General features: G+C 70.5%; 55 protein-coding genes, 1 tRNA gene and 1 pseudogene (2 of these 57 running past the window's edge). 18 read left to right on the forward strand and 39 right to left on the reverse strand.

What is annotated here, in order from left to right; all coding sequences use genetic code 11:
* On the forward strand, nt 1-893 hold the 3' portion of the coding sequence (locus VZL07_RS00245; RefSeq protein ID WP_426753210.1) for a RagB/SusD family nutrient uptake outer membrane protein. 451 nt of this gene lie to the left of the window's left edge; the window shows 893 of its 1,344 coding nt (coding positions 452-1,344); its start codon lies beyond the left edge, outside the window; it ends in the stop codon at nt 891-893.
* 74 nt (nt 894-967) lie between these two features.
* On the opposite strand, the gene VZL07_RS00250 is transcribed toward VZL07_RS00245, so the two are convergent.
* From VZL07_RS00250 to plsX, 25 genes are all read right to left on the reverse strand, one after another.
* The gene (locus tag VZL07_RS00250; RefSeq protein WP_426753212.1) at nt 968-1,912 is read right to left on the reverse strand and encodes an NAD(P)-dependent oxidoreductase; all 945 of its coding nucleotides are present in this window, start codon (nt 1,910-1,912) and stop codon (nt 968-970) included.
* 52 nt (nt 1,913-1,964) lie between these two features.
* A complete protein-coding gene (locus VZL07_RS00255) occupies nt 1,965-3,695 on the reverse strand; it encodes a putative ABC exporter domain-containing protein (RefSeq protein WP_426753214.1) in 1,731 nt (576 codons plus the stop codon).
* Entirely contained in the window at nt 3,692-4,441 is a 750-nt protein-coding gene (locus VZL07_RS00260) for an ABC transporter ATP-binding protein (RefSeq protein WP_426753216.1), read from the reverse strand. The genes VZL07_RS00255 and VZL07_RS00260 overlap by 4 nt, the downstream gene beginning before the upstream one ends.
* Nucleotides 4,442-4,457: 16 nt before the next feature.
* Nucleotides 4,458-4,838: a response regulator gene (locus VZL07_RS00265; protein ID WP_426753218.1), complete on the reverse strand. Its 381-nt coding sequence runs from the start codon at nt 4,836-4,838 to the stop codon at nt 4,458-4,460.
* A gap of 40 nt (nt 4,839-4,878) precedes the next feature.
* Nucleotides 4,879-5,916: a protein-glutamate methylesterase/protein-glutamine glutaminase gene (locus VZL07_RS00270; protein ID WP_426753220.1), complete on the reverse strand. Its 1,038-nt coding sequence runs from the start codon at nt 5,914-5,916 to the stop codon at nt 4,879-4,881.
* On the reverse strand, nt 5,913-6,785 hold the full coding sequence (locus tag VZL07_RS00275; protein ID WP_426753222.1) for a CheR family methyltransferase: 873 nt from the start codon (nt 6,783-6,785) through the stop codon (nt 5,913-5,915). The genes VZL07_RS00270 and VZL07_RS00275 overlap by 4 nt, the downstream gene beginning before the upstream one ends.
* A 9-nt stretch (nt 6,786-6,794) precedes the next feature.
* Entirely contained in the window at nt 6,795-8,774 is a 1,980-nt protein-coding gene (locus VZL07_RS00280; RefSeq protein ID WP_426753224.1) for a HEAT repeat domain-containing protein, read from the reverse strand.
* Nucleotides 8,771-9,148, reverse strand: coding sequence for a hypothetical protein (locus VZL07_RS00285; protein ID WP_426753226.1), 378 nt, complete (start codon nt 9,146-9,148; stop codon nt 8,771-8,773). Before VZL07_RS00285 ends, VZL07_RS00280 begins: the two co-directional genes overlap by 4 nt.
* Before the next feature lie 21 nt (nt 9,149-9,169).
* A complete protein-coding gene (locus VZL07_RS00290; protein ID WP_426753227.1) occupies nt 9,170-9,694 on the reverse strand; it encodes a chemotaxis protein CheW in 525 nt (174 codons plus the stop codon).
* Entirely contained in the window at nt 9,691-10,257 is a 567-nt protein-coding gene (locus VZL07_RS00295) for a chemotaxis protein CheW (protein WP_426753229.1), read from the reverse strand. Before VZL07_RS00295 ends, VZL07_RS00290 begins: the two co-directional genes overlap by 4 nt.
* 43 nt (nt 10,258-10,300) lie before the next feature.
* A complete protein-coding gene (locus VZL07_RS00300; RefSeq protein WP_426753231.1) occupies nt 10,301-13,027 on the reverse strand; it encodes a chemotaxis protein CheW in 2,727 nt (908 codons plus the stop codon).
* Entirely contained in the window at nt 13,024-13,398 is a 375-nt protein-coding gene (locus VZL07_RS00305; protein WP_426753233.1) for a response regulator, read from the reverse strand. The genes VZL07_RS00300 and VZL07_RS00305 overlap by 4 nt, the downstream gene beginning before the upstream one ends.
* A gap of 55 nt (nt 13,399-13,453) precedes the next feature.
* Entirely contained in the window at nt 13,454-13,945 is a 492-nt protein-coding gene (locus VZL07_RS00310) for a M17 family peptidase N-terminal domain-containing protein (RefSeq protein ID WP_426753235.1), read from the reverse strand.
* Between the two features lie 32 nt (nt 13,946-13,977).
* A complete protein-coding gene (gene nusB / locus VZL07_RS00315) occupies nt 13,978-14,400 on the reverse strand; it encodes a transcription antitermination factor NusB (RefSeq protein WP_426753236.1) in 423 nt (140 codons plus the stop codon).
* 3 nt (nt 14,401-14,403) lie between these two features.
* Nucleotides 14,404-14,907 (reverse strand): 6,7-dimethyl-8-ribityllumazine synthase, encoded by a 504-nt coding sequence (ribH, locus tag VZL07_RS00320; RefSeq protein ID WP_426753237.1) that lies wholly within the window; start codon nt 14,905-14,907, stop codon nt 14,404-14,406.
* A gap of 40 nt (nt 14,908-14,947) precedes the next feature.
* A complete protein-coding gene (locus tag VZL07_RS00325; protein ID WP_426753238.1) occupies nt 14,948-15,607 on the reverse strand; it encodes a riboflavin synthase in 660 nt (219 codons plus the stop codon).
* 51 nt (nt 15,608-15,658) lie between these two features.
* Complete coding sequence (gene ribD, locus VZL07_RS00330; RefSeq protein WP_426753239.1) at nt 15,659-16,822, reverse strand: bifunctional diaminohydroxyphosphoribosylaminopyrimidine deaminase/5-amino-6-(5-phosphoribosylamino)uracil reductase RibD; 1,164 nt, start codon at nt 16,820-16,822, stop codon at nt 15,659-15,661.
* 9 nt (nt 16,823-16,831) lie between these two features.
* Nucleotides 16,832-17,344, reverse strand: a complete 513-nt coding sequence (gene nrdR / locus VZL07_RS00335; protein ID WP_426753241.1) for a transcriptional regulator NrdR — start codon at nt 17,342-17,344, stop codon at nt 16,832-16,834.
* A gap of 21 nt (nt 17,345-17,365) precedes the next feature.
* The gene (gene glyA, locus VZL07_RS00340) at nt 17,366-18,622 is read right to left on the reverse strand and encodes a serine hydroxymethyltransferase (protein ID WP_426753243.1); all 1,257 of its coding nucleotides are present in this window, start codon (nt 18,620-18,622) and stop codon (nt 17,366-17,368) included.
* Nucleotides 18,623-18,658: 36 nt separating this feature from the next.
* A complete protein-coding gene (gene rpiB, locus VZL07_RS00345) occupies nt 18,659-19,102 on the reverse strand; it encodes a ribose 5-phosphate isomerase B (protein WP_426753245.1) in 444 nt (147 codons plus the stop codon).
* A gap of 21 nt (nt 19,103-19,123) precedes the next feature.
* Nucleotides 19,124-20,377: a beta-ketoacyl-ACP synthase II gene (gene fabF, locus VZL07_RS00350; RefSeq protein ID WP_426753247.1), complete on the reverse strand. Its 1,254-nt coding sequence runs from the start codon at nt 20,375-20,377 to the stop codon at nt 19,124-19,126.
* An 86-nt stretch (nt 20,378-20,463) separates the two neighbouring features.
* Entirely contained in the window at nt 20,464-20,706 is a 243-nt protein-coding gene (acpP, locus tag VZL07_RS00355; protein WP_426753249.1) for an acyl carrier protein, read from the reverse strand.
* 104 nt (nt 20,707-20,810) lie between these two features.
* Nucleotides 20,811-21,560, reverse strand: coding sequence for a 3-oxoacyl-[acyl-carrier-protein] reductase (gene fabG / locus VZL07_RS00360; protein ID WP_426753251.1), 750 nt, complete (start codon nt 21,558-21,560; stop codon nt 20,811-20,813).
* Nucleotides 21,557-22,498 carry an ACP S-malonyltransferase gene (gene fabD / locus VZL07_RS00365; protein WP_426753253.1) on the reverse strand — a complete coding sequence of 314 codons (942 nt, stop codon included), beginning with the start codon at nt 22,496-22,498 and terminating at the stop codon, nt 21,557-21,559. The genes fabG and fabD overlap by 4 nt, the downstream gene beginning before the upstream one ends.
* Nucleotides 22,499-22,682: 184 nt before the next feature.
* Entirely contained in the window at nt 22,683-23,744 is a 1,062-nt protein-coding gene (gene plsX, locus VZL07_RS00370) for a phosphate acyltransferase PlsX (RefSeq protein WP_426753255.1), read from the reverse strand.
* 444 nt (nt 23,745-24,188) lie between these two features.
* Between plsX and rpmF the strand changes: the two genes are divergently transcribed.
* A complete protein-coding gene (rpmF, locus tag VZL07_RS00375) occupies nt 24,189-24,377 on the forward strand; it encodes a 50S ribosomal protein L32 (RefSeq protein ID WP_011554760.1) in 189 nt (62 codons plus the stop codon).
* A 124-nt stretch (nt 24,378-24,501) separates the two neighbouring features.
* On the opposite strand, the gene VZL07_RS00380 is transcribed toward rpmF, so the two are convergent.
* The gene (locus VZL07_RS00380; RefSeq protein WP_426753257.1) at nt 24,502-25,104 is read right to left on the reverse strand and encodes a YceD family protein; all 603 of its coding nucleotides are present in this window, start codon (nt 25,102-25,104) and stop codon (nt 24,502-24,504) included.
* Between the two features lie 163 nt (nt 25,105-25,267).
* On the opposite strand from VZL07_RS00380, the gene VZL07_RS00385 reads away from it, so the two are divergent.
* The 6 genes from VZL07_RS00385 (at nt 25,268) to VZL07_RS00410 (ending at nt 30,308) form a co-directional block, all read left to right on the forward strand.
* Entirely contained in the window at nt 25,268-26,206 is a 939-nt protein-coding gene (locus tag VZL07_RS00385; protein ID WP_426753259.1) for a hypothetical protein, read from the forward strand.
* Nucleotides 26,203-26,706: a hypothetical protein gene (locus VZL07_RS00390; RefSeq protein WP_426753261.1), complete on the forward strand. Its 504-nt coding sequence runs from the start codon at nt 26,203-26,205 to the stop codon at nt 26,704-26,706. The genes VZL07_RS00385 and VZL07_RS00390 overlap by 4 nt, the downstream gene beginning before the upstream one ends.
* A 25-nt stretch (nt 26,707-26,731) precedes the next feature.
* Nucleotides 26,732-27,412, forward strand: a complete 681-nt coding sequence (locus tag VZL07_RS00395) for a response regulator (RefSeq protein WP_002639890.1) — start codon at nt 26,732-26,734, stop codon at nt 27,410-27,412.
* Between the two features lie 13 nt (nt 27,413-27,425).
* Complete coding sequence (locus VZL07_RS00400) at nt 27,426-28,787, forward strand: sensor histidine kinase (protein ID WP_426753263.1); 1,362 nt, start codon at nt 27,426-27,428, stop codon at nt 28,785-28,787.
* 12 nt (nt 28,788-28,799) lie between these two features.
* Nucleotides 28,800-29,744, forward strand: a complete 945-nt coding sequence (locus VZL07_RS00405) for a metallophosphoesterase family protein (RefSeq protein WP_426753265.1) — start codon at nt 28,800-28,802, stop codon at nt 29,742-29,744.
* 66 nt (nt 29,745-29,810) lie between these two features.
* Entirely contained in the window at nt 29,811-30,308 is a 498-nt protein-coding gene (locus VZL07_RS00410) for a SixA phosphatase family protein (protein WP_426753267.1), read from the forward strand.
* A 9-nt stretch (nt 30,309-30,317) separates the two neighbouring features.
* On the opposite strand, the gene VZL07_RS00415 is transcribed toward VZL07_RS00410, so the two are convergent.
* The 6 genes from VZL07_RS00415 to VZL07_RS00440 all read right to left on the reverse strand — a co-directional run bounded on the left by VZL07_RS00415 (nt 30,318) and on the right by VZL07_RS00440 (nt 37,182).
* Complete coding sequence (locus VZL07_RS00415; protein ID WP_426753269.1) at nt 30,318-30,770, reverse strand: DUF1634 domain-containing protein; 453 nt, start codon at nt 30,768-30,770, stop codon at nt 30,318-30,320.
* Nucleotides 30,767-31,609, reverse strand: coding sequence for a sulfite exporter TauE/SafE family protein (locus VZL07_RS00420; RefSeq protein WP_426753271.1), 843 nt, complete (start codon nt 31,607-31,609; stop codon nt 30,767-30,769). The genes VZL07_RS00415 and VZL07_RS00420 overlap by 4 nt, the downstream gene beginning before the upstream one ends.
* A 95-nt stretch (nt 31,610-31,704) precedes the next feature.
* Nucleotides 31,705-32,445 (reverse strand): carbonic anhydrase, encoded by a 741-nt coding sequence (locus VZL07_RS00425; RefSeq protein WP_426753273.1) that lies wholly within the window; start codon nt 32,443-32,445, stop codon nt 31,705-31,707.
* Nucleotides 32,442-33,989 (reverse strand): SulP family inorganic anion transporter, encoded by a 1,548-nt coding sequence (locus VZL07_RS00430; RefSeq protein ID WP_426753275.1) that lies wholly within the window; start codon nt 33,987-33,989, stop codon nt 32,442-32,444. Before VZL07_RS00430 ends, VZL07_RS00425 begins: the two co-directional genes overlap by 4 nt.
* Before the next feature lie 200 nt (nt 33,990-34,189).
* The gene (locus tag VZL07_RS00435; RefSeq protein WP_426753277.1) at nt 34,190-35,533 is read right to left on the reverse strand and encodes a sigma-54-dependent transcriptional regulator; all 1,344 of its coding nucleotides are present in this window, start codon (nt 35,531-35,533) and stop codon (nt 34,190-34,192) included.
* Nucleotides 35,530-37,182, reverse strand: coding sequence for an ATP-binding protein (locus VZL07_RS00440; RefSeq protein ID WP_426753279.1), 1,653 nt, complete (start codon nt 37,180-37,182; stop codon nt 35,530-35,532). Before VZL07_RS00440 ends, VZL07_RS00435 begins: the two co-directional genes overlap by 4 nt.
* 193 nt (nt 37,183-37,375) lie before the next feature.
* Between VZL07_RS00440 and VZL07_RS00445 the strand changes: the two genes are divergently transcribed.
* The 9 genes from VZL07_RS00445 (at nt 37,376) to VZL07_RS00485 (ending at nt 45,711) form a co-directional block, all read left to right on the forward strand.
* The gene (locus VZL07_RS00445; RefSeq protein WP_426753281.1) at nt 37,376-38,065 is read left to right on the forward strand and encodes a response regulator; all 690 of its coding nucleotides are present in this window, start codon (nt 37,376-37,378) and stop codon (nt 38,063-38,065) included.
* Between the two features lie 134 nt (nt 38,066-38,199).
* Nucleotides 38,200-39,021, forward strand: a complete 822-nt coding sequence (locus VZL07_RS00450; RefSeq protein WP_426753283.1) for a phosphate ABC transporter substrate-binding protein — start codon at nt 38,200-38,202, stop codon at nt 39,019-39,021.
* 61 nt (nt 39,022-39,082) lie between these two features.
* Nucleotides 39,083-40,063, forward strand: a complete 981-nt coding sequence (gene pstC / locus VZL07_RS00455) for a phosphate ABC transporter permease subunit PstC (protein ID WP_426753285.1) — start codon at nt 39,083-39,085, stop codon at nt 40,061-40,063.
* Nucleotides 40,060-40,971, forward strand: a complete 912-nt coding sequence (pstA, locus tag VZL07_RS00460; protein ID WP_426753287.1) for a phosphate ABC transporter permease PstA — start codon at nt 40,060-40,062, stop codon at nt 40,969-40,971. Before pstC ends, pstA begins: the two co-directional genes overlap by 4 nt.
* A 46-nt stretch (nt 40,972-41,017) precedes the next feature.
* Nucleotides 41,018-41,761: a phosphate ABC transporter ATP-binding protein PstB gene (pstB, locus tag VZL07_RS00465; RefSeq protein ID WP_426757207.1), complete on the forward strand. Its 744-nt coding sequence runs from the start codon at nt 41,018-41,020 to the stop codon at nt 41,759-41,761.
* A gap of 26 nt (nt 41,762-41,787) precedes the next feature.
* Nucleotides 41,788-42,474: a phosphate signaling complex protein PhoU gene (phoU, locus tag VZL07_RS00470; protein ID WP_426753288.1), complete on the forward strand. Its 687-nt coding sequence runs from the start codon at nt 41,788-41,790 to the stop codon at nt 42,472-42,474.
* A gap of 139 nt (nt 42,475-42,613) precedes the next feature.
* A complete protein-coding gene (locus VZL07_RS00475) occupies nt 42,614-43,810 on the forward strand; it encodes a ceramide glucosyltransferase (protein ID WP_426753290.1) in 1,197 nt (398 codons plus the stop codon).
* Nucleotides 43,811-43,971: 161 nt separating this feature from the next.
* Nucleotides 43,972-44,352, forward strand: coding sequence for a response regulator (locus VZL07_RS00480; RefSeq protein WP_426753292.1), 381 nt, complete (start codon nt 43,972-43,974; stop codon nt 44,350-44,352).
* Nucleotides 44,353-44,430: 78 nt separating this feature from the next.
* Nucleotides 44,431-45,711 (forward strand): hemolysin family protein, encoded by a 1,281-nt coding sequence (locus VZL07_RS00485; protein WP_426753294.1) that lies wholly within the window; start codon nt 44,431-44,433, stop codon nt 45,709-45,711.
* A 17-nt stretch (nt 45,712-45,728) separates the two neighbouring features.
* Here VZL07_RS00485 and VZL07_RS00490 read toward each other — a convergent pair whose 3' ends face one another.
* The 4 genes and pseudogenes from VZL07_RS00490 to VZL07_RS00505 all read right to left on the reverse strand — a co-directional run.
* The gene (locus VZL07_RS00490) at nt 45,729-46,952 is read right to left on the reverse strand and encodes a fibronectin type III domain-containing protein (RefSeq protein WP_426753296.1); all 1,224 of its coding nucleotides are present in this window, start codon (nt 46,950-46,952) and stop codon (nt 45,729-45,731) included.
* A gap of 211 nt (nt 46,953-47,163) precedes the next feature.
* Nucleotides 47,164-49,053: a DUF7594 domain-containing protein gene (locus VZL07_RS00495; protein ID WP_426757208.1), complete on the reverse strand. Its 1,890-nt coding sequence runs from the start codon at nt 49,051-49,053 to the stop codon at nt 47,164-47,166.
* Nucleotides 49,008-49,463: a DUF7594 domain-containing protein gene (locus tag VZL07_RS00500; protein WP_426757209.1), complete on the reverse strand. Its 456-nt coding sequence runs from the start codon at nt 49,461-49,463 to the stop codon at nt 49,008-49,010. The genes VZL07_RS00495 and VZL07_RS00500 overlap by 46 nt, the downstream gene beginning before the upstream one ends.
* 115 nt (nt 49,464-49,578) lie before the next feature.
* A pseudogene (locus tag VZL07_RS00505) lies at nt 49,579-50,325 on the reverse strand (DUF7594 domain-containing protein); the annotation flags it as partial.
* A 249-nt stretch (nt 50,326-50,574) separates the two neighbouring features.
* Here VZL07_RS00505 and VZL07_RS00510 point away from each other — a divergent pair.
* On the forward strand, nt 50,575-50,901 hold the full coding sequence (locus VZL07_RS00510) for a GFA family protein (protein ID WP_426753298.1): 327 nt from the start codon (nt 50,575-50,577) through the stop codon (nt 50,899-50,901).
* Nucleotides 50,902-51,230: 329 nt separating this feature from the next.
* On the opposite strand, the gene VZL07_RS00515 is transcribed toward VZL07_RS00510, so the two are convergent.
* From VZL07_RS00515 to agmC, 3 genes are all read right to left on the reverse strand, one after another.
* The gene (locus tag VZL07_RS00515) at nt 51,231-52,598 is read right to left on the reverse strand and encodes a fibronectin type III domain-containing protein (protein WP_426753300.1); all 1,368 of its coding nucleotides are present in this window, start codon (nt 52,596-52,598) and stop codon (nt 51,231-51,233) included.
* Between the two features lie 338 nt (nt 52,599-52,936).
* Nucleotides 52,937-53,010, reverse strand: a tRNA-Arg gene (locus tag VZL07_RS00520).
* A gap of 78 nt (nt 53,011-53,088) precedes the next feature.
* On the reverse strand, nt 53,089-56,616 hold the 3' portion of the coding sequence (gene agmC / locus VZL07_RS00525; RefSeq protein ID WP_426753302.1) for an adventurous gliding motility protein AgmC. It continues 2,229 nt past the right edge of the window; only the last 3,528 of its 5,757 coding nucleotides appear in the window; its start codon lies beyond the right edge, outside the window; its stop codon occupies nt 53,089-53,091.

Raw genomic sequence — 56,616 nt, forward strand, 5'->3', positions numbered from 1 at the left:
TGGACTTCCTCGTGGTCGTCAACACGCGCGACACGAACGGGGCGCCCATCGACGTCAACCTCCCCATCGGTCAGCTGGCCCCCATCGTGGGCAAGGAGGCCGTGTTCGAGCGCATCGCCGCGCTGCTCGACGAGGGCCTGGCGCACCTGGACAACGCGGGCGAGTCCTTCGCCTTCCAGCTCAGCTCGGGCTTCGCTGGCTTCAACACGCCCGCGACGTTCCAGCAGTTCAACCGGGCAATCGCCGCGCGGGTGGCCGTGTACCGGGGCCTCTACCCCGAGGCGCTCACCGCGCTGAGCCAGTCCTTCCTCAACCCGAGCGCGCCGCTGGAGCTGGGCGTCTATCACTCCTTCGGGACGAACTCGGGTGACACCGACAACGGCCTCATCAGCGTCAACATCTTCGCGCACCCATCGATCGTCACCGACGCGGAGCTCCAGGATGACGGCGCCGTGGATGACCGCGTCACCCGCAAGCTCGTGCGCCTGCCCGAGGCCGCGACCGCGGCGGACGGGAAGCTGTCATCCGAGTGGGGCTTCCGCATCTACCCCACCAACAGCGCGCCCGTGCCCATCATCCGCAACGAGGAGCTCATCCTCCTGCGCGCGGAGGCCAACATCGGTGCCCGGAACTTCGGTCCGGCCGCGGACGACCTCAACTTCATCCGCACGAACTCTGGCCGGCTGCCCGCGCGGCTGGACATCGATGAGAGCAACGCCCTGGACGAGCTGCTGAAGCAGAAGCGGTACTCCCTCCTGTTCGAGGGCGGCCACCGGTGGATCGACCTGCGGCGCTATGGACGGCTCGGCACGCTGCCCCGTGAGTTGGATCCAGAAATCGCGCCCCATGAGCGCTTCCCCATCCCGGCGGCGGAGATGAACGCCCGGCAGTAGTCCCTCGTGAGCCGTCCTGGCTCCAGGCGCACGGCTTCCTCGCGCGCGCCTGGAGCCTCCGGCGCAGCCGCGACTCAGCGGCCTCGCTCGAGCCCGGCCCGCTCCGCCACGAGCGCGCCCAGCGCGGACCAGTCCAGGTCCCCGTGCCCCTGCGCGACGCCGCCCAGGAACTGGTCCCTCACCAGGCTGGCCAGCGGCATGGGCACCTCGGCGGCACGGGCCGCGCCCAGGGCGAGCTCCACGTCCTTGAGGCCCAGCCGCAGCTTGAAGCCCGCGGGCTCGTACTTCTCCTCCGCGATGAGCTTCGCGTAGCCCTCGAAGATGGGCGAGCGGGCGAACACGGACTGGAAGACGTCCAGGAACGCCTTCGGCTCGATGCCGGACTTGCGCGTCAAGGCGAAGGCCTCGGCGAGCGCCTCCATCATCGAGGCGATGAGGAAGTTGCCCGACAGCTTCACGACGCTGGCGGCCGGGGCGTTCTCCCCCAGCACGGTGAGCCCACGCCCCAGGGCCTCCAGCAGCGGGCGGCAGCGCTCCACGTCCTGCTTCGGCCCGGCGGCCACCACCCAGAGCTGCTTCGACGCCGCCGCGGCGGGCCGGCCGAACACCGGTGCCGCGATGTACCGCTGTCCCGCGCTCGCGTGGGCCTCCGCCAGCTTCTCGGACAGGGCCACCGAGATGGTGCTGGACGAGACATGCACGGCGCCCGGCGCCAGCCCCGCGAGGAGCCCGTCCTGCCCGAAGACGGCCGAGGACACGGCGCCATCGTCCGCCAACATGCTGAACACCACGTCCGCGCCGCGGGCCGCCTCCGCGGGCGAGCGGGCGACACGTGCCCCCTGGTCCTTCAGCGGCGCGGCCTTGGCCTCGGTGCGGTTCCACACCGCCAGCGCGTGACCCGCCGCGTGCAGGCTCGTCGCCATCGGCAGGCCCATGTTCCCCAGCCCAATGAATCCAACCTTCATGTGGGTCTCCTCCCGGAAGCGGTCCGGATAGTCCGCCCACGAAAGGCCCACCACCGCAAAGCGCGCGCCCGTCCAGGAGCGAACGCGCGCGCCCCCGGAAGGCGACCTACTCCGGACGGTCCTCGGAGACGTCCAGGCGCTCGAAGGCATGCCCCAGCGCGATGACGCCCAGGGCCACCTCCCCCACGAGGACGCCCGCCGCCGCGAGCGCCGCCACCGGGAGCGACCACGGCCCCAGGAACGCCGACAGCGGCAGGCCCACCACGAGCGCCACGAGGCTCGCGGGAATCAACCCCACCAGCGTCACCACCAGCGTGCCCACCACCGCGAGCAGGCGCTGCCCCATCGCCTCGAGCCCGCGCGCACGCTCGCCCGAATCCGCTGGCACCCACGCGGGGAAGAGCACCACCGCGGCGTTCTGCACGAAAAGCCCCGCCAGGGAGATGGCCGGGAGGAGCAATGCCAGCGCCAGGCCACCAGGCCACCACCACGCCCCCAGCCGGGGCGCCTCCACTCCCGGCCCCAGCACGAGCGCCACCGCCAGCAGCGCGAGCTGGAACGCCCCCACCGCCAGCGCGGAGGCCGCCAGCTGGGCCCGCACCACCTGCCGTCCCGTCAGTGGCAACGCGCGCAGCAGGTCCAGCTTGGGCAGGTCCATCCGCAGGTCCATGCGGAACGCGCTGGGCCCCACCACGGTCAGCGTCACCGCCAGCGTCAGCGCCACCGGCCCGAGCACCCGCCGCGTGTCCGTGAACATGCGCGTGTCCCCCATCATCGCGGCGATGGCGCCCCCCATCACGATGAAGACGAGGAACACCGCGAACCCGCCCCCCATCCGCTTGCGGGCAATGAGGTTCTTCCAGAGGATGGCCACCTCGGGGCGGCCCCGCGCCTGCAGACGGAACGGGGGCCGGCTCAGCGTCATGGCGCCCACGCGCGTCATGCGTCCCGAGGCCCGCAGCATGCGCTCGCGCGAGCGGGACTCGGCGCGCACCACGGCTGTCTCCTCGAAGGGGACCTCGGCCAGCAAGACCCAGGCATAGTGCGCCGCCAGCAGCACCAGCACGGGCGGCAGGGCCGTGAGGAACTCGCGCACGCTCTGCGCCAGCGCGGGCGCCACCAGCAGCTGCCCCGGCCACAGCACCGCGCCCACGCCCGGCGAGTCCATCAGCGCCTGCAGCCAGGCACGCAGGGCCCGCCCCGAGGACAGGTCCTGCGGTACCGGGTGCGCTCGCAGCGAGCTGAGCACCGCCAGCGCCACGAGGCCCAGCACGACGGCCACCGCGCCCCAGCGAATCACGCGGCCCCACGTACCTCGCGCGGCGAGCCGCGTGCGGACGAAGGACGCCGCCGTCGAGTGAAGGTAGAGCGTGCCCAGCGCCAGACAGGCCCCCACGAAGAAGAGCACCGGGTGCGGGCTGATGGTTCGCCCCAGGAACAGCGTGGCGAAGAGCGCGCCCAGCGTCGTGCCCAGGAGCCCTCGCACCAGCTTGTATTGAAGCAAGGCCCGACGGGGGATGGGCGCGGGGAAGAGCTGGACGACCTCCGTCTCGGAGAAGGTCAGCGAGGGCCTGTCCCGCCCCAGTACCCAGGCGGCGACGAGCGTCCCCAGGGCGGAGCCGACCAGGGACAGCTCGGCGAACAGCCGCACGCCCTCGGACACGCCGCCCACGGGCCCGCGGAAGTCCAGGCGCCGGAAGAAGACGGAGTAGAGGTAGGCCGCGCCCACGAGCGCGCCCAGGAGGTAGCGGGGCTTGCGCAGCCGCTCCAGTTGCCGGCGGATGCGGTTGCGCCAGGTTGCCGCCCAGAGAAAGGCCACCGCCCGCGGAAAGCTCACGGCGCCTGCGTTCCCGCGCTGGTGATGCGGACGAAGAGCTCTTCCAGGGACGCCTGTGCCTCATCCGCGCCGCTCAGGCGCGCGCGGATGTCCTCCAGGCTGCCCAGCGCCATGGCCCTGCCGCCCGCGATGACGAGCAGCCGGTGGCACAGCTCCTCCACCAGCGGAAGCAGGTGCGAGGACAGCACCAGGGCCGCCCCCTCCTCCGCCCGGCGCCGCAGCGACGCCTTCATCCGCCGGATGCCGATGGGGTCCAGGCCGGTGAGCGGCTCGTCCAGCAGGATGAGCTTCGGCGAGTGCAGGAAGCCACACGCGATGGACAGCTTCTGCTTCATGCCGCGCGACAGCTCGCCCGGCAGCGCCTTCTCCTTGCCGGACAGCTCCATCTCCTCCAGCAGCGCCCGGCCTCGCGCCTCCCAGTCCTCCACCCCGTAGAGGCGCGCCGTGAAGTTCAGGTGCTCCCACACCGTGAGGTACTCGAAGAAGCGAGGCTCGTCCGGCAGGAAGGCCAGCGCGCGCTTCGCCTCGACCGGGGCCTGTGCCAGGTCGTGTCCCGCGACGTGGACCCGACCCGAGGACGGCGGAAGGATGCCCGCCAGACACCGCAGCGTGGACGTCTTTCCCGCGCCGTTGGGCCCCACCAGTCCCAGGACTTCCCCCGGGGCCACCTCGAAGGTGAGCCCCTGCACGGCCTTCACCTCGCCGTAGGTCTTCTCCAGGCCCTCCACCCGCAGGACGGAATCCATTCGTGCGCGCTCACCTTCAATCCAACTTCAGCAGGTTCCGAACGGTATCCAGCACGACCTTCGCCTGCACGGGTTTCACCAGGTACGCGCTCGCGCCCAGCTTCATCGCGCGCTCCCGGTCCGCCGCCGCGCCCTCCGTGGTGACGACGATGATGGGCACGCTCCGGTGCTCGGAGGCCTGGCGGATGTGGCTGATGAGCTTCAGCCCGTCCATCAACGGCATGTTGATGTCGGTGAGCACCAGGTCGAACCGCGCCTGTGTCAGCTTCTTCAAACCCTCCGCACCGTCCTGTGCCTCGGTGCACACCACGCCCGAAAGCCGTTGCAGCGCATACATGATGCTGCGCCGCATCGCCTGCGAGTCATCCACCACCAGGGCTCGAATCTGCTGCGTCATGGGGCGCCGAGGTTAGCACCCACGGGCCGCGCCGGGCGCTTCAGCGCCGCCGCCGCGCCAGCGCCGCGATTGCCGCGCCGATGTCTCCCAGTGGAATGACGCGATTCACCGCCCCGGTGGCGATGGCCTCGCCCGGCATGCCGAACACCACCGAGGTGTCCTCGGACTGCGCCCAGACCTCGCCCCCCACGCGGTGGATTTCCCGTGCGCCCTCCGCCCCGTCGGCCCCCATGCCCGTCAGCACCACGCCCAGCGCCTTGGGGCCCAGCACCTGCGCCACGCTGGTGAAGAGGCGGTCCGCGCTGGGCGCGTACTTGTCCACGGCCGTGGGCGGAGGCGTGTGCAGCTCCAGCTTCGAGCCGCGCTCGGACACCACCAGGTGCCGCCCGCCCGGGGCGATGTACACGTGCCCGGGCTGCACCAGGTCCCCGTCCCTGGCCTCCGTCACCGTGAAGGGCCCGATGCGGTCCAGCCGGTCCGCGAAGGCCCGGGTGAACTGCGGCGGCATGTGCTGGCACACCAGCACGCACGGCGTTGGCTCCACGGCCAGGCCCTCCAACACCCGCTGCACCGCGGGCGGCCCTCCCGTGGAGGCGCCCACGGCCACCACCATGGGCGGCTCCCCCGCCACCGCCATGGCGCGCGCGCCGGGCGCCGCGTGCCGATGTCCGGGACGCATGTGCCGCGCCGCGCGCACCTTCTCCAGCAGCTCCCGCCGGAGCGCCTCCATGGCGTCGAACGTCGGCCGCGGCGGCTTCGCGATGAAGTCGAACGCGCCCAGGTCCAGGGCCTTGAAGACATCCGAGCGGTGCGAGTAGCTGGAGATGACGATGACGGGCGTGGGCACCGTGCGCATCAGCAGGCGGAGGAACGTGTAGCCCCCCAGCTTCGGCATCTCCAGGTCGAGCGTCACCACGTCGGGCTTCAGCTCCAGCACCTTCTTCAGCCCGTCCTCGCCGTCCACCGCATGCTCCACCACGCGCACGTCCTGCTCCGACTCCAGCATCGTGGACAGGGTGCGGCGGTTGTGGGCCGAGTCGTCGATGACCAGTACGGAGATGATGTCCTTCGGGCTCATCGGCGGGCTCCGTCGTCCAGCTCGGGCTTCCGGTACACCAGGTCCCCGCGCAGGTGAACGAACTCGAAGTCCGCGCCCAGGTTCAGGAGGTTCTCGGAGTGTCCCAGCAGCAGGTAGCCGCCAGGCACCAGCCGCTCCCTGACGATGCGCAGGAACTTCTTGCGCGCCGCCAGGTCGAAGTAGATGAGCACGTTGCGGCAGAACACCACGTCCATGCGTGGCACCAGCTGGCTGCCCACCTCGTCCAGCAGGTTGTGATGGCCGAAGGAGACCCAGGCCCGAACCTCGTCTCGCACGCGCACCCGGTTGTGGGCCAGCTGCACGAAGTGGCGCTCCACCAGCTCCGGCGAGGTGGCGCGCAGCGCGGACGGCCCGTACTCCGCGCGCCGCGCGATGGCCAGCACGCGCCGGGAGATGTCCGTGCCATGGACCCCCACGTCCCAGTCGTCGAAGCGGCGGCTGTCCTTGAGGAGCATGGCCAGCGTGTAGGCCTCCTCCCCGGAGGAGCAGCCCGCCGACCAGAGCCGGAGCCGCTTCAGGCGCGCGTTGCGCTGCTCCAGCAGCGGGAGCAGCTCGTCGGTGAAGGCCTTGAGCTGGGTGGGCTCTCGGAAGAAGTACGTCTCGTGCGTGGTGAGGGACTCGACGGCCGCCTCCAGCTCGGCGTGCCGGTTGGCGTCGTAGCGCAGGTAGCGGTGGTAGGCACCGTAGTCCGGCAGCCCGAGCAGCTCCAGCCGGGGCCACAGCCTGCGCTCCATCACGAACTTCATGTCCTCGTGCACCAGGATGCCGCAGTGCGAGTACACGTGGTCCCGCAGGAGGCGGAACTCCTCGTCCGACATCACCGGTCGCCCGTCGTCGAAGCGTGCCATGAGGCCCTCTCAGCGCCGCAACAGGCGTTCCACGGCGTCGGAGAGGGCTTGCAGCGCCAGGGCGTCCGACTCCGCCTCCAGCGCCTGGCGCGCGGCGGGCAGACAGTCCGGGCCCGCTGAGGTCCCCAGCACCCGCGCCGCCGCGGCACGGACGTCCCAGCTCGGATGGCGCAGCAGGGAGAGCGCCATCGTCACGCCGGCCGCGGACTCCGCCCCCGCGGTGAGGGCTGCCTTCACCACCTCCACGTCCGGGTGCCTCGCCGCCTCGCGCAGGACGCCCGGCTCCGCCGCCCCCAGCCTCGCCAGGGCCCGCACCGCCACCACCGCCAGGGCCCCGTCGGGGTGCCGCGTCAGGTCCACCAGCTCCGGGACTCGGTCCACGGCCCCGCTGGCGCCCACCGCCTCCACCGCGGCCACGCGGACGGAGAGGTCCTCGTCCCGCAGGACGGGCGACAGCAGAGCCCCCGCGTCCGGTCCGCCCAGCCGGGCCATGGCCCGGGCCGCCGCGATCCGCACCGGGACGGATTCGTCCGCGAGCGCCGAGCGCACCAGCTCCCGCCCGGCGTCCCCGTCCAGCTCGCAGGCCGCCATCACCGCCGCCGCGCGCCACCGCGGCTCCGCGGCTCGCGCGAGCCGTTTCAGCGTGGGCAGGGCCGGGACGCCGCCCACGCGAGCCAGCGCCACGACGGTCGCGGGCGTGCTCCGGCGCGCCACCGCGTCCTCCAGCGCGGCCAGCACCTCCGCCGGGCAGGTCTCCGCGAGCCCCGCCAGGGCGCGGATGACGGCCCCCTCCAATGGCGGCTCCAGCATCAGGTCCACCAGCGGCGCTACGGCCGTAGCCGAGCCCGTGCGTCCCAGCGCGCGCACCACCACCGCGCGAAGGTCGCCCTCCATCCACTCCAGCAACGCGCACAGCGGCGCCACCGCCGTCGCATCCACCAGCTCCACCAGCGCTTCGGCCGCCGCGGCCCGGGCCGGCAGTGACAGCTCCGGAAGGCGCTGGAGCAGCTCGCGCCCACCTTCCCGCCCCAGCCCATCCAGCGTGTGCAGCACCTCGCGAATCAACCGCGCCTCGCGCGCGCACTCCGCCACGGGAATGGCCAGCGTCGCATCGCCCAGAGACGCCACCGCCACCAGCGCGCCCGCGCACACCAGCGCATCCTCGGACGCCAGGGCGTCGGCCAGCCGGGGGCCCAGTGCAGGTAGCGGCCGCAGCGCCCGCCGCACCACGGCCTCGAGCGCTCCGTGCCCTTCGCCCTCCGCGCGCGAGGCCTGCATCCCCAGCGCCGACAACGCGGCCTCGCGCACCGAGCGCAGGTCCGACGTCAATCCCAGGCAGATGCGCTCGGTGGCCTCCACATCCAGGATGAGGCCCAGCATGCGGTAGGCGCTGCGCTGGAGCCGAGCGTCGCTCAGCAGCGACAGCACGAGGGGCAGCGGCGCCGCGTGCTGGAGCTGCGTCAGCCCCTCCAGCGCGGAGAGGCGGAGCAACGGCTCCGCGTCCTCCAGCAGCGTCTCCAGGGCCTGAAGCGCCTGCGCTCCGCCAATCCGGCCCAGCGCCTCCGCGATGGCCACGCGCACGTTCAGGTCCGGGTCGGCCAGCGCGCGGACCAGCGAGGCCTCCGCGCCGCGCTGCCCGAGCTGCCCCAGGATGTCCGCGGCGAACTTGCGCTGGTCCGGATCCGGGTGCGCCAGCAGGCCCAACAGGGGCTCCAGCGCGACGCCCCCCAGCCCCGCGAGCGCCTCGGCCGCCGCGTTGCGCGCCCCGGTCTCACCTCGCTCTCCGAGGACAGCGATGAGCCGGGCCGCCAGCTCGGTCGAGGCAGGCATCCGCTTGAGGGCCTCCGCCGCGACGTGCCGCACGCGCCAGCTCTCGTCGTGCAGGCCGACGACGAGAATCTCCAGGACACCCGCGGCACACGGGTCCAGCGCCTGGAGCGCGAGGTAGCGGGCCTCTTCCGCGACGGGCAGCTCGATGGGAGGGCTCATGTGTCGAAGACCTGCTCGGAGCCGGCCTGGAGATAGAACCAGAGCGCATAGGCGCCCAGGGCCGTGCCCAGGGGAATGTTGGGGAGGGCGAGGATGCCCAGCACGAGCGCCACCGTCCGCGCCCAGGCCTTGCGTTTCAGCAAGCCGATGCCGGTGACGACACCGGGCAGCCCCACCAGGGCGAGGCAGCCGCCGACCAGGGCTCCGGCGGCGACAATCAGCGCCCGCTCCTCCGGCTTCGCGCCAGGCACCACGCCGCCCACCACGCCGATGAACACGGCCACCCCCACCGCGACGAGCAACGAGAGCCCGTTGGTGACGATGAAGAAGATGCCGAGGTTGCGTCGGTGCTGCTCCAGTCCTTGATGGTCCACCGCAGTCCCCCCGATGTGGCCCTACACTGGCTTCCTGGTTGATTCGCGCTCCAGCTCCACCCGCAGCAACGCCTTGAGGTCCAGCAGCAGCCGCAGCCGATCCGGCGGCCCGCATACCCCCACCACGAAGGGCGAGTGGCCCGCCACCCGCAGCGCGGGCGCGGGCTTGATGTCCCCCCGCCGCACGCGCACCACCTCCGACACCCGGTCCACCTTCACCGCCACGCGGCGCATCCCCAGCTTGCACACCAGGAGCCGCGTCTTCGGCGTCTCCGGCCCTGGCGCCCCCAGGAGCCGGCATCGCAGGTCCACCACGGGCAGGATGAGGCCGCGCAAGTGGACCACGCCCTCCACGAAGGCCGGGGCATGGGGAATGGGCGTGATTCGCTGGAGCGGGAGGATTTCCTCCACCCGCATGATGTCCAGCACGTACTCCTCCGCGCCGATGAAGAAGGCGCACAGCTGCACCACCCGGTCGGCGGCCGGAGCCGTGTCATCCGGGAGGGCGAGCGGGCGCCGTGGCAGCAGGTTGACCGGGTCCTTCATGAGGCGAGCGCCTGTTCCGCGTCCAGGAGGATGTAGAGCGCGGGCCCGCGCCGGCCCATGCCCACCACGCAATCCCTGTCACCCACGCGCATGCCGGGTGGCGGTGCCTCCAGCATGGACGGCTTGAGCTTCACCACGCCCACCACGCCGTCCACCCACACGCCGGCCGGCCCCGTCTCCGTGCGCAGCACGAGGATGCGCGCGCTCCGAGGCGGCGTCGGCGCGTCCGGCCCCGCCACCAAGGGTGGGCGCTCGGCCAGGCGCAGGCGCACCTTGATGTCGTACACGGGCAGCAGCTCGCCGCGCAGGTTCATCACCCCCAGCAACTGGGGCTCCGCGCGGGGAATCTCCGTCAGGGGCGGCACCTTGGAGATTTCGCGCACCCCCCGGATGGGGACGGCGTAGCACTCGCCCTCGAGCTGGAAGGCCAGGTACTCCTCGGGGACCTCCTCGGGCGCGGCGGCCCTGCCGCCGTCACTGCCCGCCGCGAAGTCCTGAAGCCCGGCGACGTCCTCGTCCGGACGGTAGAAGAAGTCGTCGAGCAGTTCCGAGAACCGGGACACGGCACGGAAGGATAGCAGCCGGCGCGCCCGTCCGCAGCGAGGGTCAGGCCCGACGCCGCTCCTGGGCCAGCCCCTCCTCCAGGAGCGCGGCCACGTCCAGCACCAGCACCGTGCGGCGGTTGCCCAGATCGGTGGCACCGGAGATTCCCCGGACCGACTGGAGCCGGCCGCCCAGGGGCTTGGTGACGATGTCCTGCTGGCCGTGCAGCTCGTCCACGGCGATGCCCAGCCGCTCCTGGGCCAACCCCACCACCACCACGAAGTGGCGGCTCACCGGACGCTCCGGCAGCGCGAACATGCGCGCCAGCCGGATAAAGGGCAGCGTCTGGCCTCGCAGGTCCAGCACCTCGCGGCGCTCCACGGTGCGGATATCCCGGGGCTGGACGGCGACGATTTCCAGCACGCTGTTGAGCGGCACCGCGTACGTGCGGCCACTGACGCCCACCAGCAGGGCGCGGATGATGGCCAGTGTGACGGGCAGCGTGAGGTGGAAGGAGGTGCCCTTGCCGCGCTCGCTCCACACGTCGATGATGCCGGACAGGTTGCCCAGGTTGTTCTTCACCACGTCCAGGCCGACGCCGCGGCCGGACAGCTCGGACACGCTGCGGGCGGTGGAGAAGCCGGGCTGGAAGATGAGGTTGAGCAGCTCACGCCGGCTCATCTCCTGGGCCTGCGCGAAGGTGATGAGGCCCCGGGTGATGGCCACCTCGCGCACGCGGAGCTCGTCGATGCCGGCCCCGTCGTCGCTCACCTCGATGACGACGTGGTTGCCCTTCTGCTCGGCGCGCAGCGACACCACGGCGCGGCGGGGTTTGCCCGCGGCCAGCCGCGCGTCCGGCGCCTCGACGCCGTGGTCGATGGCATTGCGGATGAGGTGCATCAGCGGGTCGCTCAGCTCCTCGACGATGAGCTTGTCCAGCTCCACCTCGCCGCCGCTGATGACGAACTCGATTTCCTTCCCGGCCTCGCGGGTGATGCGGCGGACCAGCCGCGCCAGCTTGTCGAACACCTGTCCGACGGGGACCATCCGCGCTTCCAGGAGCCCCTCCTGGAGGGCTTCCAGCTTGCGCTCCAGGCCCCGCGTCTCCCGTGCCAGCTCCTGGCCGAACAGCTTGGAGAGGGCCACCGCGCCGTCCTGGCGCGCGGACTCCGCGAGCCGCTGGAGGTTGGCCTTGATGAGCAGCAGCTCGCCCACCATGTTGATGAGGCCGTCGAGGCGGCCGATGTCCACGCGCACCGTCTGCGTGAGGGAGCGCAGGGAGGTGTCGGCGGTCAGCGTCGACGGCGCTCCGGAGGGCGTCGCGCGCTCGGTGCCCGCGGGCGGAGGAGCCGGCGCGACCGAGAGACCCTTGGGGGCCTTCGCGGGCACCTGGAGATAAGCCAGGAGCGGCGCGGGCGGGACGTTACGCGGCGGCTCTGTCCCGGGCGCCGAGGCCACCTCGGGCTGGAGCGGAGGGAGAGCGCCGGCCTGTCGCGCGGGTGCCCTGGTTTCAGGAGCGGGCCAATCCGGCGGCTCCGAGCCCGCCTCGGGCTGGAGCGGAGGGCCCGCATCGGCGAGCCAATCCAACGGCTCCGGCCCGGTCGCCTCGGGCACTTGCGGCAACAGCGACTGTTGCGCGTCGGGCGACGGCGGCGTGACGGGAGCTCGAGCTCCCTTCTTCCTTCCACCTCCTCGCTTGGATGATGGGGAGTCCTCCTCGACAGGCGCACGCTCCCGTCCCTTCGAAGCGCTGCGCCGTGTCGTCGCGTCCGGCGTCTCCAGGGGACCGCTTCCGGGCGTGACAGGCCTGGCCCCACGCTCCCGCCCGCGCTGCGATTCCGGCGCCTCCCCCGCGCTCACGCGCGTGGCCGCGGACTGCGCTTGCCCCGTTCCTGCATCCTTCACCCGCCCGCGCGCCGCGGACTCCCCGCCCCTCCCGTCCGCATCGCCAGGCCGTGACGGTTCACGCTCCTCATGGCCCCGAGCCGTCGCGGCAGGTCGAGCAGCCCGGACCAGCGCATGCGTGACGGCCTCCGCGGCCGGGCGCACCACCAGTGGAGACAACTCGGCCGGCGTCCCCGAGAGGCCCGCCTCCAGTGACTGACGATCCACCTGCGCGCCGAAGATCAGGTCGAACGCGATGCCGTGCGCACCTCCCGGCTGCGCGGAGGGCAACGTGCTGATGACCTCGCCCAGCGGCTTGAGCCTCGCGTTGAGCTCCGCCAGCCCCTTGTCGAAGTCCGACAAGTCGAACGCGGCTCGCACGCGCCACAGGGCCACGCCCCGCCGCACGTTCTCCCGGAGCCGATGCTCCTCATACTCGGTGAAGACGGCCCGGACCTGCGCGTCCAGCTCCAGCCGCTCCAGCGGGTCGTCCTCCGACACCTCCGCCGGTGCCCCCAGCGACGCCAGCCGTGCCGCCATGGCCTCCACGCGGACGGAGAGCCCCTCGGTCTCCGTGCCACGGGCGGCCTCGCCCAGCAGCGCCTGGAACGCGTCGAGGACTTCAATCAGCGCGTCCAGCACCGCGCCATCCAGCAGGAGCCTTCCCAGGCGCAGCCGGTCGAGCAGGTCCTCCGTGCCATGCGCCAGCCGGGCGATGCGTTCCTGTCCGAACAGGCCGGACAGTCCCTTGAGCGAATGCGCCGCGCGGAAGATGCCGTTGACCAGGTCGGGGTCCGCATCCTGGCCCCGGTGCTCGTCCAGCACGAGCAAGTCCCTGGCGAGGGTGTCGAGAATCTCGGTCGCCTCGGCCACGAACTCGGCCAGTGCCTTGCTCCCAGGATTCACGGCAGCTTCAGGTAGCGCCGCAGGAGCGCTTCCAGACTCCCGGGGAGGAAGGGCTTGACCAGGTACTCCGCGGCGCCCAGCGCGAGCCCGCGCTCGCGGTCCTGCTCACGCCCCTCGGTGGTGATGATGAAGAGCGGCACGTCGCGGTAGTTGGGGTTCTTCTTGACGAAGTTGATGAGCTCCAGCCCGTTGATGTCGGGCATGTTGATGTCGGTGATGATGAGCTCGAAGCGGTGACGTGGCAGCAGCTTCAGCGCCTCGAAGCCGCTCGAGGTCACCACCACCTCCACCCCCTCCACGGCCTCGACCATCGCCGCGATGTACTCGCGCGATGCTTTCGAGTCCTCGACAATCAACACCTTGACACGCATGTGCGCTCGCCCCGGGCGAGGCAATCTAGCAGAAGGCCCGCCCGGCCGCCGAGCGTCAGCCCTTGCGGGCAGGCAGCGACTTGACGAGTCCCTTGTCCGCCAGGACCGCCACCCGTCCGCCCTTGAACGCCGGCAGGAAGCCCTTCTGGAAGGCGTCCGCGCGCGCGGCGTCATCCAGCCGTCCTTCGCCGGGTACCTCCAACGCCACAGACTCCACGCGCGCCTTGCTCAGCACGCGGCCAGCCTCCGCCAGGGCCTCGCTCAGCGCGCTCGTGTCCAGCCGCTGACGCGCGCCCAGCCCCACCACGAAGATGCGGGGCACCGGCAGCTTGCCGTCCGAGGGCAGCAGGAGCCAGTCGTCCTCCGCGCCGGTGAAGAAGCCCGCCTTGAGCACCCGCGAGAGCGAGCCACACAGCCGCCAGTCCACGAAGCCCGCGGAGGACGGCAGGGGCCGGTCATCCTCGGCGACGAAGAGGCAGAGCGCGTCCACCCCGCCGAGCGAGTCCAGCCCGTCCAATCCGATGTCGTGCGTCGTCGTCTGGCTCACGGCGCGTCTCCCTCGCGGCGGGTGTCAGCGGCTCACGGCTTGTTCAGGGCCACCGCCACGCGGTCCAGGAGCCCGTTGACGAAGGCGCTCGACTCTTCGTTGCCGAAGTTCTTCCCGAGCTCCACCGCCTCGTTGATGGTCACCTTGCGCGGGATGTCCGGGCGGTACTTCAGCTCGAAGATGCCCAGGCGCAGCACGTTCCGGTCGATGCGCGACATGCGGTCCAGCCGCCAGTTGTGGCTGTGCCGCTCGATGAGCTCGTCGATTTCGTCCCGGTGGGACTGCACGCCCTCCGCCAGCTCCCGGGCGAACTTCACCGCGTCCGGATCCCGCCTGGTGCCCTCGTCCGCCGCCGACCAGGCCGACTCCAGCGCCTCCGCCGTCGACGCGTTCGACATCTCCAGCTGGTAGAGCGCCTGCAGCGCACGCTCACGTCCCGTTCTCCGCGCGCCCATGGCCTACGCCTTCCTTCCTTCCGTCGCCGTCATCTTCGCGTACAGATTGACCATCTCGATGCAGGCCAGCGTGGCCTCCGCTCCCTTGTTCCCCGCCTTCACGCCCGCCCGGTCGATGGCCTGTTCCACCGTGTCCGTCGTGAGCACGCCGAAGGTGACGGCCGTCGCGGGGCTGGCCGCCGCGGCCTGGAAGGCCACCGCGCCAATGCCCTTGGCGCACTCACCGGCCACGTAGTCGAAGTGCGGCGTGCCGCCCCGGATGACGGCGCCCAGGGTGATGACGCCCACATACTGCCGGGACTCCGTCACGCGGCGGACCAGGCCGGGCAGCTCATAGGTGCCGGGGCAGCGGTACACGTCGATGTCCGCGTCGGCCACGCCGTGGCGCACCAGCGTGTCCACGGCGCCCTTGGCCAGCTCCTCGGTGATGAAGCCGTTGAAGCGGGCCACGCAGATGGCGAAGCGGCCCTTAGGGGGAAGATAGTCACCGTCGAAGTAGCGAGGCATGCCGCGCTTCCTACACCAGCACGGGCCCCGGCGTCGCCTGCTACCGCGAGCCGAACCCCGCAGCCGCGATGGCCGCCGCCGTCAGCCCGCCGCCCCCGGCGGCCCCCTGCCCCCGCTGGAGCGCGAACAGCCGGGCCACGTACTTCCCGATCTGGTCCGCCTCCAGGTTCACCTTCGCCCCCACGCCCCGCGACTTCAGGGTGGTGCGCGCCTGCGTCTCCGGGATGAGCTGCACCCGGAACCGGTCCGCCTCCAGCGTGTTGACGGTGAGGCTGATGCCGTCGATGGCCACCGAGCCCTTCTCGATGAAGAACGGCGCCAGCGCCTCCGGCAGCCGGAAGCCCATCACCCAGGAGCCACCCTCCGGGTAGGCCTCCAGCACCTCGCTGACGGCATCCACATGGCCGGAGACCAGGTGCCCGCCCAGCCGCTCGCCCAGCGCCAGGGCCCGCTCCAGGTTCACCCGGTCTCCGGGCTGCACCGCGCCCAGCGTCGTGCGCCGCAGCGTCTCCGGCGAGGCCTGCACCCGGAAGCTGTCCTGGGTCCGCTCCACCACCGTGAGGCACGCCCCGTTGACGGCGATGGACTCCCCCAGCTCGAAGGCCGCCGCGCCCAATGAGGTGTGAATCCACAGGTCGGTCATCCCACCGGGGATGACACGCTCCACCCTGCCAAGGTCCTGAATGAGCCCGGTAAACATGGGGCCGGTTATAACGGACCGGCCCCGTCCGCGCCCACGGCGGCCCGCCTTCTACAGCAGTGCCTGGAGCAGGATGTCGTCGCCGTGGCGCTCGAAGGTGAGGTCCTTCACCGCCAGGGCCTGGGCCATCTCCTTCACGCCCAGGTCTCCGGCCCAAGACAGGCCGGGGCTGCCAATCAGCTTGGGCGCCAGGAACAACGCCAGCGAGTCCGCCAGGTGCCCGCGCAGGAAGGAGCCGTACATCTCCGCCCCGCCCTCCACGAGGACATGGTTGTGGCCGGCCTTCGCCAGCCGCCGCAGCAGGGCCTTGAGGTCCACCTTTCCCGCCTTCTGTCGCAGCTGCCAGACGTCCACGCCCTGGGCCAGGAAGCGCCGCGCCTTGCGGCCCTCCGGGTCCTCCAGCGTGGCCACCACCGTGCGGGCCGGGCTGCGCTGCGTGAAGACGGTGTAGCCTGGCGACAGGCGCAGGTGGCTGTCCACCACCACGCGCAGCGGGTCCTTGCCGCCGCCACCGGGTAGCCGCGTGGTGAGCTTCGGGTCGTCCTTCCGGACGGTGTTGGCGCCCACGAGGATGACGTCCACCGAGTCCCGGAGCCGGTGGACCCAGGCGCGCGCCGGCTCGCCCGTCACCCAGCGCGAGTCTCCGGTGGCCGTGGCCAGCTTGCCGTCCAGCGTCACCGCCGCCTTGAGCGTCACCCAGGGCAGGCCGGTGCGAATCATCTTGAAGAAGGGCCGGTTGAGGCGGTCCGCCTCGTCCGCGAGCACCCCGGTGAGCACCTTCAGCCCGGCGCGCCGCATCCGCGCCACGCCCTTGCCGCTCACCTGCGGGTTGGGGTCCGCCGACGCGCAGATGACGCGACGGACGCCCGCCTCGATGATGGCCAGGCTGCACGGCGGGGTGCGCCCGTAGTGGTCGCAGGGCTCCAGCGTGGTGTAGAGGTCCGCGCCCTTCGCCCGGGCGCCGGCCGCCTCCAGCGCCACGACCTCCGCGTGCGCGGTGCCCGCCTTCTTGTGGTAGCCGCGGGCGATGATGCGGCCGCCCTTCACCAGCACCGCGCCCACCACCGGGTTGGGGCTGGTGCGGCCCAGGCCCTTGGCCGCCTCCTCCAGCGCGATACGCATGAAGAACTCGGCCACCGCCCGGTCGAAGTCCGCCGCCCGCTTCGCCCGAGGCGCCCTCGCCGCTTCCAACCTTGCCCGTGTCAGCAGCCGCATGTCCCTTCTCTAACCGCCCTTGTCCACCGGCGCCGGGGCCGCGGGTGCAGCCTCACACTTCTCGCGTGCCTCGGCCTCGCGCAAGGCCTTCAGCTCGTCCATGAACTCCGCGATGTCGCGGAAGCTGCGGTAGACGGACGCGAAGCGGACATAGGCCACCTCGTCCAGCTGCCGCAGCCGGCGCATGATTTCCTCGCCGATGACGGACGAGGGCACTTCCTTCTCGCCCATGCCCTGCAGCTGCCGCTCGATGGCGACCACCGTCTCCTCGAGCTGGTCCGCCGACACGGGCCGCTTCTCACACGCCTTCTTCAGCCCGTTGACGATCTTCTCCCGGTCGAACGCCTCGCGCCGCCCGTCCTTCTTCACGATGAGCGGGTAGAGCTCCTCCACCCGCTCGTAGGTCGTGAAGCGGCGCTTGCAGGCCAGACACTCGCGGCGCCTGCGGATGACGGAGCCCTCGTGGGACTCACGGGAGTCGATGACCTTGTTCTCGGCGTCCTGACAGAAGGGGCAGCGCATGGAGGGGTACGGCGCCGGAATCTACTTCAAGCGCGAGGCGTAGAGCGGAAAGCCTTGCGCAAGCTCCTTCACCTGGCCGCGGATGCGCGCCAGCGCGGCGTCGTCCTGCGCGGCGTCCAGCGCCTCGCCGATGAGCCGTCCCACCACCGCCATCTCCGCCTCTCGCATGCCGCGCGTGGTGATGGCCGGCGTGCCCACCCGGATGCCGGACGTCGTCATCGGCTTCTCCGGGTCGAACGGAATCATGTTCTTGTTCACGGTGATGCCGGCCTTGCCGAGCACCTCTTCGGCCACCTTGCCCGTGAGCTGCTTGGGCCGCAGGTCCACCAGCATCAGGTGGTTGTCCGTGCCGCCCGACGTCAGCCGCAGGCCGGCGCGCTGGAGCGCCTCCGCCAGCGCCTTGGCGTTGGCGACGATCTGCCGCTGGTAGGTCTTGAACTCGGGGGACAGCGCTTCCTTGAAGGCCACCGCCTTGCCGGCGATGACGTGCATCAGCGGGCCGCCCTGGATGCCAGGGAAGATCTGGCTGTTGATGGCCTTGGCGTACTGCTCGCGGCTCAGCACCAGGCCGCCGCGCGGGCCGCGCAGCGTCTTGTGCGTGGTGCTGGTCACGATGTCCGCCACCGGCACCGGCGAGGGGTGCACGCCCGCGGCCACCAGGCCGGCGATGTGCGCCATGTCCACCAGCATGGCCGCGCCCACCGCGTCCGCGATCTCCCGGAACTTCGCGAAGTCCAGCGTGCGGGGGTACGCGCTGGCGCCCACGACGATGACCTTCGGCTTGTGCTCCCTGGCCAGCGACTCCACCTGCGCGAAGTCGATGGTCTCCGTGTCTCGCGTCAGGCCGTAGTGGACGACCTTGTAGAGCTTGCCGGAGAAGTTGAACGTGGCGCCGTGCGTGAGGTGGCCGCCGGAGTTGAGGTCCAGCGACAGCATGGTGTCGCCCGGCTTCATCAGCGCCATGAAGGCGCCCATGTTCGCCTGGCTGCCGGAGTGCGCCTGCACGTTGACGGCGCCCGCGCCGAACAGGTCCCTGGCGCGCGAAATCGCCAGGTTCTCCGCGATGTCCACCACCTCGCAGCCGCCGTAGTAGCGCTTGCCGGGGTAGCCCTCCGCGTACTTGTTGGTGAGCACCGAGCCCACCGCTTCCATCACCGCCGGGGAGACGAAGTTCTCGGAGGCGATGAGCTCCAGCCCTTCCTCCTGGCGCTGGGTCTCCTCACGCAGGACGCGGGCAATCTCCGGGTCGACTTCGGCCAGCGTACGGACGTTCTCCATGGCGGACTCCCTCGAACAGCGGGTACGGCGGGGCCGTCAGCCCTGGGACTCGGCCTCGCGGATCATCTGGACGCGCCGCTCGTGGCGGCCGCCCTCGAAAGCAGTGCTGAGGAACGCCTCCAGGATGGCGCGGCCCACGCCGGCCCCCACCACGCGCTGGCCCAGGCACAGCACGTTGGCGTCGTTGTGAGCCCGGGCCATGCGGGCCTCGAACTCGGTGGTGCACAGGGCCGCCCGGATGCCCCGGTGCTTGTTGGCCACGATGCTCATGCCAATGCCGGTGCCACACACCAGCACGCCCAGGGTGGCCTCTCCGGACGCCACGGCGCGGGAGACCCGCGCGGCGAAGTCCGGGTAGTCCACCGAGTCCCGCGTGGCGGGCCCCACGTCCTCGTGGGCCACGCCCTTCGCGGCGAGCGCCGCCACGAGCTCCTGCCGGAGCTCCAGGCCCGCGTGGTCGGAAGCGAGGATGACTTTCACGCGGACATCTCCTGTGGACGGCTAGAAGCGCTTGAACAGCAGCACCGCGTTGGTGCCGCCGAAGCCGAACGAGTTGCTCATCACCGCGTTCACCCGGGCCTCGCGCGCCTGGTTGGGCACGTAGTCCAGGTCACAGTCCGGATCGGGCGTCGTCTGGTTGATGGTCGGCGGCAGGACGTTGCGCGCCAGCGCCAGCGCGCCGACGACGGCCTCGAAGCCGCCCGCGGCGCCGAGCATGTGGCCCGTCATGGACTTGGTGGACGACACCGCCAGCTTGCGGGCGTGGTCACCGAACACCGCCTTGATGGCCTTCGTCTCGTTGGCGTCGTTGAACGGCGTCGAGGTGCCGTGCGCGTTGATGTAGCCCACGTCCTCCGGGTTCAGGCCCGCGGACTGGAGCGCCAGGCGCATGCAGCGCGCCGCGCCCTCGCCCTCCGGCGCCGGCTGGGTGACGTGGTACGCGTCCGAGTTGGCGCCGTACCCCACCACCTCCGCCAGGATGTTGGCGCCGCGCTTCTTCGCGGCCTCCATCTCCTCGAGCACCAGGATGCCCGCGCCCTCGCCCATCACGAAGCCGTCGCGGTCCTTGTCGAAGGGACGGCTGGCGGCGGCCGGATCGTCGTTGCGCGTGGACAGCGCCTTCATCACCGAGAAGCCGCCCAGTCCCAGCGGCGTGATGGCCGCCTCGGCCCCACCCGCGATGACCGCGTCCGTCTCGCCCAGCTTGATGGACTTCCAGGCCTCGCCAATGGCGTGGGCGCTGGTGGCGCAGGCGGACACCGGCGCCCAGTTCGGCCCCTTGCAGTTGTACCGCATGGAGATGAGGCCCGGCGCCATGTTGATGATCATCTGGATGATGAAGAAGGGCGACAGCCGGTCGAACCCCTTCTCCAGCCCCTTGCGGTGCTGCTCTTCCAGAGAGGAGATGCCGCCGATGCCGGAACCGACGATGACGCCGACCTTCTCCGGGATGTAGCCGTGCGGCTTGTCCGTGCCCACGGGCAGGCCGGACTCGGTCACGGCCATCTGCGCGGCGGCCAGCGCGTACTGCGCATACAGGTCCATCCGGCGCACTTCGCGCTTGTCGATGAACGACTCGGGCTCGAAGTCCTTCACCTCGCCCGCGATGCGCGTGTCGATCTTGCCAACGTCAAAGCGAGTGACTTGGGCAATACCCGACTTGCCGGCGATCATCGCCTGCCAGTTCTTCTCGGTTCCGGTTCCCAGGGCCGAAATGAGCCCGGTTCCGGTGACGACGACTCGACGGTGTGACACGGTCCTCTCCGCTGGCGCCTGGGACACCGGGGACGCCGCGCCTCACGCGGCGCCTCCCCGCACCCCGGCACGCCAAGTGGTGCTGCCTACTTCTTGTGGGTGTTGATGTAGTTGATGGCGTCGTTGACGGACTTGATGTTCTCCGCCTCTTCGTCGGGGATTTCGACCTCGAACTCCTCCTCCATCGCCATCACGAGTTCCACGATGTCGAGGCTGTCCGCGCCCAGGTCCTCGATGAAGGAAGACTCGGGCTTGATCTCATCCTCTCCGACCCCCAGCTGGTCGGCGATGATGGACTTGACCTTGGCCTCAATGGATGACGTCGACATAAGTGTAGAACCCTCCAGGAACCAGATGAGGTCCGGCTGGCTTCCCGGACCATGTCGAAAGCGGGCGCGGTATATCCCACGCCCGGCGGCAATCCAACCGTGGGTTACATGTACATGCCGCCATTGACCTTCAGGACCTCACCGGTGATGTAGGACGCGGCGTCCCCCGCCAGGAAGACGACGGCCCCGGCGACCTCCTCCGGGTTCCCCAGGCGACCCAGGGGGATACCCTCCAGCATCTTCTGGCGCAGCTCGTCATTGAGCTGGTGCGTCATGTCCGTCCCGATGAATCCGGGGGACACGGCATTCACGCGGATGTTCCGGCTGGACAGCTCGCGGGCCACGGACTTGGTCATGCCGATGAGCCCCGCCTTGGAGGCCGAATAGGCGGCCTGACCACCGTTGCCCATCTCCCCCACGACGGAGGTGATGTTGATGATGGCGCCGCCCTTCTGCTTCATCATGGGCCGGCTGACGGCGCGGATGAGCGAGAAGGCGCCCTTGAGGTTGGTGTCGAGCTGGCGGTCCCAGTCCTCGTCCTTCACCCGCATCACCAGGCCGTCCACCGCGATGCCCGCATTGTTGACGAGCACGTCCAGCCGGCCATGCGTCTTGACGATGCCGTCCACGGCGCTGGCGCACGCGGCGCTGTCCGCCACGTCGAAGCGCACGGCCTCCGCCTTCGCGCCCTCGGCTTCGATGAGCTTCACCGTCTCCTGCGCCGCGGCCTCGTTGCCCGCATAGCTGATGACCACGGTGGAGGCCCCTGCCTTGGCGAAGGCCACCGCGCACGCCCGGCCGATGCCGCGCGAGCCCCCCGTCACCAGCACCACCTTGTCCTTGAAGCCGCTCATGGTGCCACCCCCAGCGCCGCGAGCGCCTTGTCCAGGCTCGCGGAGTCCTCGACGTTGAACAGCTCGATGTCCTTGGTGATGCGCTTGACCAGCCCCACCAGCACCTTGCCCGGGCCCAGCTCGATGATGCGGGTGACGCCCTCGGCCTTCAGCGCCTCCACGCACTCAATCCAGCGCACCGGCGAGCTGACCTGCTCCAGGAGCAGCGGCACCACCCGCGACGCGTCCGCGTTGGGACGGGCCTCCACGTTGGTCACCACCGGCACGGAGGGCGCGGACACCTGGATGCGGCCCAGCACCTCGGCCAGCCGAGGCTGCACCGGCGCCATCAGCGCGCAGTGGAAGGGGGCGGACACCGGCAGCGGCATCACGCGCTTGGCCCCGGCCTCCTTGCACTTCGCTCCGGCGCGCTCCACGGCCGCCGCGTCACCGGCGATGACGGTCTGCTCCGGCGAGTTGTAGTTCGCGGGCGACACCACCTGCCCCTGGGCCGCCGCGTCGCAGGCCTCCTTCACCTTCTCCGGGACCAGGCCCAGCACCGCGGCCATGGCGCCCACGCCCGCGGGCACGGCCTCCTGCATGAAGGTGCCGCGCGCGCGCACCGCCCGGGCCGCGTCGCCCAGGCTCATGGCCCCCGCCGCCACCAGTGCCGAGTACTCACCCAGCGAGTGCCCCGCCACGAAGGCCGGCGCCGGCCCCCGCCTCGAGAACACCGCGTGCGCCGCCAGCGACACCGTGAGGATGGCCGGCTGCGTGTTGGCCGTGAGCTTCAGCGCCTCGTCCGGCCCCTCGAAGCAGAGGGTGGAGAGCTTCTCGCCCAGGGCCTCGTCGACCGCGTCGAACACGGCCCGGGCCTCGGGGAACTTCTCATACAGGTCCTTGCCCATCCCCACGGCCTGGCTTCCCTGCCCGGGGAACACGAACGCGACCTTCGACATGCGGACTCTGCCTCCTCGATTTCGAGGTCCCCCCGCCCCGGCCTCCTGGCGCGGTGGACCCGCTGTCAGCGGCCTCGGGCCGCAGATGGACGCCCTGTTGCCGCACCTGCGCAGCCGGGGCCAGCACTTTTCTGCGGGCGCCCCACCCCACCCCGAGGCGGCCTGCACGCTTCGGGCGCTGGCTCTAATCGGAAACGCCCGCCTCTGTCGCCCTTTTTCCCTTCGGCGGCGCCGGCAGCCACGACCCCGCGCGTTCAATGCAACGCGTCAACTCGGCCTGGACGCCGCCCTCGGCCATGGCCAGCGCGGCCCCCAGCGCGTTGAACAGGGCCCGGGGCGTGGAGCGCCCATGCGCGACGATGCCCACCCCCTGGATGCCCAGGAGTGGCGCCCCACCGTACTCGGCGTAGTCCACCACCCGGCGCAGGCCCGCCAGCGCGGGCTGCAGCAGCATGGCCCCGACCTTCTCCGCCAGCCCGCCGCGTCGCTCGATGGCCTGACGCAGCATGCCAATGACGCCCATGCCCACGCCCTCGGAGGTCTTCAAGACGACATTTCCGGTGAAGCCGTCCGTCACCACCACCTGCACGTCGCCGGAGAAGAGGTCCTTGCCCTCCACGTAGCCCACGAAGTCCAGGTCCGAGCGGCGGAGCAGCTCGCTGGCCTCCCGGGTGAGCGGGGTGCCCTTGGAGGCCTCCTCGCCATTGGACAGCACCGCCACCCGGGGCCGGGCCACGCCCATGCGGGCGCGCACGTAGGCCTCGCCCATGACGGCGAACTGCGCCAGGTGCGAGGGCCGGCAGTCCACGTTGGCGCCCGCGTCCAGCAGCAGGCAGCGGCCTCCCCCCTTGAGGGCGGGGAAGAGCGCGGCGATGGCCGGGCGCTCCACTCCCGGGAGGCGCCCCAGGGTCAGCAGGCCTCCGGCCATGACAGCGCCGGAGTTGCCCGCCGACACCAGCGCCTCCGCCCTCCCGTCGCGCACCAGCTCGAAGCCGATCCGGAGGGAGGAGTCACGCTTGCGGCGAAAGGCCGCCGAGGCGTGGTCGTCCATCTCCACCACTTCCGAGGCATGGTGGACCTGGAGGTTGGAGGGAGGCCGGGCCTTGGCCAGGAGCGGCGCCACCTTCGCCTCGTCCCCCACCAGGAACACCTGATGCCCGGGGTGGGCGCGCGCGAAGAGCATCGCGCCTTCCACCGGCGCGGCGGGCGCGTGATCGCCGCCCATGGCATCCAGCACCAGCCTCATCCCCACCCTCTCCTTGAGCGCCAGGGTTCCTGGCCGGATGTCAGTCTCCTGCCCGCCGGGGGACGGGCGGCGCGCAGCACACCAGGAACCTTCCAGGCGGGCAACGGCTGGCTGATCGCCCCCCTGGGGTGCCCGGACCGCGAATGCCGCCCGGCGGCGGGGCGTTGTCAGCGGACACCGTCCGGGATAGACGGTGCCCGGGAGATAACGGGGTTCCGCGCGTTGTCACATTGACTCGGGGGCAGCGAGCCGCTAGGGTCCGCCGCCTTCCGAAGCCGGACATGGAGTACGGGAGCCTTCGTGCGACCGCCCCAGGCCGGTATATCGAGGCAGAGAGTGTTGCGCAGGGAGCCGGGGACCCCGGCACAGCGCGAAGACATTTGGACTCAACCGGTCCGGACCGGCGCGAACGCTCCGGGTCGGGGTCGAAAATAGAGGTGAGCCGTGGGTGTCCCCAAGAAGCGTACTTCCAAGATGCGTCGCGACCGCCGCCGTGCGGCCAACAACAACCTGCGGAGCGCCGTGCAGGTGACCAAGTGCCCGAACTGCAAGGAGCCGGTGATGCCTCACCGCGCCTGCACGTCCTGCGGCCAGTACAAGGGCCGTGAGGTGGTCGCTCAGGCCGAGGCCTGACCCACAGCCACATACAGCGCCCGCACGCGGGCGCCTGAAGCACGACGGGCCGCGCCTCCACTCCTGGAGGACGCGGCCCTTGTCGTTCCGGGCCACCCCTTTCGGGGGAGGCCCTGGCCCAGCGTCAGTTGCTGAGCTTGATGTTCTTCAGCGGCGCCAGCCGGGGGTCCACCGGCCGGGTGTCACAGGCGCAGGCGACCTCGTTGCGGTTCGCGCCGCACTGCGAGCACAGGCCCTTGCAGTCCTCACGGCACACGGCGTTCATCGGCAGGGCCAGCAGCAGCTGCTCCCGGACGATGGGGTCCAGGTCGATGGTCTTCCCGTCGAAGACCTCCTGATCCGCGTCCTCCAGCTCGAAGGAGCCGCCGGACTCCCCCTGGCTGCGCTCCTTCTTCTCCATGGACTTCTCGTCGTCGTCCACGAAGTCGTCGCCCCGGGCCAGGGACTCCGGCACCAGGTTGAGCGTGAAGGACACGGGGACGGACATCGACACGTCGGCGAGGCAGCGCTTGCAGGGGCTCGTCACGTCCACCGTGAACTGTCCCTCCAGCAGCACGCCGCCGCTCACCTTGCGCAGCGACGCCTTCAACGTCGACGGGGCCGTGGCCCGGAAACCGGTGTCCTCGCCGGAGGCAGCTCCACCCAGCGCGTCACCGAGCAGCTCGAGACCGATGGGCTCGTTCAGCTTCAGCCCCGTCTCCTTGATTTGTTCAACCTTTACGAGCATTTACGCTACTTCCAGGCAAAAAGGGGCGCGCAACATAGAGGGCACTCCCCCCAGCGTCAACACGCCCACGTGCATCACCGCCACGAAGATGTCACCGCGCCGTCACCCCCGGTGGGCCGGCCTTCGTGGATTCTCTCAATAACGTTTTGATAGGTTCGGAGCGATGCACGGACACGGCTGGCGGTTGCGCGGGTGGGCCCTCCTCCTGGTGCTGGGCCTGGGTGCCCGCCCGGGATGGAGCCGTCCCCTCTTCCCGGAGCCCGTTCTCTCGCAGCTCGGCCCGGAGAGCCCGGCCATCACCGAGGCCCGCGAGCAGCTGGACCAGGGCGAGTTCGAGAAGGCGCGGCGCACCCTCCTGGAGGGGCTGGACGCGCCGGACCTCACGGACGACCAGCTCGTGGAGCTCTACCGGCTGCTGGGCCTGACGGCGCTGTACCTGGGCGACGAGCCGCAGGCCCGCGACGCCTACGAGAAGCTGCTCCAGGCCCGCCCGGACTACGAGCTCCCCCGCACCGCGCCGCCCAAGCTGCGCGCCCTCTACGCGCGCATCCGCGAGGACATCAAGAGCCGGCGGGTCCGCCCCGTCACCCTGGACGTGGACCCCATCCCCGACCCGCCCGGCGGCGAGCCCGTCGTCGTCGAGGCCACCATCCAGGACCTGGCCCTGGGCGCCCGCGCGCGGCTCTTCTACCGGCGCGCCGGTGACGAGGCCTACAGCTCGGTGGACTTCGCGCGCGACCGCACGCCCGAAGGCCGCGGCCGCGAGCGCTACCGCGCGGTGCTCCCCGCCTACGAGCTTCCCGCCGAGGCCGAGCCCTACGAGATGGAGTACTACTTCGAGGTCGCGGACGCGGCCCAGCGCCGGCTCGCGGGCCGGGGGGACTCCTTCCAGCCGCTCATCTTCCAGGTGGCGCCCAGCAGAGCGCTGCGCGCAGGGGCCGCCGCCGAGCCCGCCTCCCGCCCCTGGTACAAGAGCCCCTGGCTCTGGGTGGGCGTGGGCGCGGTGGCCATCGGCGCCACGGCCGGCGTCGTGGCGCTGACCTCCGGAGAGGAGCGGGGCCGCGTCCCCATCACCATCCGCGTGGAGCCCCCCACCCCATGAGCCTGCGCCTCCTGTCCCCGCTGCTGCTGCTCGCCCTGCCCGCCTGTGGCCCCGATGCCGCACCCGCGGGCCGCTTCGGGCTCGCGCTGACGATGGAGCGCGCGGTGGCCGACGACGTCCAGGCGCTGCAGGTGGCCGTGCTGACGCGCGGCTCCAGCCGCAGCTGCACCGAGATTCAGCGCACCTGCCTGAGCGCGCAGGTGAAGCGGGACGAGCTGGTGGTCCTCGAGGACGCCCAGGGCCGCGAGGGCCGCGCCCTGCGCTTTCCAGTGGACCTGGCGAGCCTCCAGGCGGGCGGCAGCCTGGAGCTGGCGGTGGATGTGCCGGTGGGCCGAGACTACGCGCTCGTCATCGAGGCCATCACGACAGGGACGACGCCCGGCTTCCTGGGCAGCTCGTGCAACTACCTCCGCGAAGTCAACGCGGGCGACAACGCCCCGCTGATTGCCGCGCCCCTGACGCTGACCGGCGGAGACTGCAATCCGGCCATCGCGCCCTGAGCGCCGCGGAACTCAAGAGGACTTCATGTCGCGCATCCTGATTATCGAGGACGAGCAGGACCTCGCCGGTCTCGTGGACTACAACCTGCGGGCCGCGGGCTTCGAGACGGAGACGGCGAACACGGGCGCGGGCGGGCTCGCCAAGGCGCGTGCCCATCCGCCGGACCTGGTGCTGCTGGACCTGATGCTGCCGGACGTGGCGGGCAGCGAGGTGTTGCGCATGCTCAAGGCGGACACCGAGCTGCGCAAGGCCTCCGTCATCATCGTCAGCGCGAAGGGCCAGGAGTCCGACCGCGTGCAGGGCCTGGAGCTGGGCGCGGACGACTACGTGGTGAAGCCCTTCTCCGTGCGCGAGCTGCTCCTGCGCGTCAAGGCGGTGCTGCGCCGCGCCGACGCCGAGGACGGCCCCTCCGCGGTGCTGGCCTCGGGCGACATCAGCCTGGACACCACGCGCCACCAGGTGCGGGTGAAGGGCGAGGAGGTGCTGCTCACCGCGCTCGAGTTCCGGCTGCTGCGCACGCTGCTGGAGCGCTCCGACCGGGTGCAGACGCGCGAGGTGCTGCTGTCCGACGTCTGGGGCATCCAGGCGGAGATCCACACCCGCACCGTGGACACGCACATCAAGCGGCTGCGCGAGAAGCTGGGCCCGGCCGGGGACATCATCGAGACGGTGCGCGGCGTGGGCTACAAGCTCAGCCCTCCGTGAGCCAAGGCCGTCCATGCCCCTGCGCGCCACGCTCCTGCCCCTCCTGCTGCCGCCCCTGGTCGTCGCGGTGCTCGTCGCATTGCTGGACGGACCGAAGGAGGTCGTCGCCGCGGCGCTCGTCGCGCTCGCCGGCTCGCTCATGTCCCTGGGCTTGAGCCGCGGGACGCTGCAGCGACACCTCGACCTGCTGGCCCGTCACACCCGGGATCGCGCCGAGGGCAGCCCCGCCCCGGCCCCCGCGACGCCGGAGCGGCTGGAGGAGATGGCCGGCCTCGAGGGCGCCATCGACTCGCTCCACGCCCAGATGTCCGCGCGCACCGCGCAGCTCACCCAGGAGGCCCGCACCCTCACCGCCGTGCTGGACGGCATGGCCGAGGGCATCTGGGTGACGGACGCCGAGGGCACGGTGGTGCGGCACAACGACGCGCTCCGCGGGCTGCTCCCCGCGACCGGAAGCCCCCTCATCGGGCAGCGGCCGCTGGCCGTCATCCGGAACGAGGCGCTGCACGACGCCGTGCTGCGCGCCTGCCGCGACGGCGCCTCCAGCCACCTGGAGCTCACGCTGGAGGGGCTCTTCCCCCGGACGCTCTCCGTCCGGGTGACGCCGCTGGCCAAGGACTTGCCGGGCAGCGCCGCCGTCTTCCACGACCTCACCGAGCTGCGCCGGCTGGAGAAGGTGCGCAAGGACTTCGTGGCCAACGTGTCCCACGAGCTGCGCACCCCCATCACCGCCATCCGCGGCTACGCGGAGACGCTACAGGGCGGCGCCCTCAACGACCCCGTCATGGCGCCGAAGATGGTGGACATCATCCACCGCCAGTCCGAGCGCCTGTCCGAGCTGGTGGAGGACCTGCTCGAGCTGTCTCGCCTGGAGGCGCGCGAGGTGAGCCTGAAGCTCACCCAGGTGCCCCTGGCCGACGCCGCCGCGCGCGCCGCGGACACGGTGCGCCCCAAGGCCGAGGGCAAGGGCCAGGTGGTTTCACTCCACGTCCCACAGGACCTGCTCGCGGTGGGCGACACCCGCGCCGTGGAGCAGGTGCTCCTCAACCTGCTGGACAACGCGGTGAAGTACACGCCTCCTGGCGGGCGCGTGGACGTGTACGGAACGTACGAGTCCGGCCGCTGCGTGGTGCGCGTGAAGGACACGGGGCTGGGCATCGAGTCCAAGCACCTGTCGCGCATCTTCGAGCGCTTCTACCGGGTGGACAAGGGGCGCAGCCGGGACATGGGCGGCACCGGCCTGGGTCTGTCCATCGTCAAGCACCTGCTGCAGGCCATGGACGGCGAGGTCAAGGTGGAGAGCCAACCCAACGAGGGGAGCACCTTCACGATTTTTCTGCCCCAGGCGGCTTCATCGAGCGCGGCGACGGGGTAGGATGGACCGACCATGCGGGTCGCCATCCTCGCGGACATCCACGGCAATCTTCCTGCCTGCGAGGCCGTCCTCGAGGACATCGCGCGCTCCGTGGCTCCGGACTACATCGTCGCCGCGGGCGACCTGGCCCTGCGCGGCGCCCACCCGCGGGAGACGGTGGACCTCATCTTCGACCGGTGTGACTCGGTGTTGATGGGCAACACGGACTGCTACCTCGCGGGCAACTACCTGGGCGGCGCGTACCGGGAGAAGGACCACTGGAAGACGGAGCTGCTGCGCTGGACGCGCGACCAGCTCGGCGGCGCGCTCCTGCAGAAGCTGGGCGCCCTGCCCTTCTCCGTGCGCTACACGCCGCGCAAGGGCCAGGACCTCTTCGTCTGCCACGCCAACCCGCGCAACCTCGAGGAGTCGCTGGACCCCACGCTGGACGACCTCGCGGTGCGCCGCTTCTTCAGCCACCTGGACGCGGCGGCCTGCGCCTTCGGGCACCTCCACTTCCCCTACCGCCGCCGCGTGGGGCGGATGCTCATCGCGGACGTGGCCAGCGCCGGCATCCCCCGGGACGGCGACCTGCGCCCCGCCTACGGCGTCTTCACCTTCACCCCCAAGGGCTGGCGCGTGCAGATCCGCCGCGTGCGCTACCCGGTGCGCAAGGCCACCCAGGCCCTCACCGCGCGCCGCGTCCCGGGCGGACCGCTGCTCGTCCACAAGCTGGTGGAGGCGCGCTACCGCCACCACAACGCGCTGATGGAGGCCGCGCGGCGCCACTCCGGCCTGCCCCCGCCGGGCCCCGTGCTGCGCCCGCCGCCCGGCGCCGCCTCGCGCGCCGCGGCCTCGCCCATGGACAGCCGCCCCTCCCCGGCGGTTGACCCCGCCTCGCTGCCCACGGACCTGGACGGCACGGTGACGGGCGCGGCGCCGCTGCCCCTGGACGCGCTCAACGACTACGAAGGGTGAAGGGTCGACGTTGTCGCGAGGCCGTTGCTTGCGCGCGCTGCCTGGGAGTGGTTCACGGCGCTCACCATGGCTTCTGCTCGCGAGCTGCCGCTGCTGTTCGTCCGCCACGCCGTCGCGGAGGACTCCCACGTCCTGGGCGATGAGGCGCGCGCCCTCACCCCGGAGGGCCGCGCCGCCTTCCGCCACCACGCGCGCAAGCTGGCGCGCCTCACGCCGCTGCGGGGCATCCTCACCAGCCCGCTGGTGCGAGCCGTCCAGACGGCGGAGCTGCTCGCGGAGGCCTTCGGCGTGTCCGGCGTGGAGGTCCACCCCGCCCTGCTGCCCCAGCGGGGCGCGCACAAGCGCATCGTCGAACTGGCGCGCGAGCGCGGCCCGGGCTGGGCGCTGGTGGGCCACAATCCCTCGCTGGAGCGCGCCGCCCTCCGCGCCCTGGACCACGACCTGCCCGACAAGCTCCGCAAGGGCGCGGCACTGGCCCTGAATGCCCTCGCGGATGGCGACTTCACGCTCGCGTGGTGGGCCACGCCGGGCAAGCCGGTGAAGCGCCCCGGCGGCCTGCGCTGAGCCGCGGCCTCAGTGGGCCGCGCCCAGCAGGAAGGACAGGACGAGCATGGCCAGCACCGCGGAGGTGATGCCCACGTAGAGCCGGTCCTTCTGCTGCCGGAAGATGAGCAGGGACAGGGCCACGCGCATCACCGGCACGGCCATCATCACCAGCAGCCCCGTCATGACGAAGGCCTGCCCCCGGGCCGCCAGCGCGCCCGTCAGCACGTCCCGCAGCGTGTGCGGCACCGGGTGCGGCGAGGTGAGGCGCTGCAGCGCCTCGGAGGAGACGAGGTAGTCCGGGTGGCGGAAGAAGGTCACCACCATGCCCAGCGTCACCAGCGCCAGGCTGGCGGCCACGCCGTAGCGCAGCAGGTCGCTGATGAGCACCTCTGGATGGAGCGGCGAGGACGCCTCCCCATCGCGAAGGGCGGTGACGGAGGCTTCGGGGCGATCCGGCTCGGGCTTCAGCGCTTCGCTCACGCTCCCCACCCCTTGCGCAGCATCTCGAAGGCCACCCACAGCAGCACGCCGACGAAGAGCGCCCGCAGCCACGTGCTGTTCACCCGCGCCATCAGGTGGCGGGAGCCCAGCCACGCGCCCAGCGTGACGCCCACGCACACCGGCCCCGCGATGAAGGGGTCGATGTTGCCGCGCGCGAAGTAGACGCCCGCGCTGGCCGCCGCCGTCACGCCAATCATGAAGTTGCTGGTGGCCGTGGACACCTTGAGCGGCAGCCGCATGGCCAGGTCCATGGCCGGCACCTTCAGCGCGCCCGAGCCGATGCCCAGCATTCCGCTCACCGTGCCCGCCACGTACATCAGCCCCAAGCCGGCCAGCGGCCGCGTCACGCGGTAGGGCACCTCGCGGCCCTGGGCCTCGTCCCAGTAGCTGCCGTGCAACGCCAGCCGGTCCGCCAGCGCATCCGCCGGCACCGGCACCTCGGCGCTCGAGCGCATCCGCTTCAGCATCACCACCGCGGACCACGCCATGACCGCGCCGAACACGAAGTAGACGCCCCGGCCGCCCACGAGGCCGGACAGGAAGGCGCCGCTGAGCGCCCCGGCCGTGGTGGCCAGCTCCAGGAACATGGCGACGCGGGTGTTGGCCATCCGGTCCCGGACGTAGGCCGCGGCGGCGCCGCTGGACGTCGCGATGACGGAGACGATGGACGCCCCCACCGCGTACTGGATGTCCACTTTCAGGAGCAGCGTGAGCACGGGAATCAGGATGAGCCCGCCACCGATGCCCAGGAGCGAACCCAGCAGTCCCGCGCCCACGGAGAATCCCAGGACGACGAGCATGAAGAGGAAGGGAGTCATGGAGCCGAGGCCCCATCCTCCCCTCCTCATCCGCCATTTGCTACCGGAGAGCGGCGCGAAGCACGCCGCTCCCCTGCCTGCTCGCTATTACTGCCCTACTGGCCGCTGGCGGCCACGGACAGGTGCGGGGCACCATTGCCGTTCGACAGCGCGGCGTGGGCGGGGCCTTCCGTCCCCAGCTCACGCAGCAGGGCCTCTCCCACCAGCTCATCCATGGGGATGAAGCGGCCCAGGGACGGACGCCAGGTGTGGACCTGCGCGGTGCCGATGTCGAACCACCAGCCATGCAGCCGCAACGAGCCCGCGTCGAGGCGCTCCTTCACCCACGGATAGCTCGCGATGTGCTCCATCTGCAGCAGCACGTTGTGCTGCGACAGACGGTCGTAGTCCGGCAGGCCCTCGCCCAGCTTGGGGTTGTCCTTCATGCGCTGGAGCGCGGGCTTGCCGTGCTCGAGCCAGCCATTGAGGTTCGGGTTCTCCGGCCCCACGCCACCGCCGAGCACGGCCTTCATCGCGCCGCAGCTCGAGTGGCCGCACACGACGATGTCCTCCACCGGCAGGTTGCGGAGCGAGAACTCCAGCGCGGCCGCCTCGGACTGGTCACCCTTCGCGTTCCCCTTGGGGTCCGACGGCGGCATCATGTTGCCGACGTTGCGCACCACGAAGAGGTCGCCCGGGTTGGTCGACACGAGCAGGTTCGGCACGACGCGGCTGTCCGCGCAGGCGATGAAAAGGCAGTCCGGCTTCTGCCCCTGCGCCAACAGCGCGAACCTTTCACGGTAGTTGGAACGGGTGTTGAGCTGAAAGTCCAACAGACCGCGGATGAGCTTCCTCACTGCGCACCTCCAGAAACGAGCGTGTTGTGATGGGGACCGTCAACGACCGCGGGAGCGCTCGCCTTGACCGTTCCCTTACGGCTCCAGACATCCTCGAGCGACTCGGTGAACACCTTGCCGCCCGTCTTGCGGTGCGTGTCGCACCAGCTCTCCAGGGCCTCGTGCCCGGAGTGGTCCAGCGTCTGCACCGCCAGGTCCAGCTCCACCTTGGAGCCCGTCGGCACCTGCGCGAGCGCGCTGGACAGCTTGGGTACGCCGACGAAGGTCAGCGCGCCCGAGATTCGAACCAGATACGACGCCTCCGTCTGCTTCTGCACCTCCACCTTGACGCTGCCCAGGTGCCACAGCAGGCGCAGCACCGCGAACGCCAGGCCCATGCCGATACCGGCCAGCAGGTTGACGCCGACCACGCCGGCCACCGTCACCAGGTACACGGCCAGCTCACCGCGCTTCTGCAGCTCGCGGATGTGGTGCACGTTCACCAGCTTGGCGCCGACGAAGACGAGCAGACCGGCCAGCACCGTGAGCGGCACCAGCCCCGCGACCGTGCCCAGCAGCGTGGTGAACAGGAGCAGCCACACGCCGTGCAGCGTGCCCGACAGGCGCGTCTTCGCGCCGGCGGTGATGTTGGTGGCGCTGCGCACGATGACGCCGGTGATGGGCAGACCGCCCGCCATGCCGGAGACCGTGTTCGCCAGGCCCTGCGCGAAGAGCTCCCGGTCCAGGTTCGCCCGGGGGCCGGTGTGCATCTTGTCCGTGGCCACCGCGCTCAGCAGCGACTCCGCGCTGGCCACCAGCGCCAGCGACAGCACCGCCGTGCCGAACGTCACCCAGTCGCCCTTGGGGAAGGTGGGCATCTGGATGCTGGAGAGGATGTTCTCCGGCAACTGCACGCGCGCCACGTCCGCGCCCAGGAAGGTCGCCACCGCGGTGGCCCCCACGACGGCGACCAGCGGCCCTGGCACCTTCTTCAGCTTCCCGGGCACGAACTGCCACGCCACCATCAGGCCGAGGGTCAGCAGGCCCAGCAGCGTCGCTGCGCCATGCAGGTCGGCAATCTGCCCCGGCAGCTCCTTCACGTTCTGCCACGCGCTCGACTGGGGCGAGCCGCCCAGGACGATGTGAACCTGCCCCAGGACGATGAGGATGCCGATGCCGGCCATCATCCCGTGGATGACGGCCGGAGAGATGGCCAGCGCGCCGCGCGCCACCTTCAGGCCGCCAAGAATCATCTGGAGGACGCCCGCGACGGCCACCGCCGCGCACGTCATGGCCAGACCCATGTTCTGGATGAAACCAAACACCATCACCGCGAGGCCGGCCGCCGGACCGCTCACCTGGAGCGGTACGCCGCCGAATATCCCCACCACCAGACCGCCAACCACACCCGCGATGAGGCCGGACACGATGGGCGCGCCGGAAGCCAACGCAATGCCCATACACAGCGGCAGCGCCACCAGGAAGACCACCAGGGATGCTGGCAGGTCCGTGGCCAGCACCTTGCCCAGGGAACCGGCGCCCTCAGGACTCTTCGAACTCGACATCGCACCTCCACACAAGTCGCCGCGAATGCGGCGCGCGCTGGATCACCGTGGAGGGCCCTCCGCAAGTCCTATGCCGTTCCCTTTCTGGTCCAGTCAGAGGGAACGCAATTTGATTGCGGATGGGAATATGAAAGCGATTTTAATTCCCGCCGAGAAACTTAAAAAATCTTGAGGCCGGCCCCTTCAAGATTCTTGAAGCCCTACTCCTCCCCGAGTCGGCGGAGGAAGGTCGGATAGGAGAGCCCCAGCGCCCGGGCCGCCTCCATCCGGCGCCCTTCCAGGCGGGCGAGGACGTGCCGGACATACAGCCGCTCCACCTCCTCCAGGGGGCGAGGTGAGCCCGAGACGACGAAGGCGTCGGGGTCCGCCACCGGGGGGCTGCTGCTGCCCTGGGGCTCCAGGGAGGGCAGCTCCAGCTCGGGGCCTGGCTCGAGCACGAGCGCCCGCTCCAGCACATTGCGCAGCTCGCGGACGTTGCCGGGGAAGGGGTAGTGCTCCAGCCGGGCCTGGGCGGCCTTGGAGAAGCCCACCGGCCTGCGCCCCAGCTCCGCGCACAGCTCGGCGACGAGCGACTGCGCCAGCGGCAGCAGGTCCTCGCGGCGCTCGCGCAGCGGCGGAATGTCCACCTTGAAGACGCTCAGGCGGAAGTAGAGGTCCTCGCGGAAGCGGCCCTGGGCCACCTCCTGCGTCAGGTCCCGGTTGGTGGCCGTCACCACGCGCGCGCTGCTGCTCAGCTCGGCGGTGCCGCCCAGCCGGCGGAACGCGCCCTTGTCCAGGAAGGTAAGCAGCTTCGCCTGGAGCCCCAGCGGCAGCTCGCCCACCTCGTCCAGGAAGAGCACGCCGCCCGCGGCCACCTCCACCAGGCCGCGGCGGGCGGTGCGCGCGTCGGTGAAGGCGCCGCGCTCGTGGCCGAAGAGCTCGCTCTCCACCATGGTGGCGGGCAGCGCGGCGCAGTTGACGTGGACGAACGAGCCCTGCCCGCCCTGCAGCGCGTGCAGGTGGCGTGCAATCACTTCCTTGCCGACGCCCGTCTCTCCCTGCAGCAGCACCGGGCTGCGAGGCGCCTTGGCGATGCGCTCCAGCATCTGGAGCGCCGCGAGCATCTTCGGCGAGTGCGGCCGAGACAGGCGCCGCCGCCCCCCCAGCTCGCTCTCCGCCTGGCGCAGGCGCTCCTGGAGCTGGAAGTCCGCGGCGGCGCGGCGGGCGCGCAGCACCAGGTCGTCCAGCTCCACGGGCTTGGACAGGTAGTCGCGCGCCCCCGCCTGGATGGCCTCCACGGCGCTGGCGATGTCGCCATGCGCCGTCACCATCAGCACCGGCGTGTCCGGCAGCTGGGCGCGCAGCTCGGGCAGGAAGTCGATGCCATCGCCGTCCGGCAGCCGCCGGTCCAGCACCACCAGGTCCGGGGCCTCGCGGGCCATGGCCGCGCGCGCGTCGTGGAGTGAGTGCGCCAGGGTCACGCGGAAGCCCTCGTGGCGCAGCACGGAGGCCGCCAGCGAGGCGAAGGTCCGGTCGTCATCCACCAGCAGCAGATGGGTGCTCATGTCCTCGCCTCCTCCAGCGGCAGACGCAGCGTGAAGCGGCTACCCAGCGGACTGCGGGTGTAGTTCAGACTGCCTCCATGGGCCTCCACGGAGGCACGCGCCATGGGCAGCCCTAGCCCCACCCCCTTGGCCCGCCCGGTGGCGAAAGGCTCCCACAACCTGGGCTCGAAGCGAGGATCCACGCCGCCCGCATTGTCCTCCACCACGAGCACGGCGTCATGGTCGTCCCGCGTCAGACGCACGTTGACCCAGGGCGCCGGCTGCAGGCCGGTGTCGCGCGCCACGGCGCCCGCCTCCACCGCGTTGCGTAGCAGGTTGTCGATGGCGGACACCAGGAGCGCGGCATCCCCCTGGACCCACAGCGACTCCTCCAGGGACGTCGTCAGCGCCACCGCCTCGGACTCCGGCAGCAGCTTCACCGCCTGGAGCGCGTCCCGGACGAGCAGGTGCACCTCGCAGCTTCGGCGCAGCGCGGCACGCGGGGCCCCGAAGGACAGCAGCGAGCGCGCCAGGTGCCCCAGCCGCTCCACCTGCGAGCGCAGCGCGCGCACGGGCAGCTCGCTGCCGGCCGCGGTGTGCCGGAGCACGGACAGGGCGGCCTGGATGCCGTTGAGGGCGTTCTTCACCTCATGGGCGATGAGCGAGGCGGCGGTGCCCAGCGCGGCCATCGTCTCCTGGCGCCGCAGCCGCTCCTCGGCCGCGAGCAGCGAGCGGAACGAGTGCCGCAGCAGCAGGATGAAGATGATGAGCGTGCTGCTCAGCAGCGCGATGTGGAACGCCAGCTGCCGCAGGAAGCGCGCGCGCAGCCCCGCGGTGGCCGTCTCCTCCTCCAGGACGACGAGCAGCAGCTCGCTCTTCCCCACCCACGACGCCGCCCCCATCATGTGCTTGCCATCCAGCGTCAGCGGCCCGGGCATGTCCGCGAGCGCGCGCAGCGGCCCGGTGACGTCCCGGGGCCCCAGCTTCAACCCCACCGGCATCAGCAGCTGGCCGTGCTCGTCCATGAGGACCAGCGTCGTCTGCGCCGTGGGCCGCGTGGGCAGCGCGCCGGCGCGCAGCTCGCCCAGCATCACGCCCTTGAGGTGCCCCTCCTGGAGCATGGGGACGGCGACGACGATGGGGCCACCTTCCCCCTCCAGCAGGTCGATCTCCGGCTGGCCTGCGCTCACCATCCGCTGGAACCAGGGCCGCAGCGTCAGCGGCGAGCGCCCCAGCGGCATGTCCGGCGGGTCGCTCCAGACGCGCTCTCCAGCGGGGGTCAGCAGGGCCACGCCCTCGGAGAAGAGGGTCGAGTGGGAGAAGGCGCTCTCCAGCAGGGCCAGCTCGGCCGGGGAGATGCCGTCCTCGGGGTACAGCGCGGGATGCCCGGCCACGCGCGCCAGCTCCGCCTCCAGCAGCCCGAGGTGGACGCCCAGCGCCTCTGACTGGACCTGGGCCTGGTTGAGCAGCCGGCTCAGCAGCTCCTCGCGCGCGTTGCGCACATCCTCCACGTAGCCCAGCACCGGGCTCGTCAGCGCCACCAGCCCCACCAGCCCCAGCCCCACGAGCGCGGAGCGCCCGCCGCGCCGCTGCGCATGCGCCAGCTCTCCGGGCGTGGGGGTCAGCGAAGGAATGGGGGGTGTGGGCGGCGGTGGGTGTGAAGCAGTCATGACAGGGCGACAGGGATCTACCCCGGTCCGGCAGCGCCTTCACGTGCAATCAGGCCTTTAGAGGGGGACTCGGCCGCTGGATGGCCGGCCACGGCGCGTCATGAGGCCCCTCTCCCGGCCCCCTCGCGACAACGAAGTTGTTGCACACGAGTCACACGTTCGGAAAAGGCGGCGCGCAGAGTGAGGGCCCGCCATGCCCCATGTCCTCATCGTCGACGACGAACGCGACCTCGCGGAGCTCATTGATTTCAACCTGCGGGGTTCAGGCTTCACCACCCACGTGGCCCACACCGGCGAAGAAGCGCTGGCGGCCGCGCGCGCCCAGAACCCCGACCTGGTGCTGCTGGACCTGATGCTGCCGGACATGTCCGGCATCGACGTCTGCCGGCAGCTGCGCGCCAGCCCTCCCTCCCGGGGCGTGCTCATCGTCATGCTCACCGCCAAGGGCGAGGAGTCGGACCGCATCCGGGGCTTCGAGGTCGGCGCGGACGACTACGTCGTGAAGCCCTTCAGCGTGCGGGAGCTGGTGCTGCGCCTGAAGGCCATCCTCCGCCGGGGCGCGCCCACCGCCGGGAGCACCGCGCCCCTGTCCCTGGGGCCCTTGCGGCTGGACGTGGCCTCGCACCGCTTCTTCGTGGAGGACCGGGAGGTGTCCCTCACCGCCCTGGAGTTCCGCCTGCTGGAGCACCTGCTCGCCCGCCTGGGCCGCGTGCAGACGCGCGAGCAGCTCCTGGAGGAGGTCTGGGGCCTGTCCTCCACCCTGGAGACCCGCACCATCGACACCCACGTCATGCGCCTGCGCGACAAGCTGGGGCCGGCGCGCGCCCTGCTGGAGACGGTCCGCGGTGTTGGCTACCGGATGCTGGACCCGGCCGCGAGCTGAGGTCTCGTGACAGCGATGTCACGTGGCGGACGCAAAACGGACACCCACGTCACGTACAAGCGCGCCGTCTTCGCGCAAGCCACTCGCCGCAACCAGATTCCCGTCCGCTTCACGCATCCAGGAGAAGCCCTCCCATGAAATCGCTCCTCAAGCCGCTCCTCGCGGTGTTCCTCGTGGCCCTCCCCGCCGCCGCCCAGGCCGGCACCGTCACCATCAAGGGCTCGGACACCATGGTCATCCTCGGCCAGCGCTGGGCCGAGGCGTTCATGAAGAAGAACCCCTCCATCAAGATCCAGGTCACCGGCGGCGGCTCCGGCGTGGGCCTGGCGGCCCTCCAGAACGGCACCACGGACATCGCCATGTCCAGCCGGGAGATGAAGAAGGCGGAGGCCGACAAGCTGCGCGCGCGCTTCAAGGCGCCCCCGGTGCAGCGCTCGGTGGCCAAGGACGGCGTCACCTTCTACGTCCATCAGGCCAACCCCGTGGGCGCGCTCACCACCGAGCAGCTCATGAAAATCTACGTGGGTGACATCTCCAACTGGAAGCAGGTGGGCGGCGCGGACGCCCCCATCGTCGCGTACTCCCGGGAGAACTCCTCCGGCACCTACGTCTTCGTGAAGGACATGGTGCTGGACGGCGAGGACTTCGCGCCCGTCATCCAGACGCTGCCAGGCACCGCCGCGGTGGTGAACGCCGTCTCCAAGGAGAAGAACAGCCTGGGCTACGGCGGCGCCGCCTACGCCGAGGGCATCAAGGAGCTGAAGGTCAAGAAGGGCAACGAGGAGATCGCCCCGTCCGCCGACAACATCAAGAGCGGCAAGTACCCGCTGGCGCGCGACCTCTTCTTCTACCTGCGCGCCGAGCCGACGGGCGACATCAAGGCCTTCATCGACTTCGCGCTTTCCCCCGAAGGCCAGGCCATCGTCACCCAGGTCGGCTACTTCCCGGTGAAGTAGACGCACAGCGTCACACGAATGTCACAGGAGGCCCCGACGCCCAATGGATAGACAGGCGCTCATGGAGCAAGGTCTCACGCAAGCCGTGGCCGCGCCGCGCCTGTCCGCGGCCGCGCGGCGGCGTCAGCTGCGGGAGAAGGCCGTCGCGGGCTTCATCACGCTGATGGCATTCACCGGCATCGCCGCGCTCATCCTCATCATCGTCTTCGTGGCCAAGGAGGCCCTGGCGCTCTTCACGGACGCCGAGTCCCGCCACGAGGCCAGCCTCTCCAAGATGTTCCTGGCGCAGGAGGGCCGCTACCCCTTCCGGTGGCAGCCCGTGTCGGGCACGCCCAAGGTCAGCATGATTCCGCTGTTCGTGGGCACGTTGAAAATCACGCTCGTCTCCATGCTGGTGGCGGTGCCCCTGGGCGTCTTCGGCGCGCTGTACGTGGCGGAGTTCGCCCCGCGCCGCCTGCGAGAGCTGCTCAAGCCCGTCATCGAGCTGCTGGCCGGCATCCCCTCCGTGGTGCTGGGCTTCTTCGCGCTGATGGTGCTCTCCCCGGTGGTGAAGGACCTCTTCCACCTGGACCGCCCGCTCAACGGCACCCTGGCGGGGCTGGCGCTGGCGCTGGCCATCGTCCCGGTCATCTTCACCGTGTCCGAGGACGCGCTCACCGCGGTGCCCCGCAGCTACCGCGAGGCGTCCCTGGCGCTGGGCGCCACGCTCTGGGAGACGGCGTGGAAGGTGGTGCTGCCCGCGGCGGCGCCCGGCATCCTCGCCGCCTGCGTGCTGGGCTTCGGCCGGGCCATTGGCGAGACGATGATCGTCCTCATGGCCTCGGGCAACGCGGACATCCTGTCCTGGAGCCTGGGCGACTCCGCGCGCTCGCTGTCGGCCACCATCGCGGCGGAGATGGGCGAGGTGGTGGTGGGCAGCACGCACTACTCGCTGCTCTTCTTCATCGGTGTGGAGCTCTTCATCTTCACCTTCGTCCTCAACATGGTCGCCTCGGCGTGGACGAAGAAGGTCCTCCAGCGGCTGACCGGGAGCGCCTCGTGAAGTACACCACGCGCCGGCTGGTGGGGCTGGGCCTCACCGGAATGACGGCCCTCGCGGCCTTCGTCATCGTGGGCATGCTGGCCCTCATCCTGCTCGACGTCGCCAACAATGGCGCCCGGCACCTCTCCTGGGCCTTCCTCACCGAGGCGCCCAGCGACGGCATGATGGGCGGCGGCATCTTCCCCGCCATCTTCGGCACCGCCGCGCTCACGCTCCTGATGACGCTGGCGGTGATGCCGGTGGGCGTGCTCACCGCCGTCTACCTCCACGAGTACGCGCCGCCGGACTCGCGCTTCGCCCGCTGGGTGCGGGTTGCGGTGGTCAACCTCGCGGGCGTGCCCTCCATCGTCTTCGGCCTGTTCGGGCTGGGCTTCTTCATCCTCTTCGTCGGCGGCAGCCTGGACCGGATGCTGGGCTACGAGGAGATGCACTGGGCCCAGCCCGGCATCCTCTGGGCGGCGCTGACGCTGGCGGTGCTGACGCTGCCCGTCGTCATCGTCTCCACGGAGGAGGCGCTGCGCGCGGTGCCCCTGGACCAGCGCACCGCCAGCCTGGCCCTGGGGGCCACCCAGTCGCAGACGCTGGCGCGGGTGGTGCTGCCCGGCGCCCTGCCCGGCATCCTCACCGGGGCGGTGCTGGCCATCTCCCGCGGCGCGGGCGAGGTGGCGCCCATCCTCTTCACGGGCGCGGCCTACTTCCTGCCGGACCTGCCCACGCAGCTCGACTCCCAGTTCATGCACCTGGGCTACCACACCTATGTCATGGCCACGCAGTCTCCCAACGTGACGGAGGCCAGTGGCCCCCTGTACGCGACGGTGCTGGTGCTGCTGGCGCTCACCTTCGCCCTCAACCTCGTCGCGGTCATCATCCGCACGCGCACCCGCCGCAAGGCCGCCAGCGCCCACTGACGGTACGCCTGCCATGTCCCTCCACCCCCAGAACCCGCGCGCGAAGATGGAGGCGCGGGAGCTCACCCTGCGCTACGGCCCCAAGACGGCCATCCACAAGGTCTCCCTGGCCATCCTCGACCGCCAGGTGACGGCGCTCATCGGCCCCTCCGGCTGCGGGAAGTCCACGTTCCTGCGCTCGCTGAACCGGATGAACGACCTCATCTCGGGCACGACGCACTCGGGCACCATCCTGCTCGACGGCACGGACATCCACGACCGGGGCGTGGACGTGGTGGACCTGCGCCGCCGCGTGGGCATGGTGTTCCAGAAGTCCAACCCCTTCCCCAAGAGCATCTTCGAGAACGTGGCCTACGGCCTGCGCGTGGGCGGGATGAAGGACAAGGCGGAGCTGGCCGCGCGCGTGGAGAAGTCCCTGCGCGGCGCCGCGCTCTGGGACGAGGTGAAGGACCGGCTCGACGAGAGCGCGCTGGGCCTGTCCGGCGGCCAGCAGCAGCGCCTGTGCATCGCCCGCGCGATGGCCGTGGAGCCGGAGGTGCTGCTGATGGATGAGCCGGCCAGCGCGCTGGACCCCATCGCCACCGCGAAGATCGAGGAGCTCATCCACGAGCTGAAGGCGACGTACACCATCGCCATCGTCACCCACAACATGCAGCAGGCCGCGCGCGTCAGCGACCGCACGGCTTTCTTCTACATGGGTGAGCTGGTGGAATGCGGCCCCACCGAGCAGATCTTCACCAACCCGCGAGAGAAGCGCACCGAGGACTACGTCACCGGCAAGTTCGGGTGAGTGGAAGAAAAAAGGGGACCGGACACATGCCGTCGACGCATACGGACAAGGCCTTCGAGCAGGACCTGCGGGATTTGCGCGAGAAGCTCCTCGCCATGGGCGCGAAGGTGGAGAACCTCATCGTCCAGAGCATGAAGGCGCTCACCGACCGCGACAGCGCCCTGGCCGAGAAGGTCGTCGCCGCCGACAAGGACGTCAACCGCCTGGAGGTGGAGATTGACGAGCTGTGCCGCAAGATTCTCGCGCTGCGCCAGCCCGCCGCCAGCGACCTGCGCCTCATCACCACGGCGCTGAAGATCGTCACCGACCTGGAGCGCATCGGCGACCTCGCGGTGAACATCGCCGAGCGCTCCATGGACCTGAACCAGGTCCCCCCGCTGGCGCCCTACGTGGACACGCCCCGGCTGGCGGAGCTGGCCCAGCGCCAGGTGAAGATGTCGCTGGACGCCTTCGTGTCCGGCGACGTCACCAAGGCCGAGGAGGTGCTCCGCGGCGACGACCTGCTGGATGCCCTCTTCCTGAAGATCTTCAACGAGCTCCTCGCCTACATGATGGAGGACTCGCGGAACATCCGCCGCGCCACGGCGCTGATGTTCATCGCGAAGCACCTGGAGCGCATTGGCGACCACGCGCTGAACGTGGCGGAGATGGTCGTCTACATGGTGCGCGGCAAGGACATCCGCCACCCGCAGAGCCGCAACCTCGCCGACTAGCCCGGCGCCGCTTCACCGGCCTGTCACCGCGAATTGCCCGGCGCGCCCCGCGCGCTTCGCGGACCTGACGTGGAGCCCCTCTAGCGTGCTCACCGTGGTCGCGCCATGACGGCGCACCGGCCCCGGGGATTGCCCGCGAATGCTGCTCGCTTCCACCGTCCTGCTGATTGCCGCCTGCTTCGGACTGTTCGCCCTCACCGTCCAGTTCGCGCTCGTGCTGCGCCACCGGCGCGAGGCGCCGCCCGCCGCGCGCCCGGGCGCCGTACGCCCCGGCATCTCCATCCTCAAGCCGCTGTGCGGCGTGGATGACGACCTGGAGGCCAACCTCGCGCAGTTCGCCGCGCTGGACTACGCGGGCGCGTACGAGGTGGTGCTCGGCGTCAAGGATGCCAGGGACCCTGCCTTCGCCGTGGCCCGGGCCGCGGTCGCCCGCTGGCCCCACGTCATGCGCCTGGAGGTCCAGGAAGGCGAGCCGGGCCACAACCCGAAGGTGAACCAGCTCATCACCCTCGCCGACCGGGCCCGCTTCGACCTGCTCGTCATCAGCGACAGCAACACGCGCGTGGCGCCCGGCTACCTGGAGGAGATTGCCCGCGCCTTCGAGGACCCGGAGGTGGGCTGCGTCACCCACCCCGTGACGGGCCTGGGAGAGCGCACCTTCGGCTCGCTGCTGGACAACCTTCACCTGGGCAGCAGCGCGGCGGCGGGGATGATTGCCGCCAAGCGGCTGGCGGGCCAGGACATCGTGGTGGGCAAGTCCATGGCGCTGCGCCGCGAGGACGTGGACGCGCTGGGCGGCTTCTTCTCCGTGAAGGACGTGCTGGCGGAGGACTTCGTCATCGGCCAGTGGGTGACGCGCAAGCTGGGCCGGCGCGTGGTGGTGGCGCAGACGCCGGTGTTCAACGTGTCGCTGCGCAAGAGCGTCCTCTCCTTCTTCCAGCGCTACCTCCGCTGGAGCGTCATCCACCGCACCGCCGTGTCGCCTTCCACCTACTTCGCCCAGGCCCTGCTCAACCCCACGCCGCTGGCCCTGCTGGGCGCGCTGCTCGCCCCCTCCTCCCAGACCGCGGCCGTCTGCCTCTGCGTGGCCCTGGGCAAGGTGGCGGTGGACCTGAGCACCGTGCGTGCCCTGCGCGCCCAGCCGCTGACCTGGGACGCGGTGCCCGCGGTGTTCGCCAAGGACGCCCTGCTCTTCACCGCGTGGGTCTACGCGCTCTTCTCCCGGACGGTGAACTGGCGCGGCACCCGCCTGCGCGTCGGCCGGGGCACCCGGCTGGTACCGCTGCGCACGGCCGGCCTGGAGGCCGCGCCCTCGCGCCGGATTCTCGCCGGCTGACGCCCCGCTGGAGCGGCGTCAGCGCTCCGCCGGGCATTCCAGGCCCCGCGGAGCGCCCTTCCGGCGCCTGCCGGGTCGCCTGCTGGGTTGGCGCCATCTCATCGCTCGCCGTGAATGATGGCGCCCTTCAGCAGCGTTCATCTCCTGTCGGGGGAGGACGATTGGCGCGACTCGCAACGGACACTGGCGCAAGAAAGGTCCTGGTCGTCGATGACGACGCGGATTGGCGGGAATTCCTCCGCCTCAGCCTGGAGGACCTCGGCTACGAGACGACCGAAGCCGCGGATGGGCAGGAAGCCCTGGAGGCACTGAAGCGGGGTGGCCGCTACCGGGTGATGCTGCTGGACCTCAACATGCCGGGCATGTCGGGGTTGGAGGTCGTCGAGCGCCTGCCGCGCGGCCCGCAGCCCCGGATCGTATTCCTGACCTCCGCGGCGGCGCAGGATGTAGGCAGCGCGCTGCTCTCCGGGCCGCACTACTACCTGCCAAAAGGTGCGAGCCGCGACCAACTGTCACTCCTCTTGCAGTCACTTGGTGAGTGAGCAGTCAGCCTCCGGCGTATAGGGTAGAGGGCCCCTGAGAGGAGGGCCATTATCGTCACCGAGCTTCTCATCATCCTGTTGCTGGTCCTGGCCAATGGCGTCTTCGCTGGCGCGGAGCTCGCCATCATCTCCGTCCGCCGGACCCGGCTGAAGGAACTGATTGAGCAAGGCAGCGCCTCCGCGAAAGCGGTGGAGGCCCTGCGTGGCAACCCCGAGCGGTTCCTCGCCACGGTGCAGATTGGCATCACCGTCATCGGCGCCACGGCGGCCGCCTTCGGTGGTGCGAGCATCGCCACCCGCCTGGGAGACGTGCTCACCGGATTCGGCATCCCGGAGCAGCAGGCGGACGAGGTCGCCCTGGCCGGCGTGGTGGCCTTCGTGTCGTACCTCTCCCTGGTGCTGGGTGAACTCGTCCCCAAGTCGCTCGCGCTGCGTGCCGGCGAGCGCTACGCGCTGCTCATCGGCCGGCCCCTGCGCGGACTGTCCTGGCTGATGCGGCCGGTGGTGTGGTTCCTCACCGCCAGCTCCAATGTGGTGCTGCGCCTGTTCGGCGACCGGACCAACTTCACGGAAGGGCGCCTGTCCACCGAGGAGCTCCAGCAGCTGGTGGAGGAAGCGGCGAAGCAAGGCACGCTGGACCCGCACGCCAGCGAGATTGCGTCACGCGCCTTCGAGATGGGCGATGTGACGGTGGGCGAGCTGTCGGTGGCCCGGGACCAGATGGTGGCGCTGCGGCGGCACTCCAGCCCCGAGGAGATTCGCCGCGTCCTGCTGGAGGGCGGCCACTCGCGCATGCCGGTGTACGAGGACACGCTGGACAACATCGTCGGCTACGTCATCGCCAAGGACCTGCTGGGCGTCGCCTGGGAGGGCAACCTCATCATCCTCGAGGACGTCATGCGCCCGCCCTTCTTCGTCGTGGAGACGATGCGGGCCATGGACGCGCTGAAGGAGCTGCAGAAGCGGCGCATGCAGCTCGCCGTCGTCGTGGACGAGCGCGGCGGCGTGGTGGGCCTGGTGACGGTGGAGGACCTCGTCGAGGAGCTGGTGGGCGACATCCTCAGCGAGACAGAGGTGCCGGAGGAGCTGGTGAAGCGCGAGGGGGCGGGCACCGCCCTGGTGCTCGGCACCGCGAGCATCCGCGACGTCAACCGGGCGCTGAACCTGGACCTGGACGAGGACCAGGACTACGCCACGGTGGCCGGCCTGTGCATCGCGCTGTCCGGCGGCGCCATCCCCGAGCCGGGCACCAAGGTGCAGACGGAGGGAGGACTCACGCTCGAAGTCGTCGAGTCCTCGCCCCGCCGCGTGCGCACCGTGCGCTTCCACCTGCCCCAGCAGGCGCCCGCCGAGGCGTGACGGGGCCTGGGCCTCGCTTACGGACGCGGGGGCCAGGTGGAGCAGTAGAGCTCTGCGCCGTCTCCGTAACCGGCCGCATTCCTCGCCTGGATATAGAAGGTGAAGGGCGTACGGTCATTGGGAACCTCGGTGACGTGATAAACCAGCTCCGTGGTGTGCCAACTCGTGGAGTTGCCGTTGATGACGGCCGAAAGGCGGTACTCCGTCACGGGGTGCCCGAAGTCGAACTCCGGCGGCTCCCAGGTGAAGGAGATCCATCCGTCTCCCCCCTGGCACCTCGCGTTGAGCGGCTCCGAGGGAGCCCTCGTGGGCATGGCCGAGATCCGCTCGGAGACCTCGCCCCAGCCCGCGGCGTTCATCGCCTCGACGGTGAACTGGTACGTCGTGGCGTTCTCCAGCTCCTCCAGGCGCAAGCGTGGCTCGGACGTCTCCACCGTTCGCAGCACCTCGTCTCCCAGATACGCCGTCACCCGGTAGTTGGTGATGATGCTGCCGCCCGTGTCCTCGACAGTCCAGGACAGGGTCACCCGTTCGCTGCCAGTCGTGGCGGTGACGCGGGGCGCTCCGGGTGTGGTGAAAGGAGTCGCCTCGACGGAGGCCTCGGGCCCCCGGGCATGCCCGTTGTCGGCGGTGACGATGAAGGTATACGCCGTCCCATTCGTCAGCGCGGAGAAGGTCGTGCCCAGTTCCGTCGCGGGCACCGTCACCGTCGCGTCTTCCGACGTCTCGGAGCGCACGGTGACGACGTAGCCGCCCAGCGGCATGCCCTTGTCATCCGCGGCTTCCCAGCTCAGTGCCACGTGTTGATTGCCCGCGACGGCGACGAGGTTCTGCACTGCCCCGGGCGTCACATGCGGCGTCACGGCGTCGGAGCGCGCGGAGGCGGCGCCTCGTCCCCGGGCATTCCGGGCGACAACGCTGAATGCGTAGGCCGTTCCATTCTCCAGGTCCGTGATGATGGCCTGCGTCTCCGAAGCGGGCGCCGTCACGGTCCGCGCTTCGGAGTCCCCCACGAAGACCTGCACGATGTACTCGAGGATGGCACTGCCGCCATCAGAGGGGGCACCCCACGTCACGGTGGCCTGCCCGTCGCCAGGCACGGCCACCACGTTCGAGGGCGCCTGCGGCAGCGTCACCTCGGGCTCCGGGGTGATCGGCGGCTTCTCGTCGGAGCCACCACACCCCAATCCCACAAACACCCCCAGGCACACCGCGGCCACCAGTCCGATTCGTCCGTTCATCCTCACAGTCCTCCCCCCGGGAAACCGGGCAATCGCTGCGTACCGCAGGACGACTGCCACCGGGAAGAGGCTGTGGAGACCCAGCCCCTGCGGACGGTGCACGCGGCTCCGGGATGCGAGGGTTCATGCCCCTCGAATCCCGGGCACTTTCAGCCGCTCGCGCGGCGGGCTTCGAACCCGCGGCCTTTGTCTCCGGAGGCCAACGGTGAGCTCAGGGCCGGAGCTTGACGTGCAGCAGGTCCAGGCGGCGCGACGTCGGCGTGTACCAGGTGCCGTCCAGCTCGAAGGCCGTCGACAGGCCCCCGGTCAGCACCACACCATCCGTCACCGCCGTCAGCTGGAAGGACTGGAGCGGGTCGAACACCCGCACCCAGCGCGTTTCGAGCGTCGGCGTGAAGCTGGCCACCGTGGGCCGGCCCGGGGCGACAAGCTCTGGCAGGCCCACGGTACCGAGCCCCAACTGGCTGCCCTGCCCCGCCTGGACCGTGAAGAGGTTCCCCGACGCATCGACGACCAGCGAGCCGAAGGTCGCCGTGCTCCCCGAGAAGTGCCGCAGCGTCAGCTCCGCGCCCGTGGAGGAAAGCCGGCCGATGAAGGGCTCCCGGTCTCCATCGTAGTAGTCGTCCGGCGCCGCACTGGCGTAGCTGTTGCCCGCGAAGGTGAAGCGGCCGTCGAAGTCGCCCGTGAAGGCCACGCCGCCGTCGGGCAGCACCGCCACCTGGTACACGTCCGCGTACAGCGCGTCGGAGGCCGTCGGAAGCAGCCAGTGCCACAGGGGAGCGCCATCCACGCTCCAGCGCGCCACGAAGGCGCCACTCCCGGAGATGGCTCCGGAACCGAAGTCCGTGCCGGCCCCAGCCCAGCCGCCGACAGTGACGTTCTCCTGCGCGTCCACGGCGACACTCAGCGCCCGCGTCCCCTTCATCGCGTTCGTCGCCAGCACGCGCGCCCACTGGTAGGCGCCGTCCCACTGGACCTTGAGGACGAAGGAGTTCGGGTACTCGTCGTCGTAGGGATACGGCTTGCCGGAGTACACCTCCCCGCCTCCGAAGTCCGTCGTCCCCCAGAAGGCGCCCGTCACCACCGCGCTGCCGTGCGCATCTGTCGTCAGGTCATGCACGAGCATGGGGTTTTCGAAGGACTCCTCATCCGCGCGGAACCACGCGGTGTAACCCCGCGTCCAGTCCACCGCGCCCGAGGGCGTCAGCTTCATCACGAACATGCCCCACCCCTGCGGCAATGGCCCCTTCCCCAGGTCCGGCGCCCCCTTGTACTCACCCGCGACGAGCACGTTGCCCAGCGTCGTCACCGTCACCCGGCGGAACTCCACCTGGGGCTGGGCGAACGTCAACCGCCACAGGACGGTGCCATTCGCCTGGTGCAGCGTCACGACGTCGGTCTGCTCGGCCCAGGGAGCGCCGTCCCTCATCTGTTCCTGCGTGCTGACAACGGCGAAGCCGCCCCCGGGCGCCGGCGCCGTATCCCGCGCACGTTCCGCCGCGGCATTGTTCGTCTGCTTCACCCACGCCGTCGTCCCCTCGGGCTGAGTGCCGCGGTACGAGCAGAAGGCGTCGCTCTCGGTGACGATGACCAGCCGCGGCGCCGCGTCCAGCACCCCGGCCCTCCGCGCGTCATCCGCGGCGAAGCTCAGCCCCAGGGTGGAGTCGGCGACCAGTGCGAAGGCGTGCCGGCCCGAGCTCGTCACCGCGCTCGTCACGTCGTACTCCACCCACTGGTCCTTCTTCACCGCGCCCACGTCGCCCACTTGCTCCAGCATCGCGGGCGGGTTCTGCCAGGTGGCCGACGCCGGCTCGAACGGTTGCGCCTTGTAGAGCCGCGGCCCGTTGTCCGTGGCCTCCAGGGCGTAGAGCTGGAGCAGCACGCGGCGCACCGGCGCCGAGTCGAGCTGGACGTCGAAGTCCAGGTAGCTGGCCATCGCCGGAGCGCCATCCACGCGCAGCGCCGCGTCCCGGTGGAACGTCGTCGTCGGGCGCTCGGCGCTCACGTAGGTGTCATGGCGAGGGCTGAGGGCCTTCGCGATGACCTCCCGGCGCGTCAGGCACGCATCCGTCGGAGCACCGCGCTCCCCGCCCGTCCACACCAGCAACTGCGGACCGCGCGAGCTCGAAGCCTCCCGCGAGTTGAAGACCAGCCCGTCACTGGAGGTCGCGCATAGAGACCAAAGGTGACCTCCCCGTTGCCGCGCACCAGGTCCGTCACCTCGTAGTCCACGTAGCCGAGCGGCGCGAGGAAGGGCAGCTGGTCGACCTTGTTCCCCACCTGGGTCGGACGCGTGTTCCAGGTGACGCTCGTCTCGCTCCACGCGCCCTGGGTGGCGTAGACCGCCGGGCCCCCCCAGCGTTCCATTCTCTCCCACGTACATGCGCAGCACCGCGCGTTGAACCGACTCCGCCAGCCCCTGGACATCGAAACGCAGGTGCACCTCCTGCTGAGGCGCCTGGTCCACCCGGAGCTCCAGGGCCCTGCCACCCTCCGGCGAGGTCGGTGCATCAGCGGAGACAGACGTGTCCGCGCTCGGACTGAAGACGACCGGAGCGCCCGACACGGAGATGGGCACCGCCGGGTGCGCCGGATGGTCCTCAGCGGACTGGACGGTGAGGACGAGCTGGGGCCGCAGCGAGGCGTTCGGGTGCTCACTCGAGGCAAGCGTCACGCCGTCCGTGCTGTCCGCCACCAGGTGGACATCCGTGTACGCCCCCGTGGAGACATACAGGTTCGAGATGTCCAGTTCGATCCACGTGCCGCTGGCCACCGTCCCCGCGCTGGACAGGATGTTGTCGAACCGGCTCGGCCGCGTGTTCCACGTCGTCAGCTCGTTCCAGTCCCGCCCCGACAGGCGCGGGTCATGCGCGGTGGGCCCGTCCGACGAGCCATCCAGCGCGTACACCCGCAGCCGCGCCGTCGTGATGGTGCCTTGCACCGACGCGACATAGAAGCGTAGGTAGGCCTCGGACTCGGGCGACCGGTCCACCTCCATCGTCGGCTCCGAGCCGAAGCTCGTCGTCGGCGCCGTCGCCGACACATACGTGTCCGCCGCGGCGGAGATCGTCACCGTCTGCGTGACGAGCTCCTGCTCCTGGCTCCCCGTCTCGACCACCGCGGCCTGGTCAGCCGAGACTCCTGGTTGGGAACTCCCGCACCCATTCAGGAACGAAAGCGCCACTCCCAGCCCCCAACCCCTGACTCCCATTGTCCAGCGTTTCACGTGACCTCTCCCTCGCGTGCTGCCCTTGCGATGGGAAAGCAACAGGTACGCCAGGGCATGCGAGCCCTTGAACGGCTCCGAGGCCGTGCTTGCTCGATGAAGCCATGGCCACCTCGTGAATGGGCAGCCAGGAGCACACCGGCCCATCGCGAGAGCAAGCACTTCCGGCCGCCACGGCGCGGCGCCTGGTGGTTGCCATCGTGGCTGCTCAGGGGGCCCCAGCGACGCCTGGCAGTTCCCCCGCGGAGTGCTCCAGGAAACGGCCCTCCAGCCCCCGCGTCAGGTACTGTCCGGGCAGAACCCTTCCGGGCGGAGGCCGGGGACATGGAACGTCAAGCGTCGTGCGTCTGCGGGCAGTTGCGGCTGGTCTGTGTGGGCGACCCTATCCGAGTTTCAATGTGTCACTGCCTCGCCTGCCAGCAGCGCACCGGCAGCGTCTTCGGCGTCCAGGCTCGGTTCCCTCGCGAGGCCGTCATCGCTCGCCAGGGTGACGCGACCGCCTTCACTCGGACGGGCGACAGCGGGAACACCGCCACCCTCTACTTCTGTCCACGATGTGGAACCACCGTGTACTGGGAGATGGCCACGCAGCCGGACGTCCTCGCGGTCGCCGTGGGGGCCTTCGCCGATCCTGGGTTTCCCCCGCCCCGCCTCTCCGTCTACGAAGCCCGCAGCCATGCCTGGGCCCTTCCCTCGGGCGTCGACCTCGAGCACCTGGACTGATTCGCGACTCGGCGGCTTGCGTCGGGCTCCCGTGCCTACCGACAAGCTCGAGCGCTGCTTGCGTCCGGGCGAGGCGGGAGCTGGAGCCCCGAGCGCAGCGCTTGCTGAGTGAGGTTCGGTCATCGGGCGCCACCGGATAGGCGGCGCTTCGATATCCCGGCGGATGTGCCCGCGCAAGGGCACGCGGCTGCCGGCTGTCAGCCCCATCGGTAAAAGCGAAGGACCCGGGGCCGGCGGAGAATTTCCCCACCGACTCCGGGCCCTTTCACCAGCGCGCGATGCGGGCTTCGAGCCCGCGGCCTTTGGCTCAGGAGGCCAAAGGCCCAAGGTCAGGGGGCCATGGGTGTGGCCTGCACCGTCGCGGGCGGCCCCAAACCAGCGCTGTTCTCCCCTCGAATGGTGAACGTATAGGTCGTTCCATTGGTGAGGCCCTCCGCCATCCAGGAAACGCTGCTCCTCCCGATGCCGAGCTCCAGCCCTTCGACTTCGGGCTCCACCGTCGCGACGTAGCGGGACAGATTTCCCTCCAGGTATGGCGGCGGCTCCCATTCGAGCAACACGTGCCCGTCCCCGGGCGTCGCGACGAGGTTTCGCGGGGCCTCGGGAACTGGGTAGGGCGTTCCTCGCCACCTGGCCGAAATGGAGGCGCTTCCGGCCTCGGTATGGACGAAGACCACCACCTCGTACTCCACCCCGTTGACGAGCCCCGTCACCACCAGTCGTGTCTCGGTCGTCTGCTCCCGCAGAGTCGGCGCGCTTCCCGCCCGCACCGGCGCGACAGTCACGGCGTAGTGCGTGATTTCACAGCCACCTGTGTCCGCCGGCTGCAGCCACCACAACGAGAATTGCCCATCGCCATACGTCCCCAACACTCCGGGCACAGGGTCCGGCTGCAAACACGGCCGCACCGCCGGAAGCTCACCGACGGCCCCCAGCCCCACTGCGTTGCGGGCCGCGACGGTGATGCGATACGGCGCCCCCGTGGTCAGCCCCAGGAACGCCTGTCTTTTCTCGGTCGTATCAAATGCCTGCACCACCGTACCCTCCAGGCTCAGCTCGACGTGGTAGCCGGTGATGGGGCTGCCGCCCGTGTCGCCGTCCTCCCATGTCACGCCCAGCGCCGTCCTGGACCGGCCATACAGCGTGAGGCTCGGCGCGCCCGGGACCGACACGGGCGTCACCGCGACCGGAGCGGACTCGGGGCCTCCCACCACGGCGTTGGTGGCCGCGACGGTGACCCGATAGCCCGTGCCATTCGTCAGCCCTGACACCGTGGCCCGAAGCTCGGTTGATGTCTGCGTCGCGACGGTGGCCTCGCCCTCTCGCACCGTCACGGTGTAGCCAGTGATCGGCATCCCCGTATCCTCCGGGGGAGCCCATGCCACCTCGATACTGCGGTCGCCCGGTGCCGCGGTGACCTCGCGCGGCGCTCCTGGGATGACATGCGGAATCACCGGTTCGGAGGGGACGGATGCGGGCCCCTCACCCTGCGCGTTCCTCGCCGCCACGACCAGCCTGTACGTCTCGCCATTGGTCAACCCGGAGACGGTGACCGAGGTCGACGTGCTCTCCTGCGACCGGGCCACCTCGCCATTCAGCAGGGCGCGGACGACGTATCCCAGGATGGGGCTGGAACCTTCATCCACGGGCGCCGACCAACTCACCGTGGCTTGCGCGTCTCCAGCAATGGCACTCACGGCATGGGGGGCTCCCGGCTTTGCGGGAGACTCGGAACCACCACAAGCCGCGGCTCCCAACAAGAGAACCAGGCACCATGCCTTCATTGGCAGACGGCGCATGACTGTCACCTCGCTCCAGGCACCGTCGACAGCCCCCCCAGCGGGACTCGCCGCCACCTGGCAGAAGAGCGCGGACTCTACAGGACGCCGACCGTCGCCGAGATTGGGTGATGTCAGACACCGCGTTCAGGAAGCGAGACAACGCTTCAGCATGCCTGGAAGTCTTCGATGTCCGCGAGAACGAGAAGAGCCCGGAACCGGAGGAATCAGCTCCTCGGTTCCGGGCCCTATCTCAGCGCGCGATGCAGGATTCGAACCTGCGGCCTTTGGCTCCGGAGGCCAACGCTCTATCCAGCTGAGCTAATCGCGCACACTGCTCGAACGGCGGGGCACAAGTAGCCGAAGTTCCCCGCCGACGCAAGCACGCAATCCCCTGGGCGTCCGCGCGCTACCGCCGCCTCCCGCGGCGGGCGGCCAGCAGGGCGAAGGCCACCAGCCCCAGGGCCGACAGCGGGGCACCGCCCCCCTGCCCTCCCAGGGAGCAGCTCAAGCCGCCACCTCGGGAATCGATTTCGGTCGAGGGAATGAGCTGGAAGAGCGCCAGCGGCGTCTGAGCGGAGGCATTGAGCGCCTGATCCACCGCGTAGATGGTCACCGAGTGCTCACCAGCGGGCAGCTCCCCGGTCACGGTGAAGCGCCACTGCCCGGCGCCGTCCACGGGCGCCCGCCCCCGCTCGGCGCCATCCAGGAGAATGACCACCTCGCTGGCGCCTCCCAAGGCCGTCCCCCGGAATTGGGGCGTACGCGTCTCCACGATGCTGCCCGCGGCCGGGAACTCCAGCGTGGGCACCTCCGGCGGCGTGTCATCCACCGTCCAGTCGTAGCGGACGGGGCTGTCGTCCTCGTTCCCCACGCTGTCGACCGCGCGGACCTGGAGCGTGTGAGAGCCTTCCGCGAGCCCGGCGAAGGAGATGGGGTTGTCGCATGGCGCGAACGTCGAGCCGTCCAGGCTGCACTGGTACGCGACGTCGGACTCATCCGAGCCAAACGAGAACTGGGAACGCTCCGAGCGGTCGAACAGCGCCGGCTTGTCGACGATGGTCGTCTCGGGTCGCTTGGAATCCACTTCCCACACGTAGGTGGCGGGCGACGGGTCCCGGTTGCCAGCGAGGTCCCGGGCTTGGACGCGCAGCACATGCTGCCCGTCCTGGGGGACGGTGATCGCATGGGGCGTCGGGCAGTCCTGGAACGTCTCTCCGTTGAGACTGCACTCGAAGGCCGCGAAGTTCGCTTCGTCCACGTGCTCGAACTCGAAGACCACGCTCCGCTCGCGCCCACGCGAAGGCGGTTGACCGACGATGGCCGTTTCGGGTGGCGTGATGTCCACGGTGAAGGTGCGGGACATGGACGTCGCGAGCGAGCCGGTGTTTCCAGCCTTGTCCGTCAACGTGGCCCGGACCACGTACTGCCGCTCCTCGAGCAGCAGCCCGCTCACCTCCCAGGTGCCGAGCTCGTGCACCTCGGCCGAGCCGACATTCACACTCCCCACGTACACGGTGACCGTCCCCAGCTCCGGTGCCGTTCCGTGGATGCGGGGGGACATCGTATTGATGTAGGGCTCCGAGGGCGAGGTGATGATGGGCGACTCGGGAGGCGTCGTGTCCACCGTCCACGTATACTGCTCACCCGGGTCATCCTTCGCGTTGGTGTCCGTATCCACGGCGTACACGTTCAACGTGTGAATCCCCTCGCCGACGTCGCGCACCCAGGCCACCTCACGCTCGTCCGGGGTGATGGTGCCGCAGTCCTCCTCCTCCGCCTCCTCGCCCAACGTGCAACGGAAATTCACGTTGCCCTTGTTCGAGGTGAAGGTGAACCGGGCCACCGGGTCATTGGTGAGCTGCTGGGGCTGCGCGGTGATCCGGGTCACCACAGGGCCGGACAGGACACGCCAGACATGCACGGCGGGTGTCTCATCCACGTTCCCCGCGAGGTCCACGGCGCGAACGAGCATCGTATGGTCCCCATCGTCGACGGTCCGCTGATGAGGCGAGACACACATCGCGAACGGCTCACCGTCGAGGCTGCACTCGAAGCGTTCGATGTCCGCGGCGGCCGACTCGAATCCGAAGGTGGCAGTCAGCAGGCTGGTCAGTGCATCGGGCACCTGCAAGGGGATGAACGCCGTATCCGGTGGCGAGACATCCACGAGCCAGGTGTGGCTGGCGGGCGTCGCGTCCTCGTTTCCCGCCCGGTCCACGGCACGCACCTCGAGCGCATACGTCCAACCGTCCGTCAGCCCGCTGATGGTATGAGATGCGGCGCACGTCGCCCACGCGCCTGTCGTCGGCGGCGACTCGGGCTCGGTCACGGTGAGCCTGCATTCGAAGTACGCCACGTCCGACGCGCTCGACGTGAAACCGAATACGGCGGTCTGCGAGTTGTACCGTTCTGCTGGCGGCACCGGAGAGGTGGCACTGATGCTCGTGTCGGGGGCGATGGTGTCCACCACCCACGTGTGAATCGCGGGTGTCGGGTCCACGTTGCCTGCCTCGTCCACCGCCCGCACCTGCAGCACATGCGTCCCATCCGTCGGCGCGGGGGTGGGCTGGTAGGGGCTGACACACGGCGCGTACTCGGCGGAGTCCAGGCTGCACTCGAAGCGCGCGACGTCGGAAGCCGGGCTTTCGAACGTGAAGGACACGTTCTGCGACGTCACCTCCGGCAGCGTGCCCGTGAGCGTCGTATTCGGCGCCTGCGTGTCCACCTCCCACGTATGCGTGTCAGGTGTCTCGGACGGGTTGCCGGCATGGTCCACCGCGCGCACCGACAACGTGTACTCCGTGCCGTGCACCAGGTTCGTGTACTGGACGGAGGCGTTGCACCGCTGCCACCCGGCCGGCTGCGGTGAAGGACCGGGATTCGCCACCAACTGGCACTCGAAGCGCTCCACGTCCGAGTCTGGAGAGTCGAAGTCGAAGCCCGCCGTCGTCTGGTTGCTGGGACTCGGCGGACCTCGGACGATGCTCACCGTTGGCGGGGCCGTGTCCACCACCCACGTGTGACTCGCGGGTGTCGGGTCCACGTTGCCTGCCTCGTCCACCGCCCGCACCTGCAGCACATGCGTCCCATCCGTCGGCGCGGGGCTGGGCTGGTAGGGGCTGACACACGGCGCGTACTCGGCGGAGTCCAGGCTGCACTCGAAGCGCGCGACGTCGGAAGCCGGGCTTTCGAACGTGAAGGACACGTTCTGCGACGTCACCTCCGGCAGCGTGCCCGTGAGCGTCGTATTCGGCGCCTGCGTGTCCACCTCCCACGTATGCGTGTCAGGTGTCTCGGACGGGTTGCCGGCATGGTCCACCGCGCGCACCGACAACGTGTACTCCGTGCCGTGCACCAGGTTCGTGTACTGGACGGAGGCGTTGCACCGCTGCCACCCGGCCGGCTGCGGTGAAGGACCGGGATTCGCCACCAACTGGCACTCGAAGCGCTCCACGTCCGAGTCTGGAGAGTCGAAGTCGAAGCCCGCCGTCGTCTGGTTGCTGGGACTCGGCGGACCTCGGACGATGCTCACCGTTGGCGGGGCCGTGTCCACCACCCACGTGTGACTCGCGGGTGTCGGGTCCACGTTGCCTGCCTCGTCCACCGCCCGCACCTGCAGCACATGCGTCCCATCCGTCGGCGCGGGGGTGGGCTGGTAGGGGCTGACACACGTCACGTACTCGGCGGAGTCCAGGCTGCACTCGAAGCGCGCGACGTCGGAAGCCGGGCTTTCGAACGTGAAGGACACGTTCTGCGACGTCACCTCCGGCAGCGTGCCCGTGAGCGTCGTATTCGGCGCCTGCGTGTCCACCTCCCACGTATGCGTGTCAGGCGTCTCGGACGGGTTGCCGGCATGGTCCACCGCGCGCACCGACAACGTGTACTCCGTGCCGTGCACCAGGTTCGTGTACTGGATGAAGGCGGCGCATGTCTG

It is taken from the genome of Pseudomyxococcus flavus, from assembly GCF_050038885.1.
Lineage (GTDB): Bacteria > Myxococcota > Myxococcia > Myxococcales > Myxococcaceae > Myxococcus > Myxococcus flavus.

Excerpts from the sequence above, each read along its gene's own strand:
- VZL07_RS00380 (WP_426753257.1), bottom strand. The coding sequence starts at position 25,104 with ATGCTCGTAAAGGTTGAACAAATCAAGGAGACGGGGCTGAAGCTGAAC.
- VZL07_RS00410 (WP_426753267.1), top strand. The coding sequence starts at position 29,811 with ATGGCTTCTGCTCGCGAGCTGCCGCTGCTGTTCGTCCGCCACGCCGTC.
- VZL07_RS00260 (WP_426753216.1), bottom strand. The coding sequence starts at position 4,441 with ATGGATTCCGTCCTGCGGGTGGAGGGCCTGGAGAAGACCTACGGCGAG.
- VZL07_RS00450 (WP_426753283.1), top strand. The coding sequence starts at position 38,200 with ATGAAATCGCTCCTCAAGCCGCTCCTCGCGGTGTTCCTCGTGGCCCTC.
- VZL07_RS00290 (WP_426753227.1), bottom strand. The coding sequence starts at position 9,694 with ATGAAGGACCCGGTCAACCTGCTGCCACGGCGCCCGCTCGCCCTCCCG.
- VZL07_RS00325 (WP_426753238.1), bottom strand. The coding sequence starts at position 15,607 with ATGTTTACCGGGCTCATTCAGGACCTTGGCAGGGTGGAGCGTGTCATC.
- ribH (WP_426753237.1), bottom strand. The coding sequence starts at position 14,907 with ATGCCTCGCTACTTCGACGGTGACTATCTTCCCCCTAAGGGCCGCTTC.
- phoU (WP_426753288.1), top strand. The coding sequence starts at position 41,788 with ATGCCGTCGACGCATACGGACAAGGCCTTCGAGCAGGACCTGCGGGAT.
- nrdR (WP_426753241.1), bottom strand. The coding sequence starts at position 17,344 with ATGCGCTGCCCCTTCTGTCAGGACGCCGAGAACAAGGTCATCGACTCC.
- VZL07_RS00440 (WP_426753279.1), bottom strand. The coding sequence starts at position 37,182 with ATGACTGCTTCACACCCACCGCCGCCCACACCCCCCATTCCTTCGCTG.
- pstB (WP_426757207.1), top strand. The coding sequence starts at position 41,018 with ATGGAGGCGCGGGAGCTCACCCTGCGCTACGGCCCCAAGACGGCCATC.
- VZL07_RS00265 (WP_426753218.1), bottom strand. The coding sequence starts at position 4,838 with ATGACGCAGCAGATTCGAGCCCTGGTGGTGGATGACTCGCAGGCGATG.
- VZL07_RS00490 (WP_426753296.1), bottom strand. The coding sequence starts at position 46,952 with ATGAACGGACGAATCGGACTGGTGGCCGCGGTGTGCCTGGGGGTGTTT.
- VZL07_RS00395 (WP_002639890.1), top strand. The coding sequence starts at position 26,732 with ATGTCGCGCATCCTGATTATCGAGGACGAGCAGGACCTCGCCGGTCTC.
- VZL07_RS00270 (WP_426753220.1), bottom strand. The coding sequence starts at position 5,916 with ATGAGCCCGAAGGACATCATCTCCGTACTGGTCATCGACGACTCGGCC.
- VZL07_RS00430 (WP_426753275.1), bottom strand. The coding sequence starts at position 33,989 with ATGTCGAGTTCGAAGAGTCCTGAGGGCGCCGGTTCCCTGGGCAAGGTG.
- VZL07_RS00405 (WP_426753265.1), top strand. The coding sequence starts at position 28,800 with ATGCGGGTCGCCATCCTCGCGGACATCCACGGCAATCTTCCTGCCTGC.
- fabD (WP_426753253.1), bottom strand. The coding sequence starts at position 22,498 with ATGTCGAAGGTCGCGTTCGTGTTCCCCGGGCAGGGAAGCCAGGCCGTG.
- glyA (WP_426753243.1), bottom strand. The coding sequence starts at position 18,622 with ATGGAGAACGTCCGTACGCTGGCCGAAGTCGACCCGGAGATTGCCCGC.
- VZL07_RS00420 (WP_426753271.1), bottom strand. The coding sequence starts at position 31,609 with ATGACTCCCTTCCTCTTCATGCTCGTCGTCCTGGGATTCTCCGTGGGC.
- nusB (WP_426753236.1), bottom strand. The coding sequence starts at position 14,400 with ATGGGCGCGCGGAGAACGGGACGTGAGCGTGCGCTGCAGGCGCTCTAC.
- VZL07_RS00445 (WP_426753281.1), top strand. The coding sequence starts at position 37,376 with ATGCCCCATGTCCTCATCGTCGACGACGAACGCGACCTCGCGGAGCTC.
- VZL07_RS00280 (WP_426753224.1), bottom strand. The coding sequence starts at position 8,774 with ATGAGCCCTCCCATCGAGCTGCCCGTCGCGGAAGAGGCCCGCTACCTC.
- VZL07_RS00385 (WP_426753259.1), top strand. The coding sequence starts at position 25,268 with ATGCACGGACACGGCTGGCGGTTGCGCGGGTGGGCCCTCCTCCTGGTG.
- VZL07_RS00305 (WP_426753233.1), bottom strand. The coding sequence starts at position 13,398 with ATGCGTGTCAAGGTGTTGATTGTCGAGGACTCGAAAGCATCGCGCGAG.
- VZL07_RS00500 (WP_426757209.1), bottom strand. The coding sequence starts at position 49,463 with ATGCACCGACCTCGCCGGAGGGTGGCAGGGCCCTGGAGCTCCGGGTGG.
- VZL07_RS00390 (WP_426753261.1), top strand. The coding sequence starts at position 26,203 with ATGAGCCTGCGCCTCCTGTCCCCGCTGCTGCTGCTCGCCCTGCCCGCC.
- acpP (WP_426753249.1), bottom strand. The coding sequence starts at position 20,706 with ATGTCGACGTCATCCATTGAGGCCAAGGTCAAGTCCATCATCGCCGAC.
- VZL07_RS00510 (WP_426753298.1), top strand. The coding sequence starts at position 50,575 with ATGTGTCACTGCCTCGCCTGCCAGCAGCGCACCGGCAGCGTCTTCGGC.
- VZL07_RS00275 (WP_426753222.1), bottom strand. The coding sequence starts at position 6,785 with ATGGCACGCTTCGACGACGGGCGACCGGTGATGTCGGACGAGGAGTTC.
- pstC (WP_426753285.1), top strand. The coding sequence starts at position 39,083 with ATGGAGCAAGGTCTCACGCAAGCCGTGGCCGCGCCGCGCCTGTCCGCG.
- VZL07_RS00435 (WP_426753277.1), bottom strand. The coding sequence starts at position 35,533 with ATGAGCACCCATCTGCTGCTGGTGGATGACGACCGGACCTTCGCCTCG.
- VZL07_RS00475 (WP_426753290.1), top strand. The coding sequence starts at position 42,614 with ATGCTGCTCGCTTCCACCGTCCTGCTGATTGCCGCCTGCTTCGGACTG.
- VZL07_RS00400 (WP_426753263.1), top strand. The coding sequence starts at position 27,426 with ATGCCCCTGCGCGCCACGCTCCTGCCCCTCCTGCTGCCGCCCCTGGTC.
- plsX (WP_426753255.1), bottom strand. The coding sequence starts at position 23,744 with ATGAGGCTGGTGCTGGATGCCATGGGCGGCGATCACGCGCCCGCCGCG.
- fabG (WP_426753251.1), bottom strand. The coding sequence starts at position 21,560 with ATGAGCGGCTTCAAGGACAAGGTGGTGCTGGTGACGGGGGGCTCGCGC.
- ribD (WP_426753239.1), bottom strand. The coding sequence starts at position 16,822 with ATGCGGCTGCTGACACGGGCAAGGTTGGAAGCGGCGAGGGCGCCTCGG.